60 protein-coding genes and 1 tRNA gene (1 of these 61 only partly in view) are annotated in these 55,802 nt (G+C 61.5%); 27 read left to right on the forward strand and 34 right to left on the reverse strand.

Annotated features, from left to right (window positions below):
* The 9 genes from BVU17_02365 to BVU17_02405 form a co-directional block, all read left to right on the forward strand.
* Positions 1–274 carry the 3' portion of a hypothetical protein gene (locus BVU17_02365; GenBank protein ID AUG46420.1) on the forward strand. It extends 194 nt beyond the left edge of the window, so the window shows 274 of its 468 coding nt (coding positions 195–468); the start codon falls outside the window, past its left edge; its stop codon occupies positions 272–274.
* A 1-nt stretch (position 275) separates the two neighbouring features.
* Complete coding sequence (locus BVU17_02370; GenBank protein AUG46421.1) at positions 276–1,163, forward strand: hypothetical protein; 888 nt, start codon at positions 276–278, stop codon at positions 1,161–1,163.
* A 364-nt stretch (positions 1,164–1,527) separates the two neighbouring features.
* Positions 1,528–1,815, forward strand: coding sequence for a hypothetical protein (locus BVU17_02375; protein AUG46422.1), 288 nt, complete (start codon positions 1,528–1,530; stop codon positions 1,813–1,815).
* Complete coding sequence (locus tag BVU17_02380) at positions 1,815–2,330, forward strand: hypothetical protein (protein AUG46423.1); 516 nt, start codon at positions 1,815–1,817, stop codon at positions 2,328–2,330. Before BVU17_02375 ends, BVU17_02380 begins: the two co-directional genes overlap by 1 nt.
* Positions 2,331–2,951, forward strand: a complete 621-nt coding sequence (locus BVU17_02385) for a hypothetical protein (protein AUG46424.1) — start codon at positions 2,331–2,333, stop codon at positions 2,949–2,951.
* Positions 2,952–3,068: 117 nt separating this feature from the next.
* Positions 3,069–3,356 (forward strand): hypothetical protein, encoded by a 288-nt coding sequence (locus BVU17_02390; protein ID AUG46425.1) that lies wholly within the window; start codon positions 3,069–3,071, stop codon positions 3,354–3,356.
* Positions 3,357–3,521: 165 nt separating this feature from the next.
* Positions 3,522–3,974, forward strand: coding sequence for a hypothetical protein (locus BVU17_02395; protein AUG46426.1), 453 nt, complete (start codon positions 3,522–3,524; stop codon positions 3,972–3,974).
* Between the two features lie 1,492 nt (positions 3,975–5,466).
* Entirely contained in the window at positions 5,467–6,123 is a 657-nt protein-coding gene (locus BVU17_02400; GenBank protein ID AUG46427.1) for a resolvase, read from the forward strand.
* Between the two features lie 643 nt (positions 6,124–6,766).
* Positions 6,767–7,780, forward strand: coding sequence for a DUF4868 domain-containing protein (locus BVU17_02405; protein AUG46428.1), 1,014 nt, complete (start codon positions 6,767–6,769; stop codon positions 7,778–7,780).
* Positions 7,781–8,017: 237 nt separating this feature from the next.
* Here the strand turns inward: BVU17_02405 and BVU17_02410 are convergent, their stop codons facing one another.
* Both BVU17_02410 and BVU17_02415 read right to left on the reverse strand, forming a co-directional pair.
* Positions 8,018–8,338 carry a hypothetical protein gene (locus BVU17_02410; protein ID AUG48814.1) on the reverse strand — a complete coding sequence of 107 codons (321 nt, stop codon included), beginning with the start codon at positions 8,336–8,338 and terminating at the stop codon, positions 8,018–8,020.
* Between the two features lie 30 nt (positions 8,339–8,368).
* A complete protein-coding gene (locus tag BVU17_02415) occupies positions 8,369–8,686 on the reverse strand; it encodes a winged helix-turn-helix domain-containing protein (protein ID AUG46429.1) in 318 nt (105 codons plus the stop codon).
* Positions 8,687–8,832: 146 nt separating this feature from the next.
* Between BVU17_02415 and BVU17_02420 the strand changes: the two genes are divergently transcribed.
* From BVU17_02420 to BVU17_02435, 4 genes are all read left to right on the forward strand, one after another.
* Positions 8,833–9,012, forward strand: a complete 180-nt coding sequence (locus tag BVU17_02420) for a hypothetical protein (protein ID AUG46430.1) — start codon at positions 8,833–8,835, stop codon at positions 9,010–9,012.
* 83 nt (positions 9,013–9,095) lie between these two features.
* Positions 9,096–9,422: a hypothetical protein gene (locus BVU17_02425; protein ID AUG46431.1), complete on the forward strand. Its 327-nt coding sequence runs from the start codon at positions 9,096–9,098 to the stop codon at positions 9,420–9,422.
* On the forward strand, positions 9,415–9,645 hold the full coding sequence (locus BVU17_02430; protein ID AUG46432.1) for a hypothetical protein: 231 nt from the start codon (positions 9,415–9,417) through the stop codon (positions 9,643–9,645). The genes BVU17_02425 and BVU17_02430 overlap by 8 nt, the downstream gene beginning before the upstream one ends.
* The gene (locus tag BVU17_02435) at positions 9,642–10,712 is read left to right on the forward strand and encodes an integrase (GenBank protein ID AUG46433.1); all 1,071 of its coding nucleotides are present in this window, start codon (positions 9,642–9,644) and stop codon (positions 10,710–10,712) included. Before BVU17_02430 ends, BVU17_02435 begins: the two co-directional genes overlap by 4 nt.
* A gap of 275 nt (positions 10,713–10,987) precedes the next feature.
* On the opposite strand, the gene BVU17_02440 is transcribed toward BVU17_02435, so the two are convergent.
* From BVU17_02440 to BVU17_02450, 3 genes are all read right to left on the reverse strand, one after another.
* Positions 10,988–12,508 (reverse strand): hypothetical protein, encoded by a 1,521-nt coding sequence (locus tag BVU17_02440; protein AUG46434.1) that lies wholly within the window; start codon positions 12,506–12,508, stop codon positions 10,988–10,990.
* 352 nt (positions 12,509–12,860) lie between these two features.
* On the reverse strand, positions 12,861–13,277 hold the full coding sequence (locus tag BVU17_02445) for an inosine-5-monophosphate dehydrogenase (GenBank protein AUG46435.1): 417 nt from the start codon (positions 13,275–13,277) through the stop codon (positions 12,861–12,863).
* A gap of 99 nt (positions 13,278–13,376) precedes the next feature.
* A complete protein-coding gene (locus BVU17_02450) occupies positions 13,377–13,805 on the reverse strand; it encodes a tRNA-specific adenosine deaminase (GenBank protein ID AUG46436.1) in 429 nt (142 codons plus the stop codon).
* Between the two features lie 148 nt (positions 13,806–13,953).
* Here BVU17_02450 and BVU17_02455 point away from each other — a divergent pair, with 148 nt between their 5' ends.
* The 5 genes from BVU17_02455 to BVU17_02475 all read left to right on the forward strand — a co-directional run bounded on the left by BVU17_02455 (position 13,954) and on the right by BVU17_02475 (position 19,447).
* On the forward strand, positions 13,954–14,550 hold the full coding sequence (locus tag BVU17_02455) for a tRNA (pseudouridine(54)-N(1))-methyltransferase TrmY (GenBank protein AUG46437.1): 597 nt from the start codon (positions 13,954–13,956) through the stop codon (positions 14,548–14,550).
* A 126-nt stretch (positions 14,551–14,676) separates the two neighbouring features.
* Positions 14,677–16,773, forward strand: a complete 2,097-nt coding sequence (locus BVU17_02460) for a hypothetical protein (GenBank protein AUG48815.1) — start codon at positions 14,677–14,679, stop codon at positions 16,771–16,773.
* A gap of 234 nt (positions 16,774–17,007) precedes the next feature.
* Positions 17,008–17,553: an NUDIX hydrolase gene (locus BVU17_02465; GenBank protein ID AUG46438.1), complete on the forward strand. Its 546-nt coding sequence runs from the start codon at positions 17,008–17,010 to the stop codon at positions 17,551–17,553.
* A 44-nt stretch (positions 17,554–17,597) separates the two neighbouring features.
* Positions 17,598–17,855 carry a hypothetical protein gene (locus BVU17_02470; protein ID AUG46439.1) on the forward strand — a complete coding sequence of 86 codons (258 nt, stop codon included), beginning with the start codon at positions 17,598–17,600 and terminating at the stop codon, positions 17,853–17,855.
* Between the two features lie 119 nt (positions 17,856–17,974).
* Positions 17,975–19,447: a tRNA-guanine(15) transglycosylase gene (locus BVU17_02475; GenBank protein ID AUG46440.1), complete on the forward strand. Its 1,473-nt coding sequence runs from the start codon at positions 17,975–17,977 to the stop codon at positions 19,445–19,447.
* Positions 19,448–19,459: 12 nt separating this feature from the next.
* Here the strand turns inward: BVU17_02475 and BVU17_02480 are convergent, their stop codons facing one another.
* Together BVU17_02480 and BVU17_02485 are read right to left on the reverse strand one after the other, a co-directional pair.
* Positions 19,460–20,335 carry a UDP-glucose 4-epimerase gene (locus BVU17_02480; protein ID AUG46441.1) on the reverse strand — a complete coding sequence of 292 codons (876 nt, stop codon included), beginning with the start codon at positions 20,333–20,335 and terminating at the stop codon, positions 19,460–19,462.
* 75 nt (positions 20,336–20,410) lie between these two features.
* Positions 20,411–21,739, reverse strand: coding sequence for a hypothetical protein (locus BVU17_02485; protein AUG46442.1), 1,329 nt, complete (start codon positions 21,737–21,739; stop codon positions 20,411–20,413).
* Positions 21,740–21,913: 174 nt separating this feature from the next.
* Between BVU17_02485 and BVU17_02490 the strand changes: the two genes are divergently transcribed.
* Genes BVU17_02490 through BVU17_02500 form a run of 3 tightly spaced genes read left to right on the forward strand, consistent with a single transcriptional unit; the run spans position 21,914 to position 25,282 of the window.
* Positions 21,914–23,701 carry a tRNA-ribosyltransferase gene (locus tag BVU17_02490; GenBank protein AUG46443.1) on the forward strand — a complete coding sequence of 596 codons (1,788 nt, stop codon included), beginning with the start codon at positions 21,914–21,916 and terminating at the stop codon, positions 23,699–23,701.
* Positions 23,702–23,750: 49 nt separating this feature from the next.
* Positions 23,751–24,167, forward strand: a complete 417-nt coding sequence (locus BVU17_02495; GenBank protein AUG46444.1) for a hypothetical protein — start codon at positions 23,751–23,753, stop codon at positions 24,165–24,167.
* 38 nt (positions 24,168–24,205) lie between these two features.
* Positions 24,206–25,282, forward strand: a complete 1,077-nt coding sequence (locus BVU17_02500) for a TIGR01210 family radical SAM protein (GenBank protein AUG46445.1) — start codon at positions 24,206–24,208, stop codon at positions 25,280–25,282.
* A gap of 271 nt (positions 25,283–25,553) precedes the next feature.
* Here the strand turns inward: BVU17_02500 and BVU17_02505 are convergent, their stop codons facing one another.
* The 8 genes from BVU17_02505 to BVU17_02540 all read right to left on the reverse strand — a co-directional run bounded on the left by BVU17_02505 (position 25,554) and on the right by BVU17_02540 (position 31,843).
* Positions 25,554–26,282 (reverse strand): molybdenum-binding protein, encoded by a 729-nt coding sequence (locus tag BVU17_02505; protein ID AUG46446.1) that lies wholly within the window; start codon positions 26,280–26,282, stop codon positions 25,554–25,556.
* An 85-nt stretch (positions 26,283–26,367) separates the two neighbouring features.
* Positions 26,368–27,132, reverse strand: coding sequence for a phosphate ABC transporter ATP-binding protein (locus BVU17_02510; GenBank protein ID AUG46447.1), 765 nt, complete (start codon positions 27,130–27,132; stop codon positions 26,368–26,370).
* Positions 27,132–27,818, reverse strand: coding sequence for a molybdenum ABC transporter permease (locus BVU17_02515; protein AUG46448.1), 687 nt, complete (start codon positions 27,816–27,818; stop codon positions 27,132–27,134). The genes BVU17_02510 and BVU17_02515 overlap by 1 nt, the downstream gene beginning before the upstream one ends.
* Positions 27,819–27,850: 32 nt before the next feature.
* Positions 27,851–28,810, reverse strand: coding sequence for a molybdenum transporter (locus tag BVU17_02520; protein ID AUG46449.1), 960 nt, complete (start codon positions 28,808–28,810; stop codon positions 27,851–27,853).
* Between the two features lie 457 nt (positions 28,811–29,267).
* The gene (locus tag BVU17_02525) at positions 29,268–29,945 is read right to left on the reverse strand and encodes a phosphoribosylformylglycinamidine synthase I (GenBank protein ID AUG48816.1); all 678 of its coding nucleotides are present in this window, start codon (positions 29,943–29,945) and stop codon (positions 29,268–29,270) included.
* Between the two features lie 52 nt (positions 29,946–29,997).
* Positions 29,998–30,252, reverse strand: a complete 255-nt coding sequence (locus BVU17_02530; protein ID AUG46450.1) for a phosphoribosylformylglycinamidine synthase — start codon at positions 30,250–30,252, stop codon at positions 29,998–30,000.
* A gap of 50 nt (positions 30,253–30,302) precedes the next feature.
* The gene (locus BVU17_02535) at positions 30,303–30,968 is read right to left on the reverse strand and encodes a hypothetical protein (GenBank protein AUG46451.1); all 666 of its coding nucleotides are present in this window, start codon (positions 30,966–30,968) and stop codon (positions 30,303–30,305) included.
* Entirely contained in the window at positions 30,968–31,843 is an 876-nt protein-coding gene (locus tag BVU17_02540; GenBank protein ID AUG46452.1) for a small GAF containing sensor, read from the reverse strand. Before BVU17_02540 ends, BVU17_02535 begins: the two co-directional genes overlap by 1 nt.
* A 129-nt stretch (positions 31,844–31,972) precedes the next feature.
* On the opposite strand from BVU17_02540, the gene BVU17_02545 reads away from it, so the two are divergent.
* The gene (locus BVU17_02545; protein ID AUG48817.1) at positions 31,973–32,947 is read left to right on the forward strand and encodes a formyltetrahydrofolate deformylase; all 975 of its coding nucleotides are present in this window, start codon (positions 31,973–31,975) and stop codon (positions 32,945–32,947) included.
* Positions 32,948–32,971: 24 nt separating this feature from the next.
* On the opposite strand, the gene BVU17_02550 is transcribed toward BVU17_02545, so the two are convergent.
* Positions 32,972–34,006, reverse strand: coding sequence for a phosphoribosylaminoimidazolesuccinocarboxamide synthase (locus BVU17_02550; protein AUG46453.1), 1,035 nt, complete (start codon positions 34,004–34,006; stop codon positions 32,972–32,974).
* A 152-nt stretch (positions 34,007–34,158) separates the two neighbouring features.
* On the opposite strand from BVU17_02550, the gene BVU17_02555 reads away from it, so the two are divergent.
* On the forward strand, positions 34,159–35,175 hold the full coding sequence (locus tag BVU17_02555) for a sodium:calcium antiporter (GenBank protein AUG46454.1): 1,017 nt from the start codon (positions 34,159–34,161) through the stop codon (positions 35,173–35,175).
* A gap of 114 nt (positions 35,176–35,289) precedes the next feature.
* Positions 35,290–36,642: a 7,8-didemethyl-8-hydroxy-5-deazariboflavin synthase subunit CofH gene (locus BVU17_02560; GenBank protein AUG46455.1), complete on the forward strand. Its 1,353-nt coding sequence runs from the start codon at positions 35,290–35,292 to the stop codon at positions 36,640–36,642.
* Positions 36,643–36,844: 202 nt separating this feature from the next.
* Here the strand turns inward: BVU17_02560 and BVU17_02565 are convergent, their stop codons facing one another.
* From BVU17_02565 to BVU17_02595, 7 genes are all read right to left on the reverse strand, one after another.
* Entirely contained in the window at positions 36,845–37,951 is a 1,107-nt protein-coding gene (locus BVU17_02565) for a 7,8-didemethyl-8-hydroxy-5-deazariboflavin synthase subunit CofG (protein ID AUG46456.1), read from the reverse strand.
* A gap of 188 nt (positions 37,952–38,139) precedes the next feature.
* Positions 38,140–38,850 (reverse strand): rhodopsin, encoded by a 711-nt coding sequence (locus BVU17_02570; GenBank protein ID AUG46457.1) that lies wholly within the window; start codon positions 38,848–38,850, stop codon positions 38,140–38,142.
* Positions 38,850–40,436 carry a chemotaxis protein gene (locus BVU17_02575; protein ID AUG46458.1) on the reverse strand — a complete coding sequence of 529 codons (1,587 nt, stop codon included), beginning with the start codon at positions 40,434–40,436 and terminating at the stop codon, positions 38,850–38,852. The genes BVU17_02570 and BVU17_02575 overlap by 1 nt, the downstream gene beginning before the upstream one ends.
* An 82-nt stretch (positions 40,437–40,518) precedes the next feature.
* Positions 40,519–41,145: a 2-phospho-L-lactate guanylyltransferase gene (locus BVU17_02580; protein ID AUG46459.1), complete on the reverse strand. Its 627-nt coding sequence runs from the start codon at positions 41,143–41,145 to the stop codon at positions 40,519–40,521.
* Positions 41,145–41,921, reverse strand: coding sequence for a hypothetical protein (locus BVU17_02585; GenBank protein AUG46460.1), 777 nt, complete (start codon positions 41,919–41,921; stop codon positions 41,145–41,147). The genes BVU17_02580 and BVU17_02585 overlap by 1 nt, the downstream gene beginning before the upstream one ends.
* Positions 41,899–43,080, reverse strand: a complete 1,182-nt coding sequence (locus BVU17_02590) for a cell division protein (GenBank protein AUG46461.1) — start codon at positions 43,078–43,080, stop codon at positions 41,899–41,901. The genes BVU17_02585 and BVU17_02590 overlap by 23 nt, the downstream gene beginning before the upstream one ends.
* 113 nt (positions 43,081–43,193) lie before the next feature.
* On the reverse strand, positions 43,194–44,117 hold the full coding sequence (locus BVU17_02595) for a complex I NDUFA9 subunit family protein (GenBank protein ID AUG46462.1): 924 nt from the start codon (positions 44,115–44,117) through the stop codon (positions 43,194–43,196).
* 140 nt (positions 44,118–44,257) lie between these two features.
* Here BVU17_02595 and BVU17_02600 point away from each other — a divergent pair, with 140 nt between their 5' ends.
* Positions 44,258–44,845 carry a dTMP kinase gene (locus tag BVU17_02600; protein AUG46463.1) on the forward strand — a complete coding sequence of 196 codons (588 nt, stop codon included), beginning with the start codon at positions 44,258–44,260 and terminating at the stop codon, positions 44,843–44,845.
* Here the strand turns inward: BVU17_02600 and BVU17_02605 are convergent.
* Both BVU17_02605 and BVU17_02610 read right to left on the reverse strand, forming a co-directional pair.
* Entirely contained in the window at positions 44,842–45,162 is a 321-nt protein-coding gene (locus BVU17_02605) for a hypothetical protein (GenBank protein AUG46464.1), read from the reverse strand. The two genes, BVU17_02600 and BVU17_02605, sit on opposite strands and share 4 nt — an antisense overlap.
* A gap of 52 nt (positions 45,163–45,214) precedes the next feature.
* On the reverse strand, positions 45,215–45,445 hold the full coding sequence (locus tag BVU17_02610) for an ArsR family transcriptional regulator (GenBank protein AUG46465.1): 231 nt from the start codon (positions 45,443–45,445) through the stop codon (positions 45,215–45,217).
* Between the two features lie 140 nt (positions 45,446–45,585).
* On the opposite strand from BVU17_02610, the gene BVU17_02615 reads away from it, so the two are divergent.
* Both BVU17_02615 and BVU17_02620 read left to right on the forward strand, forming a co-directional pair.
* Positions 45,586–46,272, forward strand: a complete 687-nt coding sequence (locus BVU17_02615; GenBank protein ID AUG46466.1) for a potassium transporter Trk — start codon at positions 45,586–45,588, stop codon at positions 46,270–46,272.
* Positions 46,273–46,274: 2 nt separating this feature from the next.
* A complete protein-coding gene (locus tag BVU17_02620; GenBank protein ID AUG46467.1) occupies positions 46,275–46,505 on the forward strand; it encodes a transcriptional regulator in 231 nt (76 codons plus the stop codon).
* 40 nt (positions 46,506–46,545) lie between these two features.
* Here the strand turns inward: BVU17_02620 and BVU17_02625 are convergent, their stop codons facing one another.
* The 9 genes from BVU17_02625 to BVU17_02665 form a co-directional block, all read right to left on the reverse strand.
* On the reverse strand, positions 46,546–47,058 hold the full coding sequence (locus BVU17_02625; GenBank protein ID AUG46468.1) for a hypothetical protein: 513 nt from the start codon (positions 47,056–47,058) through the stop codon (positions 46,546–46,548).
* A gap of 285 nt (positions 47,059–47,343) precedes the next feature.
* A tRNA-Leu gene (locus BVU17_02630) sits at positions 47,344–47,428 on the reverse strand.
* Positions 47,429–47,577: 149 nt separating this feature from the next.
* Complete coding sequence (locus tag BVU17_02635) at positions 47,578–48,102, reverse strand: hypothetical protein (GenBank protein AUG46469.1); 525 nt, start codon at positions 48,100–48,102, stop codon at positions 47,578–47,580.
* A gap of 37 nt (positions 48,103–48,139) precedes the next feature.
* On the reverse strand, positions 48,140–48,547 hold the full coding sequence (locus BVU17_02640; protein ID AUG46470.1) for a hypothetical protein: 408 nt from the start codon (positions 48,545–48,547) through the stop codon (positions 48,140–48,142).
* Positions 48,540–49,877 (reverse strand): peptide ABC transporter ATP-binding protein, encoded by a 1,338-nt coding sequence (locus BVU17_02645; GenBank protein ID AUG46471.1) that lies wholly within the window; start codon positions 49,875–49,877, stop codon positions 48,540–48,542. Before BVU17_02645 ends, BVU17_02640 begins: the two co-directional genes overlap by 8 nt.
* Positions 49,870–51,090, reverse strand: a complete 1,221-nt coding sequence (locus tag BVU17_02650) for an ABC transporter ATP-binding protein (protein ID AUG46472.1) — start codon at positions 51,088–51,090, stop codon at positions 49,870–49,872. Before BVU17_02650 ends, BVU17_02645 begins: the two co-directional genes overlap by 8 nt.
* Positions 51,087–52,547: a peptide ABC transporter permease gene (locus BVU17_02655; protein AUG46473.1), complete on the reverse strand. Its 1,461-nt coding sequence runs from the start codon at positions 52,545–52,547 to the stop codon at positions 51,087–51,089. Before BVU17_02655 ends, BVU17_02650 begins: the two co-directional genes overlap by 4 nt.
* Complete coding sequence (locus tag BVU17_02660) at positions 52,544–53,584, reverse strand: peptide ABC transporter permease (GenBank protein ID AUG46474.1); 1,041 nt, start codon at positions 53,582–53,584, stop codon at positions 52,544–52,546. Before BVU17_02660 ends, BVU17_02655 begins: the two co-directional genes overlap by 4 nt.
* 112 nt (positions 53,585–53,696) lie before the next feature.
* The gene (locus BVU17_02665) at positions 53,697–55,544 is read right to left on the reverse strand and encodes a peptide ABC transporter substrate-binding protein (protein AUG46475.1); all 1,848 of its coding nucleotides are present in this window, start codon (positions 55,542–55,544) and stop codon (positions 53,697–53,699) included.
* Positions 55,545–55,802: the final 258 nt, after the last annotated feature.

A 55,802-nucleotide genomic window follows, 5' to 3' on the forward strand; every position in this document is an offset into this window, starting at 1 on the left:
CTACAGCGAACCCGGCGTTCCGGTTGACGATACCGACGAACAGACGGTTTCGTGGGACTTCGCCGCGGATACCGTCGTCGTCTACGGATTTGACTCCCCGATAGTTGTCGCGTTCAAGTCAGCAAACAAGGCTGACCGATTCATTCCCCTGACCCCATCGGACGCGCCATTCTCTCTGTCTCCGCCGGGCGGACTGGGTGCCTCAAAGCTGTGGTATCGGAAGATGACCGAGGGAGACGCCAGTACCTCCCTGAACGTGCTGGCACTCAAGTAAAATGACGTTTACAGGACCAAACGCAGTTACCTGGGGCGAAGCGCTCGCGGCACTCCGCGACAACATCGACAGTATCAGTGGCTGGAGTATCATCGACACATCGGCCAACGGCGGTGCGACTCCGCTCACTGCTGGTGAGTGGTTCGTGTTGGAGACGCCGAACGGCGAGAACCACCGTCTCAAAATCCGAGATAACAGATACAGCGGTGGCATAACCATGGAATCCGGTCCCTCGTGGGACGCCGGAAACACGACATGGGAAGACCGCTACGCCAACGATATCGCACAAAAGACTGGAAGCGACGGATACGGCGATCCAATGGCGTACGCCCCCGACGACCGTGGTGGTGAGCGTATGTCCATGTCTCATTCTGTGAGCTACTACCTGGACTACACAGACTCGGGATGGGTGTTCTACGCGGAACGGAACGAGGGTGACGGTAACGACGAAGATCTCGCCATCGGGATGGCTGAACTCTCGAAGACATGGGACTTCGACTCTGCGGCCAACCGCGAAAGCAACTACGCGACTCTATGGCACGCACAGGCGTTCAACGCCGACTACGATAATAGAGAAAAGAGGCAGTGGACAAACTTCCTCCCGGCGATGAGCGGCACGCAGTCGGGAAGCACACACCACGGCCGCGGGATGGTGAATCCCGACAACAACTACGCGAACTACACCACGACCGACAATGTCGTTGCCAGTTCGCAGTATCGGAACAACCGCAACAACGATGCAATCATTGGGACCCATGACCTGTGGATTCGGGAGGAAAGCGGTCAGGACGCAAGTCACGAGGATACGATACAGGACAGCGGTGCGAACAACCTGTACAAGCTCCTGAAGGCCCACAACGTCGCGCAGGTCGGTATCGGGATGAGGTAATCCGATGGCGACGTACACTGAAGCACCGGCCGGGACAACCGCAGGAAGCCAGACGCGCCCAATCCCGGCGAGGACGGGAACCGCTGCTGACGGGGAAACACTGAGTACGGAGCGTCCAGCTCCGCAACGGGCGGCGGCTGTCGCAGCTGGTGCGACGACCGACACGATACGGCCCCGTCCACGTCGGCCCGGTGACCGAGCGGATACGGTCACCGTCTCCCTCGACCGGCCGCGGGTCACTCGTTCTCGGGACCACGCCACCAGCACCGACCGGAGCGGGGTACTTATTCCCGCAGCGTTTCGGCCGGTGAGAGTTTCGGTGGTGGGCCCGGACGGGAATCCACTACCCGAAGTTGAATGGGTAATGTCGGCTGGTGTGTTCCCGACAGCGGCCGCTATCGACGGTAGCGCACAGGGTGACCTCCCGTGTCTTGCTACGACGTACAGCCAGTTTATGGGCGTAGCGCGCCGGGACGGTGGTCCTAACGGAGTTCAGTACACATGGTTCTCACCGGCTATCGATGCCGATGGGAACCCACTACAGGAGCCTATCGGCCCGCTTGATGACAGCGCTGAGATCGTTCTCGACCCGGTCGAGATCAAGGGTCTGTACGCTGGGACCGGGGCAGACTTCGGAGGGATGTTAGGATAATGGTGAACCTGAATATCGACCAATCAGAGCCGTATATCGACAGTATAGACGTACCGAGCGAGGCCCGCCCAGATGAGTCGTTCACCGTGACGGTCACAGTCGGAAACGAGAGTTCGATTATTGCCCCACAGGATGGGACGTGTCAGAGCGGGATACTCCAGTTCAACACTGGATGGCGGACGCCGGTCATCATCTACGTCGACGGGCAAGAAGTCCATCGAGAAACGAAGTGCCTTGACGGCAATAGCGCCCCGAAGACGGTGACCAAGCGAGTAACGCTGGGTAGTGGAGAACACAGCGTCACCGCGGAAGTGCTGAAAGTTCCGAATGACACGGTTGCAGAAGAGCGGGCGGCGGAGGTAACCGTTCACTCTGATGCACAGGACCCGGCCCTGCCGACGACAGGTGACCGACTGACAGAGATGATTAGCGATATCGCAGACGCGCTTGGCGGAACGACCCAGCAGGTGATGCTGGGATTCGCTCTAGCCGTCGTGCTGCTGGTGGTGATCTGAATGGTGACGTTCGCTGGCGGTATTCCAGACGGCGGGCTCGTACTGGAATCAGTCGGAACGACCTCGTTCGCTGTGTACAGTCCCGACGATCCGCGTGTCGACCGACGGCAGGAATACGAGCCCCAGCTACAGGCTGAAGTGACGAACACCTCTTTCGAGGAAAGAGAAGCAGCGGTCATCTGGACATTCGATGATACCCATGTCCAGAGTCAGACTGAGACGATTGAGGCTGGACAGACGGCCACAATCTCGAATCGGGTATCGTGGGAGATGCTACAGGAAAACTTCGACCTGATTCCGGGCGACTACGCGCTCGGTGTGCAGCTGCTTGGCGGCCCGTCGTGGGACAAGCAGACGACGACGTACGGAACGATGCACGTCCACGAGAAGCGTGTACCCGACTCCGGTGATGAGCCGAACGACGAACCCACGTACCCACCCATCAGTGACGGCGATCCGCCTGACGGAAGCAGTGACCCGCCGCCTGAGAACACCGGGCCAGAGTCTCCGCCTGCCCTGCTACCTGACGGGTTCCCGACGCTGCCGGCGGTCGGGCCGTTGACTGCCCCACAGACAACGCTCGCAGCCCTCGCGGTCGTTGCGGTGGTGGTGCTTCGATGACGGTAGCACGGCTACTGGGGCAGGTATTCGGTGCGTTGACCGGTACACTTGGTGTGCCCGGAACGCTGCTACTCATCGCCATTGTCGTTGGCGGCGTGGCAATCTGGAGGGACGCTGATGGTTGAACCGTACACCGCAGCGGCATGGGCAGTCAGCGTCTCATCGATGCTCGTGGTCGGTATCACGGGCTGGGTCGGCCGCCGCGTGGTCGGCTACGTTGAGGAGACGCGCAACGAGGCGCAAGCGGCCCACGAAACCGCAGAGAAAGCCGTCCGTGTTCTCCGAGGTGAGGAAGGGATCGACGACGCCGGGCTCGTCGAGGATGTCCGATCACACCGCCGGGCGCTCGTTGACGAAGGTATCTACCCACCGAAGGCAACGGACGGAGGTGAGAGCGATGCCTGACCTGACGTGGGTACAGCTTGGCGCTCTCATCTGGTTCTGTGTCACGTTGGCGGTCACCGACGGTGCGGCGCTCTCTCGGCTGGGAATCGCTTGGCTGGCGAAGCGGTTAGGGCTACGGCCAGCAGAGATAGTACGCTTCGAGGCGGCGGCTGGCGGTGGTGACGAGTGACGGAAGTTCTCGATATCCGGTCGCTCCCTCGGACTCGACAGGAGCGGTTACAGCGGTCGAAGTCGTTTGGCGACGTTGCCGAGGAGATCGTGGCTGAGGTGTACGGCTTGGAAGGCCTATCGCTTGACCCGGACTGGTGGGACCTCAGACATCCCAGCAGGGCAACGAAATACCAGGTCAAATCGACATCAACGACAGTCGGCAACAGGTACCCCGGTGACGGTCGTTTTCGTGTCTGGGAAGGACAGACGCGCTCTCTCATCGCATCGGACGCACAGGCGACGGCGTGGTACGCGTTTGTGTTCCTCGATGAGACGGACGGCGTACTCCGAATCACGCGCATGAGGCCGTCGACGGTGAACAACCTCGTCCAAGATCGGGGCGGATGGAACCGCTCGGGTCATTCGATGGGGAAGCAGCACAAAATCCCGTGGGACGAGGTTTTCTGAGTGTCCGGTTCTCGGGTGAAGCCGAATATTTGTCTATAGGCTCCCACTGGGTCCGATTAATGATTTGGAAAGAAACCCCAATAGTTGAAATGGGACTCAACGTAGACAAACAATCTGCAAGACACGATGGAATTCTGTTCTAGCATATAGTAGATAACCGTAGAGACGTTCTCTTCCGAGTCTATGAGATCGTAGTGGAAATCTTTTTACATGGGGATACATTAGGTGATAGTACAGGCTGACACCCTAACGGGCGTGGCCTGCTTAAATCATATCGCTTTCAGATCTTCTCAGAGACATCAGCAGCGTTAATCAGAGTTATGTCCTTACTGGGATGCAAGTTCTGAAGAGTTTTTGCCTTCTCAGGTTGCACGGGATTATAAACGATGTAGTCCCCGTCGCGGACAGTGAAAGGGAATGTTTCTACGTCGAATTTGGTAACACAACCGCCCATGCTTCTTGCAGCATTACATAGATATCCCATCAGCTGAGATCGGTCAATTGCCTCTCTATCTTTCCCAGACAGTACGCTCTCTTCGATAAAAACCACTGGATGTGGATACGAGAGATGAGGGCGTACATCATACTTATGTGGCTTAAGATGATCAATCATCCATTCGCCAGAATCATGATGGATGAGGTCTGTTTCTACATACTGATTATCTGTGTTTGGAAGTCTATTCAATAGCCACCCATCGACATAGCGATCGTACTCTGTATATGGTTCATCATCGGGGAGGATTCCACTAAGCGCAGACGCTATAATATCTGCGGCGGATAGTTCTGGATAGGTAAGATCTCCCTTGGGTATAATATCCAAGTCAAACGTCTTTCCCACGTATTTCCACGACTTCGTGATCTTCCCGGTAAAACTATCTAACATTGCCTTCTCAGTAGGATTATATTCCCTCTGGGAACGGTGGTACCTCCAAAGAGTCACGACCGGAAAATATGACTTAACAAACCTATTCACGAATTGGCCGCCGTCAAAAGAACCAAGTGGGGTTTCGACACGCTCTTCATGCCAGCAAATAGTAGTATTTATTCTATCAATCGATTCTGTATCGAGAATGTCATAGCCAATTGATTTCCTAGCCTGCCCAAGTTCGTAACTGGGTATATTTCTACTGAGGTGATCTGACTTTATAACATCGTTTTCTCGGTTGATGTTATATTCGTCATAAAAGTCGCCAACAACCTCGATGTAGTGCTCTCGAAAAGCTTCTACATCATTCAGAACTATTGCGACACCGATCAAACATCGTTGACTTCCAGAACTTTTGGTGGCCGCATCTACTGCAACAACAGATGACATAGTCAAAGTATAATACAAATGGATTTAAAAGTAGCTAGTCCATCTAATTGACAACTTTTCTCAAATAAGTGTTTGCGCGCGTATTTGTAATGAATAAATGTGTTCACAAACCACCGTTCTCGTACAGACTGTACGTAAACACTTTCTTTTATATGCTTGGCGTGGGTGTACGAGTGTATGGGTGATATTGGATGCTACTGCCGAGTGAGTACGCAGGACCAGAGCCTTGACCGACAACTTGAGTCGACACAGGAGTACGCCAAGAGCGAGTTCGATGCAGATTTGGGGAGGCTCCGGTTCTATCGAGACAAGTCTACAGGGACCAACACAGACCGCTCGGACTACCAGCAGATGATGAATGACGCCGAGAGTAGGGAGATCGACGCTGTGGTGGTTCATAGTATCTCACGCATTTGCCGGTCTATCTCTGACTTAGAGCGGACGGCGTCGCGTCTTGAAGAGGCAGGCGTCGAGCTCCACATCATCAGCGAAGGGTTAACTCTCCGGCCTGACGAGAGTGACCCGTACCAGACGGCGCTATTCCAACTTCTCGGCGTGTTCGCGGAACTGGAAGCGAACATGGCCAAGCAGCGGACGAAGGAGGGAATCGCTGCGCGGCAGCAGAACGATGAGTATCACCATGGGCCCGCTCCACTCGGCTTTGAGAAGGATGATGGGCTACTTATTGAGGGCGAGGACTATCATAAAGTAGTAAGCGTTCTGGATCTGGTACAAAAGGACGAATTGTCAAAACGAAAAGCCGCGAAGCGACTGGGTACCTCGCGAGCGACAATTAACCGAGCTCTAGAAAGAGATACGTTATATGGGCTCTAAAGCCCGTTCTACGTAGAGCCAATCTAAAATTCACCAAATACTTAACTTTTCTCCTATACGAACTAGATATATGGCTGAGTTTCGCAGGGGAATCAAATGGCTCCTATTCTTGAGCTCATATATTCCTCTGTTCGTCCTGCTTGCGGTCAAACATAGAAGCATGACGGTCGCGGTCCCAAATTTAAATATTTCTTATCTTGAGCCGATCATCGGTGTACACGTACCAGTGCTGTCGATCTTTTGGATTATTGTAGCTGCAGTCTCAGGAATTGTCCTTAAAGCAGTATTTAGTATACGAAAGTCAAGGGGAGCCGATAGTATACAGAAAATAAATAATTCAAGAAGTCGGGATGATCTCATCACCAATTACGTGCTTGTCTATATTTTCCCCTTTGTCGTTCTTGATTACACCAACTTAGCGAACTGGTTTGCATTTATATTGTTCTTTTTCGTTATCGGAATTGTACAAGTCAAATCAAACCAACTGTATGTCAATCCAGTGTTATCATTTTTCGATTATCGAATATATGAAGCGGATACCGATAGAGGCGAAATTACAGTCCTCTCTAGAGGAAAGTTGGATGAATCTGAACCCGTTCACACAGTAGAGTTAAGTAATGATGTACATATAACAATTTAAACGATGGTTTCTGACGACGAAGCGAAATCTCTCCTCCGGGAGGCACATAATTTCGTAAATGGGGACCCAGATGACCGCATTCAAGAATTCTTTGTCGCGAGAGTTGATGAAAAAGAGGTAGAGGAAGGGGATGGTACCATAACCCAAGAAACAGAATTAGACGTCGGTGAGATTCCGTTTCATGCACATATCATCACTGAGTTGCTCTCAATGTATATTGAGGAGTTGTACAAAGAAGTAGCTTCAGTAGTAAAAAAAGAGGAAAAGCCAATATCGACGTACGAGGTAGGGAATATAGAGAAAACCCCTTCTCCCCTTCAGTATATGCCCGTCGATGACCTTCCTGATTACAATATCTTCAAGCCGTTTACCAACAAAGACGGATTTAGTGAAACCGACTTCCAATCGTTTGAGTCTCCCGATTTTCAAGCTCTCAGGGTTCGTGACGGACTAAATCAAAACACCTTCGTAGCGTTTCGGAAATTTACCAGACGGCAGATTGTTGGTAGCTCTTGGAAGGTCAAACTATTGCTGCGGGAAAATGAGTACGACCAGTTTAACGACAACCTGTATGCACTTCCTGAAAGCTTTGATGCCTTTGTTTTCAATGGCACAATGTTCGTGAAAAATCAAGGAGCTTTTGAAGATATATTCAAGTACTTCGTTGAATACCGACAGAAGGCCAATGAAGTATTTGACGCACTGGATGACGGAGAAATTACTATCCATAATTTGGGTGAGTTTGAAAGCGCCGTGAACGGAGATCGCAGTGCTCTACGAAAGATGGTTGAAGTGGAGCGACGTGGCCTGTATCAGGAATTAGAAAGAGATCAAGTACAGACTGTGATTGATGAATTCGATCTGGATGTTGATGTCGCAACTGTTGATGATGAGTGGGGATTAATAATGCCTTCAAAAGGTGATAAGAAAGATCTGATCAGCCTGCTTAATGATGATCACCTATATTCCCAGATTACTGAAAATCGGTATCAGGCACGCGGAAAGATCCCGCGGTAGCATTAGTATATAATAAGTATGTAGCTCGGCGCGTCCGCCAGACTGATACCTTTTTGATTCCAGTTACTGACAGCTATTTTATGGTGAGCAAAACGCTACACGTCACATTCACGATGATGCCTGAAATGTTTGAGAGGCTTGAAGAATCGAAACCAGAGGATATCACGATGGACCAATATATTCGAGAAACCCTGAAAGCAGAAATCGACGACACCGGGACTCACTGCGACACTCAAACTACAGACGAATCCTAAACTTCACACCAGCCTCCACCCAGTCTGGCGGCGTTGCATACCGATCCTCGAAGACCTTGCTTGGCGTTGGCCGCGGGCAATGCCTCGCATCGAGCTCGCCTTTCAGATACAGAATGCCCTCACTTGTCAGATCGTACAAATCGCCACTGACGGGTGCAAGCAGCCCAGCGTACTGAAGCCACCTGCACCTGTCCCGAATATAGCCGGAAGAGACATCGAACCCACGTTCTCGTGAGAGGATACTTGGTGATGCAAACCCATTTTCACGAACCCACTCCATGATACGCTCGTCTATCTGATTCATCCATGAAGCCGACTTTTTCCCGATCATCAGTTACACCTGCTCGTGGTTCTCATCAGCGGAGGGGCCGCTGTTCCCGTGCGACTCGATTTCATCTGGCCTATCTTCAGACGTGTCTATCTCGCCGTCTAAATACCGCTCACCACGCTCGGTGATGGTATAGACACCATTCCCCAAATCACGGAGTAAACCGTGTTCTACGAGCTTCTTACATCGCTGTGATATATACGAGCGAGTGTATCGGACATATCCACTGTCCTTCATTGCTTTTGGACGACCAGATTCATTGCTGCGGATGTATTCGAGAATCCGGTCATCAGCGAGTACCATCCAGTCGCCGGAGTATCGCATCTTGATTGATTATCAATCTCATCGGGTATCATAGTGCTGACTGAGTGCTCCGACACTCAATGAGTGGTAACTAAATCAGCGTAAACTATATTTACCGAGAGGTTATTGACAAACAATGCATGCCAAGTGCATCAGTATCGGTATCCATGCCGATATGGCTATTCGAGAAAGTAGACGATGAGGCTGAAAAACACGATATTTCTCGGTCTCAGTACATCACTGAGGTTCTGCGCGACCACAACTCGACTCCTTTCGAGCCGATGACTAACGCTGTCGTGTGTTGTGACGAAAACGGCGAAAAGTCTCGAAACGAGGGGGCCGCCTGAATCATGTCCAGTGAGTCCAGCGCCCCCACGTCCGGAGACGAGTCGGACGGTCAAGAGAGTGACGACGATGAGGTGGACGGCCCATGAACGGCGAGAAGATTGACCCTGAGGACCTGCCACTGCATCCGGAGTACACGCCGGCGATGGTCCAGATTCAGGGCCAGGGTGTCGTCTACGTCGCGGACTACCAGACGCTCGAAAGCGGCTGGGTACGTCTCACCGAGTGGCGTGATCGCCGCGTCAAACTCCCGCCGCACAAGATCGAGGCAATTCGAGAAGTGCGGACGGAGTACTACGACGCTGGCACGGACGGCGAGTACGCGAAGGCGAAGCGCGTGGCCCACGACGAGCAGCGAGAGGAGGCCAGCGCCGACGACTCTGGCGGCAAGGTGGTGGTCGCGGGTGACTGACGCCTATAGCCTCACAGTCGAACTCACGCGGGGCGGTGATAGCAACAACCGCGACAAGATGAAGGCGAAGGTCTCAGCTGACAGCGTCGAGGAACTGCGCGAGAAGGTCGAAGCGGTCCGCAGCGAGATGCAGGAGTGGGCCGACGACTTCCGCAACATCCAGCCGCAGGTTCGTCGTCAGCTCCCCGACGACCAGAGCGAACTGAGTGAGTTAGAGGCATGACTCGCAGCGGTAGACGGCGGGGCGACCCTACAGAGCTATCTCCCCGCGAGGCTTGCCAGCGCTACCTCCGACGCCGTCGGTCGGATTCTACGGAGAAGAGCGTTCACGGCTGGGAGTACCGGCTGAAGCTCTTCGTCGAGTGGTGCGACTCCGTCGGCATAGAGACGGTCGGGGAACTGCGTGGCTACGATCTCGACGAATACTATGAAATGCGGAGCGCGGAGATCGCGCCGGCCACGCTCGAAGGCGAGATGTGGACGCTGAAGATGCTCTTCGAGTTCCTCGAAGACCTCGAAGCAGTCGACCAAGGTCTATCAGAGAAAATCCGCATCCCTGACCTTGACCCAGAGGACCGGTCAAACGATACGAAACTTGCTGCCGACAAAGCAGCCGCACTGCTGTCCTATTACCGTGAGAGCGACAGAGACTACGGAACTCGGCAACACGCGTTTCTTGAACTCGCGTGGAACACTGGCGCTCGACAGGGCGGCCTGCGGGCCCTGGACCTGCGGGACACGGAGCTGGGAAGTAGCCCCTACGTCGAGTTCCGCCACCGACCGGAAACGGACACCCCGCTGAAGAACAAGCGCCGCGGTGAGCGCCCGGTGGCGCTTCCAAGAGAGACGGCCGACACGCTGGAGGCGTACATCAACGGCCGTCGGTACGATGTGCGGGACGAACATGGCCGTCAGCCGCTGCTGGCGAGCGCGAGTGGACGGCCGACGACCAACACCATTCGAGTGTGGAGCTACCTCGCCACGCTCCCGTGCAGCTACGGGATGTGCCCTCACGAGAAGGACATCGAGAAATGCGACTGGAACGAGTACGCCCACGCCAGCAAGTGCCCGTCAAGCCGGTCTCCGCATCAGATTCGGACGGGTTCGATTACGTGGCACCTGAACCGAGGATGGCCGCCGGAGGACGTAGCTGAGCGCGTCAATTCTTCGGTGAGTACCATCGAGGACCACTACGACAAGGCAGACCCCGAACAGCGGCGGCGACGGCTTCGCAACCGGATGGAGGACCGCCGCCGACCACTCATCAACGAACTGGAGTTCACCCAATGACACCAACTGACCCATCAGCGACGAATCGACAGCGAACCGAGTATGAGCATCCTACGAAATCGGTTAGTTCCGCGTCGCGCCGGCCCATTTCTATCGCAACGCAATCACGAGGAGCGACAGCGACGAGTGTCCGTTGTGAGGAAATGGCTCCGAGAATTCGAGCAGGGAAGTCGCAGCGCGAACGAAGTGAGCGACCGTCTTCCCGTGTTCGACATTCGCGCCGGCCCACTTTTTCAACTACGGTACTGAGAAGCAAAGAGGTCACCACACTCGTATCAGCTGTCGACCCGGCCCCGCGTGGCCTCGTACGCCTGTCCGCGGAACTGGAACCGTCGACTGTTGGAATCGTATCCGAGAACGTCGTCCACAGCCCGCTCGTCAGTCTCGACAACGACCCGGGATACATCGTCTGTTAGGAACGGGAGTGCGTTGCGAAGCCCGCCGTCCGACGTGGCGAACCGATCGCTCGCCATCACCTGTTCGGCGAGAACCCGCTCGCCCGCGCTGTCGGTGCGAGTCAGCGAGAACGTCGCGTCGGCAGGACGCGCCCTATCGCCGTGATGGTCAGTCGTCACGGTGACAGTGTCGCCGTCGCGCGCCGTCGACACGCTGTCGGTTGGCGTCACGGTAGCGCGGTCGCCGACCAATTCGAACAGCGCACCGCTGTTGGCAGTCGCGTGGCCGTAGCCGGCGACGACGGCGTACTCGCCGCCGCCGAGGTAAGCCTGCGTGAGGCCGTCACAGTGGCAGTCGCCGGTGCTGCATCCGACTGCCTGGCCGTTGAACGCCCGGAGTCCCCACTGTTCTTGGCGGCCCGGTGACAGGAGGCGACAGTCCGTGGTGTGGACTGTTGGTGCGATGTGGAACCATTCGGCATCGACGAGTTTGTAGAGGTTCCAGTGGCCACATTGTAGTCGTTCGTGGCTGTTATTGACCATCTCGAAACCGACCTGTGCATCCAGTTCCGCCCGCTCAGTACTGGGCCGAACGAAGGCCGGGGTCGTCTTATCTGCGTTGTGGAACCACTGGACACCGTCGTCGTCGGGAAACGACGGGAGCGAGCGGCCAGTGAACCGGGACTCTGTTTCCGGGCCGGGTCTTCGCGTATCCCAGACGGAGAGCGAGAGTGGGCCGTCCCGGCCGCGGAACTCGTAGGTCCCGGTCGGCCGCTCGAACTGACCCGGCTCGCCGACAAGGGCGTACTCCAGTTGGACCCAGTCTCCAGGGGCCAGTCGGTGGGTGTCAGGCATCCACGGCCCGACGTCGTTGACGCGCCAGTATCCCTCGTCTGTTCGGCCGAGTGAGGGCACTTCGTCGGCGAGGTCGTTGTTATCCGTGGGCGCGAAATGGAGGCGGGCTTCGTGGCTGTAGCTGCCGGGCTGGCGGCTGAGTGTCTGTCCGACGCCCGGGATCCGCCCGATTCTGAACGTGTTCTCGAACTCGTTGCCGTTCTGGAGCCAGCCGCGAATCGTGGCCGGATGGTCGTCGGTCGCCGTCTGGTCGAACCAGAGTCCGACTCGCGCCCCGTCGTCGGTGTGGAGTCCCGGCGAACTGAGGGCGTAGGTTCGCGGCCCGGTTTCCAGTTCGATGACAGTCGTCGGGTCGTCCGGTCGCGGCGGGTCGCCGGCGTCTGTCGGCGTCGCTGTCCCGCTGTCGTTCGCATCGGTCGCTGACTGCGTCGGGCGCGGGGCGGGCGTTACGTCACCAGTCTCGTCTGAGTCAAGAGTGCCGAACGAACAGCCGGTGAGTCCGGCCAGCGCTCCCGGGACCGACGCGAGGAGGGCACGTCTGCGCACAGGTAGCGATTCGCCGCTCCTGATAAACCCTTTCTGGACGCTTAGACAGCGTTTGTAGCGTTTCCGGTATCTGGATCCGTCGATACTCGCCCGCCGCATCGATGGCGAGGACTGTGACACTTCTCACTGACGTTACCTACAGTGCCCTCTGTGTGACCGCCAGACGGTGCGGCTTCGAAACACGTCGGACAGCGGTTGACCATGCTCGTGAGACGCTGTATCTCGCGGTACGGGTGGCAACACTGGACACAGACGTTCGCCTGCCTGTCGCCGGTCCAGCATGGGTGCCAGTCATTGCGACCGCTACGCGCTGGCTAGCTAAACGATTTCAACACCTCTCGACCTGTGACTGTCACCCTTCGGCGAACATCTCGACGACGCGGTCCAGGTCGGGCGACAGCTCCTGCATCACGTCTGTGGTCGTGAGGATACCGACGCCGTCAGTCTGTCCGTCGATCACGAGGCGCTTGATGCTATGCTCGACCATCGTATCGATTGCCTCCTCTAGCGGGGCACCGGCTTCGATGGTTTTCACGGGCGTTGTCATCAAGTCACCGACCGGCGTCGTATCCGGGTCGATGCCATCGCGGAGGCCGGTAATGATGTCCGTTTTCGTGAGTATGCCCTGCCCGTATTCGGTTTCAACGACGACAGAACCGACCGCCTCCGACGCAAGGAGTTTCGAAACGTCTCGGACGGAAAGCTCGCGGTCGACGGTTTTTACTGGCTTTGTCATCACCTGCTCGACCGGTGTGTCAAGTGAATTCATACCATTAGTTAGCAAACGCACATCATAAGTCATTTGACTCCCGAAATCGGTGCCGAACTGGCCTTACCAGTCAAAGTCCTCGTGAATTGCCAGTCCTTCCTATTGACATATTGGCCCCACGACCTCGGTGACGCCCGAAAGAATTTGCCCAGAGCGAACCGACACCTCGTGGCCGCTGAAACGGTTCATCTCCTCACTGCTGACGCTGTACACGACTTTGCCGAGGCCGGCGTACCGGAGTCCGCCGGCGCACATCGGGCACGGCTCGGTGCTCGTGTACAGCACTATCTCCGCGGGCTCGTCTGAGTCACACTCGCGCATTGCTCGGTGCGCCAGTTGGAGTTCCGGATGGCGTCGCACATCCGATTCAGTGCGGACGCGGTTCGACGCCTCCATGACGATCTCGTCGTCACGAACGAGCACAGACCCGAACGGCCGGTCGCTGCGGTCGACAGCGGCCCGAGCCCGCTCGAACGCGCGTTGCATATGCGCTTCGTGGTCGAACTCGTCGAACGCTGAAACGGGCATAACGGCGTTTCGACCCGCAGTGGAAAATCGGCACGGCAGGGTGACCTCAACAGTGGACACACGCGGTCTCTGACCCCTCGTCGACACGAATGGGTGCAGCCGGCTTCGCGGTCGATGCACGTAAGTCTCTGACCGGCTTCGGACCCGTATGCGCCAGTTCGTCATCATCGGCCACGACGCCCCGACGACGCCGGAGTTCTCGCTCGACGACTTGGCCGGCGCTGCCGGCCGGCTCGACGTGCTCTGTCGGTGTGTCACCAGCGCGTTCTTCCTGAGCCACGCCATCCGCGAAGACGTTCGAGTTCACCTGATCCTGGCAGATGAGTACACTGTCACGTTCGACGGGAGCGACCTCCGCCGGCTGAACCCCGACGAACGGTCCACGGCAGCGCTGATGCGCAAGGCCCTCGAAGAGCGCGCGGAAGCAATCGGTCACATCCCGGTCGAAACCTCGCCCGGCGTGTCGCTCACACGCCGGGGGTTCGAGGGGACACTCGACGACGTGGCACGCCGCGGAACCGTCGTCCAGCTGCACGAAGACGGCGACCCGGTCGTCGACGTTGCACCGCCGTCGAACCCGGTGTTCGTCCTCTCGGACCACCACGACTTCCGGGATGAGGAAGCGGCGCTGTTGGCCGACCGGGCCGACGAGCGCGTCTCACTCGGGCCACAGGCCCTCCATGCCGACCACTCGATTACGGTCGCGCACAACTACTTGGACACGGCGGGGTTTGAGCAGTACTGACTGGACACCGGGAGACCGCCAGAAGGGTTTTTATCCGCGGTTCGCTGAATGGCGTATGGAATTCTTGGGTTCGGAGACAGCGACGGGTCGCGCTGTCCGACGACGTATCGAAGCGGTGAGGGACCGATGACCGACCGGGAACATCTGTCCCGTCGTGCGGTTCTGCAGACCGTCGCCGGGACCGGTGTCGCGTCGGTCGCCGGCTGTTCGGCGCTCGAAAGCGAAAGTGACGACGCGGCCTCGACAGTCGAGGGCGACCGTGCCGCGGAGCTCGCCCAGCGGTTCGCGCCGACGCTATACTTCGACCGGGCGGAGCCGTGGTTCCCGACGGACCCGCGGCCCTACACCAGCGAACAGGACGGGGAGACCGTCGTCAACGGGTTCGACGCCTTCGACGGGTACCATGAGCGGATGACCGACGGCGAGCCGCCGGCCCCGACGGTGTTCTACCACGTCGTTGAGTACGAGCAGTCGCCGCTTGCCGTCGTCCAGTTCTGGTTCTACTCGGCGTTCGACCAGTTCACGACGAACTTCCACTGGCACGACTGGGAGGTCCTGCACGTGTTCGTCGACACGGAGACGGACGACCCGCAGCTGTACGTCGCCAGCTCCCACTCCCGGAAGGTGCCCAACAACGAGTTCCTGGACCCGGACCCGGAGATGGTGCCGCGCATCCTCTCGGAGCTGGGATCACACTCCAGCGCGCTGTCGGTCAACGACGCCCGCGACCGGTTCACCCGGCTGCCGGAGGGCGACCGGTTCGCGGACATCACGAACAGCGCCGTCGAGACCATCGAAGACCTCGCGGAGATTCCGGTCGCCTACGGGCTCCCGCGGGACGAGGGCTCGCGGCTCCCCTACCTCGTGCCGGAGTACGAGGGCGCGCCGCTGTACGAACACGAGCGGCTGCCGTCGGTCAGCCGCGAGGACCTCGTTCCCGAGCGGCTGACCCTCCGCTCGTTCGACAGCCTCTCGGCACCGCCGACGGACCTGCCGACGCGGGAGACCGGCCTCGTCTTCCAACACACCGACCGCGGCGAGGCCGACCCGGACATCGAGTACGACCTCGTATCGAGCAGCGAACTGGAGCACATCGCCGATTTCACCGGGCCGCAGTTGAGCTTCGAGTTCGCCGTGCCCCAGTTCGCCGAGGACGCCGTCGCGGGCCACATCACGACGACCGGCGCGCCCTGGGACCAGCCCCGGTACGACAACCCCGCCGCGGACATCTCCGAGCCGAACCACCGGGCGGCGCTGGCCGAGCGCTACGACGCCATCGGCGCGCCGGCGGAGATACGCACCGTCGTCGCCAGCCTCTCGGAAGCTGTCTCGAACGACGACGCGCCCGAGAACGAGGGGCTTACGACCGAGGACACCGCCGTTGAGTCCGTCGCCCTACTGGAGAGCGACCCCGAGGCCGTCCCGACCTTCGCGGGCCTGGCCGTGGTGCAGGACGTGCCCGCGGGCGAACATCGGTTCACCGTCAACGGGGCCGGTGTCGCGCCACACAGCGAGTCGGTGTCAGTTCCGGAAACCGGCGACGCAGAGGGGCCGACGCGGGCCGGCGTCGACGGCGAGGTGCCGCTCGTCGCCCGCGAGAACGCCACCCGTCTCGAAGTCGACCCGTCGGGAGCCGACAGCGACCTCACGGACCTCGCCGTCGAGGACGACTTCGCCGGTCGGCTGTACGACGCCCCGCTGTCGGAACCCGACGCCGTTTACGTCCACGGCGGTGGCGCGTACACGACGGAGGTCCGGGACCGTGACGACGAGATCGGTGCGTTCCGGGTGAACCCCGACCCCGCCGCGGACGTTGCCGCCCGAATCGAACAGCCCCGGACTGGCAAAGCCTCGTTAGCGTCGTTCCTTGTCGACATCGCAGCGGAGACGCGCCAAGCGGTCCTCGACGAGATGGACGATGACGACAACAACGACGACAGCCCCGGGAACGGCGGTGGCTCCGAAAACGCTATCCAGGGCCTCGAACGGGCGCTCGCCGCTGTCGTCGAGGCTGCTCGGCGGGCGACGGAACGCGCCGAAGCGGGTGACCGCGGGAACGCTGACAAGCAACTCCAGACCGTTGCCGACCGGCTCCAGCGCGTCGCGGCCAGAATCGAGGACGCCAGCGACGACCTCTCGGACCCGCTGTCGAACGCGGCCCGGCGACGCCTCGAACAGGCCGACCGTCGGGCCGAGCAGGCACAGGCCGCCGACAAACTGTAAGCTCCCGCCCCGTTCTCAGAGGCCGAACCACCGCGCCAGCGCGCCCGCGACGAGTACCAGTCCCCCGGCGATGAACGTGCCAGGCACTGGGAGAACAAACAATACGACGCCGAGCAAGAGGCCGATGGTCGATATCCTCATTTCAAATACATTGCCACACCACGCTGTATCGGTCTAGTGCCTGCATACTCGTGGACCCCTGCTGATTTTGGCGGTGGGGGTCACACTGCTGGTATGGACGACGAACTCACCTGGGAGACGCTCGATGCCGAAACCGCCTACGCCTGTCCGGGGTTCGATGTCATCCGTGAGGACGTGCGCCTGCCCGACGGCACGGAGGGAGAGTTCGATTACGTACAGCACGGCGAGAGCGTCATCGTGCTTCCGTTCACCGCCGACGGTGACGTGGTCGTTATCGAGGAGTGGCGACAGCCGGTCCACCGGGTCAATCGCGGCCTGCCGGCCGGGACGATGGAAGACGGAGATGACGACCCGAGCGTCGCCGCTGCCCGCGAACTCCGCGAGGAAACCGGCTACGAAGCGGCGTCGCTCGACCACCTTTACACAGGCGAACCGGCCAACGGAAACACCGACTACGTGTTCCACTACTACGTCGCACGCGGCTGTGAGTCCACGGCCGATCAAGACCTCGACCACAACGAATCGATTCGGGTCGACACTGCCGACTTCGACTCGCTGGTCCAGTCAGTGCGAGACGGTACGCTCCGTGACAGTCGGTCCGCCGTCGGTATCATGTACTATGCCCTGTTCGAGCGCTGAACTGACGACAGTTTGAAATCCTGTGGAGTGGTATCGTCTATCATATGGCTTCGATTGCACTCGACGAACAGACGGAGCGCCGGCTGGATAAACTGCGCGCGGCCGTCCGCCGTCGGACCGGGCAGCCGATTTCGCGGGCGGAGTTGCTCAACCAACTCGTCGAAGACGCCTACGCGTCCCGCAGTGAGGTGGTCGATATGTTCCGGACGTCACAGGCGTACGTCGCCGACGAAGACTCCGGGACCGTCTACCGGCCCGAGCGTGAACTGGTACCCGGCGGGGCGGAACAGCCCGACGAATAGCGGCGCTGTGCCAGCTGGGGCGTCGCTCGACCCTCCCGCCGTTCTGGCCGCTGCCAGCGACGAATAGCCAGTCACGGGCGAACACAACGCTTAGGCGCGCCGACCGACGACGACGTGTAATGACGAATTTCGAGGTCCGCCAGTACGACGCAGCGGGCCGGCTGGGCGAGCTAACGGTGCCACGGGCCGGCGTCACCGTCGAGACGCCGACTATCCTGCCGGTGGTCAACCCCCACGTCCAGACGGTCGAACCGGCGACGCTGGCGTCGGAGTTCGGGGCGGAGATACTCATCACGAACAGTTACATCCTGCATGGCTCTGACGACCTCCGCGAGCCGGTGCTGGAGCAGGGCTTGCACGGTCTGCTCGGGTTTGATGGGGCAATTATGACCGACTCGGGCTCCTTCCAGCTTGCCGAGTACGGCGACATCGACGTGACCACCGAGGAGATTCTGGAGTTCCAGCACGAGATCGGCTCGGACATCGGGACGCCGGTAGATATCCCGACGCCGCCCGATGTGGACCGCAAGCAGGCGACTGAGGAACTCAAAACGACACAGGAACGGCTCGAACACGCTGCCACCGTTGACACCGGCGAGATGCTCGTCAGCGCGCCAGTCCAGGGGGCGACCTACCCGGACCTGCGAGAGCGGGCCGCAGCGGACGCTGTCTCAACGGGACTTGACGTGTTCCCGCTGGGAGCCGTCGTCCCGCTGATGAACGAGTACCGCTACGCCGACCTCGCCGATGTCGTCGCGGCCTGCAAGCGCGGGCTAGGGGAGGTCGGCCCGGTCCACCTGTTTGGCGCGGGCCACCCGATGATGTTTGCGATGGCAGCGGCGCTGGGCTGTGACCTGTTCGATTCGGCGGCGTACGCGCTGTACGCCCGCGACGACCGGTATCTCACGGTGCAGGGAACGGAACTGCTTGACGAACTGAGTCACTTCCCGTGTCACTGCCCGGTCTGTACCGACCACACGCCGGCTGAACTCGACGCGATGGACGCCGACGGGCGCGAGGAACTGCTCGCCCGGCACAACCTGCATGTCACCTACGGCGAAATCCGGACGGTCAAGCAGGCGATTCGCTCGGGCAACCTCATGGAACTGGTCGACAGTCGCGCCCGCGGCCATCCGGCGATGCTCGACGGCTACCGCGCGCTGCTCGACCACGCCGAGCAACTCGAACGCACCGATCCGGTCTCGAAGGACGCGTTCTTCTACACCTCGAATGAAAGCGCTCGCCGGCCCGAGGTCCGACGCCATCAGGACCGACTGGAGCGCCTCCCGGTCGAGGGCGACGAGGTCCTGCTGACCGAAGGAAGCTCCAGTGCACAGTACGACGAGAGCTGGGGCATCCTGCCGCCGTTCGGCCCGTATCCCCGCGAACTCGCGGACACGTATCCCCTGACCGCGGAGGTCCCGGACCGGACCGACCGGGCGGCCTACGAGGCCGCGGCGGACGGTGTTCGGTGGCTGGTCGACCTCCACCCCGACGTGTCCTTCACGCTGGTCCACGACGACTGGCCGGCGACGGCGCTCGACCGCGTGCCCGACCGCGTCCGCTTGCGGGACCTGCACGCCCGCGACTGAGCGCCACCCGCCTCAGACTGTCGGCACGTCTACGTCTTCGTCGGCCGCCTCGCGCCAGGAACGGGTCGGCTCCCAGCCCAGCATCGCTGTGGCTTTCGCCGTCGCGTACGCTGCAGCGTCCCCCTCGACCGTGCAGTCGTCCGGAACCCTGCCGTAGTGCTCCCGCATGAGTTCGACCAGCGGCCGACCGAGCGCGTTGTCCGGGCCGACGCAGTTGAACGCCTCGTGGCCCTCGACCGCGCCCGCGAGCGCGGCCTCGACGAGGTCGACCACGTCCCGCACGTCGACGTACGACCAGTAGTTGCCCGCGCCGGCCGCCAGGTCGTCGACGTACTCCGGGGCCCGACAGGGGTACTCGCCGGGAATCTGTATCCACGAGGGGCGAATCGAGGCCACCGAGACGCCGTCACGGCGGGCGATTGCCTTCCCGATCTCCTCGGTGACGACCTTCGAGAGCCCGTAGTCATCTTCGGGTCTGCGCGCGTGGGCTTCGGTAATCGGAAGCTCGTCCGGCACAGGGGTCTCCTCGGCGAAGAAGAAGCCGTACGCGCCGTCGGAGGAGCCCTGGACCACGTCAGCGCCGACGCGGCCGGCCGCCGAGAGGACGGTGTGTGCCGCGAGCGCGTTGTTCCGGAACAGGTCGACGCCGGGGTGGGTCCCGGCCACCGGAATCGCCGCCCAGTGGACCACCGCGTCGGGGTCGATGGCGGTGAGCGAGTCGAAGACGCTCCCGGCGTCGGTGAGGTCAAGCGCCCGGTAGTCGACCTCCGGATGGCCCCCGCCGTCCGGGAGGCGGCGGTCGAGTACGGTCGCGTCGTGCGGTTCGGCGAGCCGGTCGACGACCCAGCGCCCGGAACTCCCCCGGCCGCCGGTCACGACAACATCCATACCGGACTTGTCGTCGCTGGCATCCAAAACGTGGCGGTGTCGCCGTGTCACCGGGCACGGTGCTTATTTGACTCGCTACAGGTCGAGCCGGAACCGCTCACCGTGCGTGAACGTCGTCCAGCCGAGGATACGTTCGTCCCGATGCGGTCGGTCGGGGTTGTCGATTGCCGCCTGTTGCGCCGAGACGTACGTCGGGACGTTCTTGACCGGCTGGCCGCTCTGTTTGAGTGCTTCCAGATACGTGTCTTTCTCGTAGTACGAGTAGGCTACCTCGTACAGCGAGGACGCAGCTTCTTGCTTTCTGGCGGGGAAGCCGTCACTGTTGACGAACCGGTCGGGGTCGTCCTCGCCCATCGCCTCCCAGGCCGCCGGGTCGGCCACGTATGGCGCGTGGGCGTCGAGAATACGCTCGATAGCACCCCTGTCGCCTGCGAACTTCTGATACTCGTACAGTGTGGGCCCGTCGAGCCTGTCGGCATAGAGACGGCTGAGTTCCGCGGCGGTGACCAGTGCCTTCGCCGCGTACAGTGAGTACGCCAGGCTCGACGCGCGAATGATTTCGTTTTCCAGCAGACCGTCTTCGCGGAGCTGTCTGAAACCGTCTTCGCGGTTCCGCTGTATCGCGTCCCGAAACCGGTCCCAGTCCCGGAGATACACCGACCCGGCGGCGTGGGTCATCTCCTTCCAGTTGAAGATGTTCTGCTGGCCCATCGCCGTCGGGATGCCGTGGCCGACGTCGTCGAGGAACGTCCGGACCCACGCCCGCAGGTCGGCCTCCGTGCCGACGCTGTCGCTGTTCCACGCTTCATGGCCTCGAACGAGTTCCGCGCCCCACCACATTTTCGGGAGCGTGATGAACTGTTCGATGCCGTTCGTTTTCACCGGTGCCATGTAGGTCTCCGAACGCAGGAACCAGTGGTCCAGCAGCTCGATTGCCTTCTCGGCGTACTGGTCCGCGCCGGTGTACTGGTAGGCGAGGCCGAGGTCACGGATGCGGTCACCCGTCCTGATGGCGGCAACGTAGTCCTTGCGTTCCGTGGGGTCTTCGGGTCCTTTCGTTTTGAACTCGTGGCCGTCGCCGTTGTCCGTGACGCTCTCCGGGGCGGCGGCCATCGCCTCGCGAACGTCTTCCATGAAGGCTTCGTGGGCCTCCGTCCACGGGCTGTCGCCGTCCTCGACGCGGGACTGTATCGCAGACAGCGTGTCGAGGTGGACGAACATCGCGGGCCGGCTGTCATCTGTCGGTTCGGTGACCGCTGCCGGTTCGGTCGGCGTCGGTTCGGTCTCCTGCGGGGCGGCTCTGGCGTCCGTGTCTCCCGAGGAAAGGTCGGTCGAACAGCCACTCAGCGCCACGGCTGTCCCCGAGAGGGCGAACAACACGTCTCGTCGAGTCTGTCGCTGCACGGGTGTCCCACCGTCCCCGACATGGTTAGTTAGGATGCGGTTAATCGGCAGATAGCGCCCCGTTTGGGTGACGCGTGCCGACCGGGCTGACACGGCGACATGAGAGCTACGGGTCCCGTCGACGGCGCTGGCCCAAAGGCAAGATAGTTGGTTGCGCGTGGCCGACGCCATTGCATGACCGACTACTTCGAGGTCCACGAGCGCGACAGCGCCGCGCGAGTGGGTGCGTTGCGCCTCGCCGACCCCGTGACGACGCCGGCGCTGGTCGACGACGTGGACACGGCGACGCCGGGCGACTGTCGACACGTCCTCGACGACGCCGGCAGCCGCTGGCCGACGCCACAGGACGACCCCGAGGGCGACGAGTCCCTGCTCACCGTCCTCCCCCACCGCGGCCTGCCCGCCGGCACGCCGGACGAAGTCGCAGAGGCTTTCGCCGTCGACTATCCCGATGTCGCGTTCCCGAGCGCGGCCGTCGTCTCGCCCGACACCGCGGCCGACCACGGCAGCGACGCCTACGTGCTCGCCGGCGCACCCGGCTACGTCGGGCACGCGTCGGCGTTCGTCGACGCCGTCACGACCGTCCGGAACCGTATCCCGGCTGATACCGCGCTCTACCTGCCCGGCGTCGCCACGCCGCGAAACGTCGCGACACTCGTCTACGCCGGCGTCGACCTCGTGGACCCCGACCGCGCCGTCATCCGCGGGACCGAGGGCCGGTATCTCACGACTGACGAGGCGTATTTCCTCGAAGACCTCGATGAACTGCCGTGTGCCTGTCCGGCCTGCCAACAGCCACGCGAGGCGTTCGACCGCGAGGACTGCGTCGAGCACAACGTCAACGCCTTGGCCGCGGAACTCCGGCGCGTTCGCCGCCGGATTCGCGACGGTCGCCTCCGCGACTACGTCGAGGGACAGGCCAGACAGGACAACTGGCTCACCGCGACGTTCCGGCGGCTTGACCAGGAGTACGGCTACCTCGAAGAGCGCACGCCGCTCATCCGGCGGGCCGACCTCTCGGCGGCCAGCGACGACTCGCTCCGGCGGGTCGAAATCCAGCGGTTCGCCGAGCGGATCACCGACCGCTACGTCCCGCGGTTCGACGACCGCCCGCTCGTGCTGGTGCCCTGCTCGGCGCGCAAGCCCTACAGCGACTCCCAGAGCCACAAGCAGTACCACGACGCCATCAAGTGGCGCGCCCACGTCGTCTCGATGACCTCGCCAATCGGCGTCGTCCCGCAGGAACTCGAACTCACCTACCCCGCCCAGCACTACGACTCCGTCGTGACGGGTAACTGGACCGCCACCGAAATAGAGTTCGTCAGCCGCGTGCTCGAACGCTATTTAGAAGGCACTGATTACCCCGAGATTATCGCCCACGTACCCGGCGAGGGCTACCGCGACATCTGCGAGCGCGTCGCCGACTCGCTGGGCCGCGAGTTTACCTACACCGTCACCGACCACCCGACGACGGCCGACTCCCTCGGCAACCTCGCCGCCGAACTGGAGGGGTGGGACCGCTACCCCAAGCGCGAGCGCGAGCACAACACCATCCGCGCTGTCGCGGACTACCAGTTCGGCGAAGGCGCGGGCGACGAACTGTTCGACGACCTCTCGACGCAGGGCCGGTATCCCCAACTGCGGGCCGACGACGCCGACGGCGAGCAACTGGCGGCCCTGGCCCAGCAGTACGGCGTCCTCTCTTTGACCACCGCTGGGGCGCGCCGCTGGGTCGAGAGCGATGTGCCGACCAAAACCGTCGAAATCGAGCCGTTCGTGCCCCACGGTTCCGTGCTCGCGCCGGGCATCACCGACGCCAGCGACGACATCCGCGTCGGCGACGACGTGGTGATTCAGGGCGAGGCGGCCTTCGGCGTCGGCCGCGCCCAGATGAGCGGGCCGGAGATGCGCTCCTCGACGCGGGGCATCGCAGTGCAGATGCGCCACGTCGAAGAGCAGTGAGCGGCGGGCTGACCGCCCGACTTATCTGCCGAGCACCCCTCTCGCCGGTATGGAACGGTCGCGTCTGTGCCGGTACCGACGCTACCTGCCGGCGGCGGGGTTCGCGCTCGTCTTGCTTGCCACCTCGCTGCTCCCTGTTCCCGAGGGTGCGAGCGAGCAGGTCCCCGCGCTGCTCGGCGTCGCACTCGACAAGTGGGTCCACGCGCTGAGCTACGGGGTTCTGACGGCGCTGCTCGCGTGGGGCCGCCGCGCCCGCTCGATCCCCCTCGTCGCGGCGCTCGTGGCAGTCGCCGTCTGCTACGGGGCCGGCATCGAACTCCTGCAGAGACTCGTGCCCTCACGCGGACTCAGCGGCGCTGACTTCCTCGCCAACGCCGTCGGGGCGGTGCTCGCTGGCGCGCTGTGGCTGGCGCTCGGGCGCGCCGACACCGCTCCGGACGGAAGCGAACCGACCGCTCGGCGGTAACGAAGCGGCTTTACGCGGCCGTCGGCTACCCCGCCCTAATGAGCAAGCCCAGTCCCGAGGTCTACGAGGAGGGCAAGGGCATGGACGCCCACAACTCCGTGATGCGTGACATCCGGTCGCGCAACGACTCGACGTACGACCCTCGCGAGCCGACCCGCGTGTGGCTCGACGAGGACAACACCCCCGACGGCGTCTACCAGAGCCTGACCATCATCCTGAACACCGGCGGCTGCCGGTGGGCCCGCGCCGGCGGCTGTACGATGTGTGGCTACGTCGCCGAGAGCGTCGAGGGCGGCAGCGTCGCCCACGAGGACCTGATGGCCCAGATTCAGCACTGCCTCGACCACGAGGCCGAGAACGCCGACGAGCCGTCGGGACTCATCAAAATCTACACCTCCGGGAGCTTCCTCGACGAGCGCGAGGTGCCGGCGGAGACGCGTCAGGCTATCGCCGAGACGTTCGCCGACCGCGAGCGCATCGTCGTTGAGTCCCTGCCCGACTTCGTCGACGAGGAGACAGTCGGTGACTTCGTCGACGTAGGCCTAGAGACCGACGTGGCGGTGGGCCTCGAGACCGCAACCGACCGCGTCCGACACGACTGCGTGAACAAGTACTTCGACTTCGCTGACTTCGAGGACGCTTCCGAAGCGGCACAGGCGGCCGGCGCTGGCGTCAAGGCGTATCTGCTGATGAAACCGCCGTTCCTCTCGGAAGCCGAGGCCGTCGAGGACATGAAGCGGTCGGTGCGTCGGTGTGCCGCCGTCGACGGCTGTCACACCGTCTCGATGAACCCCTGTAACGTCCAGCGATACACGATGGTCGAGGAGCTGTATCACGACGGCGGCTACCGACCGCCGTGGCTCTGGTCGGTCGCCGACGTGCTAGAATCGACCGCTGACGAGGACGTCATCGTCGTCTCCGACCCGGTCGGCCACGGCAGCGACCGCGGCCCGCACAACTGCGGCGAGTGCGATGACAAGGTCCAGCGGGCCATCAAGGACTTCGACCTCCGGCAGGACCCGTCGGTGTTCGAGCAGGTGTCCTGTGAGTGCGAGGCGACGTGGGACGCTGTCATCGAACGCGAGCGCAGCTACTCGCTTCCGCTCGCTCGATAGGGCCTCCGAGCACCGGAATCCGTGTGACGCCCTGTCGACCAACGCTTATCCGTCTTTCGCGCATAATACTGTTCGATATGACCCCGAACGGTGACCCGGACAGGCGCAGCTTCAACACGCGCGGGACGGTCACAGAGTGTGATCTGTGCGGTGAACAGCGACAGTGTATCGACGGCGATGGGATGGTCGCCTGCAGTACCTGTCAGTCCGACCTGCTGCCGTCCGGCTGGGGTCTCTGAGGCACCCGCTGGAGCCACCGCACCCCGCTCGCTCACGATGACCCATCCGCCCGTGACTGGTCGAGAGCGGAAATGACGCCAACGGTCGCGGTTGCTTTGAACGAGGCGACAAGCTCCGAGCCGGCAGTGATGTCGAGCTTCTCGAGGCTTGTGTCGGTCACAAGTGCCGACAGCGTCGTGTCGGGGTCGACGGCCAGATCGACCAGCGCGATAGCGGTTCCCTCGTCGATACGCTCGACGGTGCCCGCGAATTGATTCCTCGCACTCGTCCCCGCTGGCTCGGGAGCCTCGTGCGGTGCATTCAGCGTCACCGAGTCAGCGCGGATGCCGACCTCCACCGCGTCGCCGGGACCCGCCTCGGTGTCGACGATAGCCCGGACCGTCCCCGACGGGGTCTCGACGGTCGCCAGTTCCCCGTCCCTGTCTACGACCGTCCCCTGCAGGACTGTCTCCGCTGCCGTCGCTACCCCGTCGAACTCCGCTTGCAGTCGCTGAAAGCGGGCCAGCAGTTGCTCGGCGGCGTCCGTGAGTTCGCTGCCGCCACCCCCGCTCCCGCCGCGACTGCGGTCGACCAGCGGGCCGAACGCGTCTTCCAGTTCCACGATGCGGCGCTGGGCGTGGGCGTAGGACCGGCCCAGCGCGTCAGCGGCGGCGTTCAGCGACCCGTGGGCGGCGACCGCTTGCAGGAGCGTCCGGTCGCGGGCGGTCAGCGCCACGTCGCCCTGCCCCAGTTGCACTTCGACGTCCGCAGTCGCGTCCATATTTTGACATAGTCGTTCCCTGATAAAGGTATTGCCACCGATCAGCGCTGCCTCCCACCGGGGATCGGAGTAGAGTACGAAGCGGTCAGTAGACCAGTTCGCCGGAGATGAACTTCCGTGTGCGGTGGTCCGACGGGTTCTGGAAAATCTCTTCTGTCGGGGCAATTTCGGTTATCTGCTCGTTGAGTAGCACTGCGACCCGGTCGGCGACCCGCTCCGCCTGGTGCATATCGTGTGTCGCCACCACGACACCGATACCCCGGTTCCGAGCTTCTGCAATCGCGTCCTCGATAACTGCGGTGTTTCGCGGGTCGAGGTCCGATGTCGGCTCGTCGAGCAGGAGCAGGTCCGGGTTGTAGGCCAGCGCACGGGCGAACGACACCCGCTGTGCCTCCCCGCCCGAGAGTGAGTCCGCGTGTTGATCCATCTTCTCGCGTAGCCCGACAACATCGAGGGCCTCACAAACGGCGTCCGCGGTGCCGTTCGAGCGAACTACCGACTGGAGTTCGTGCCGGAGTCGGGCGGCCCACGACCGGCGGACTCGAAGCCCGTATTCGACGTTCCGAGCGACCGGCGCGTCGAACAAGCTCGCCTCCTGAAACACCATTCCGATGCGTCGGCGCAACGACAGCCGTGTCGCCTCGTCGACGGCCCACACGTCCGTGCCGTCGAAGGTGATCGTCCCCTGGTCCGGTTCCAGTGAGAACGCGAGCAGTCGGAGCAACGTCGTCTTCCCGACGCCCGACGGGCCGATGACGGCGACGACCTCTCCGGGATTGACCCCGACAGAGAGGTCTCTGAACACGTCGTTGGCCCCGTAGGCGTGGGACACGTCCGTGACTTCGAGCATTATCGCTGGACCCCCTGATCGCCGAGTCGGATGACAATAGCGTTGATCGTCAACACGAGCGTGACCAGCACGGCCCCGAGAATCATCGCCGTCTCGTACTGTCCCTGCCGGGCTTCGAGTTGAATCGCGGTCGTCAGCGTCCGTGTTTTCGAGATGCCGCTCGCGCTCGTGATGTTCCCGCCGACGATGAGCACGGACCCGACTTCGCTGATGGCGCGGCCAAAGCCCGCAAGCACTGCCGTTGCGATACCGTATCGGGCTTCCTTGAGCACGACCAGCGCCACGTCGAGGCGTGTTCCGCCGAGGACGTGTGCGGCGTCGCGGACGTTGTCGTCGACGCTACTGATGGCGGCGAGACTGATGGCGGTAATCGGCGGCGTCGCGAGGACGAACTGTGACATGATCATCGCCTCTTTGGTGAATATCAGCTCCAACTCCCCAAGCGGCCCCTGGTTCGAGACGGTGAACAGCACGACGAGGCCGACGACCACGCTGGGAAACCCCATCCCCGTGTTGATGACTGACTTCACGAACTGCTTGCCGTGAAAGTCGGACAGCCCCATCACGATAGCAATCGGGATGCTGAACAGCGTGCTCAGCGTCACAGCTATAATGCTCACGTACAGCGACACGTACGTGATACTCGACACGTAGCCGTCCCGGAACGGAAGGTCGACCACGGCCATCGGCAGGTATCCGACTGACTCGAGGGGCACGCTTACTCGTCAGACGAGTTGCTACTCCAGCCTTCTGGAACGTACTGCTGGAAGTCTGGGTTTTCGGAGACGGCTTCAGGGAAGAACAACTGCTCCCCGTTGACCTGATAGTTCGAAATCGCGTCCTGGGTGTCTGGGCTGGTAATCCACCCGATGTATGCCATCGCCAGGTCGTAGTTCGCGTTGTCGTGGATGCCGGGGTTGACTGCCATAATCCCGTATGGGTTTGCGAGGATTTCTGGTCCATCTTCGATTGGCCCCTGCACCAGAATAACGAGGTCGATCTCCGAGCGCTGGGAGATGTACGTCCCGCGGTCCGAGAGCGTGTACGCGCCTTGCTGGTTGGCGATGTTCAGTGCCTCCCCCATCCCAGTCCCGGTCTCCTGATACCAATCCCCGCCCGGCTCGGTCCCCGCGGCCTCCCAGAGATTGAGTTCCTTCGTATGGGTGCCGGAGTTGTCCCCGCGTGAGACGAACTGGGCCTCCGACTCGGCGATAGCAGTCAGCGCCTCGGTCGCCGAGCCCATGCCCTGAATCCCTGCCGGGTCACTTTCAGGCCCGACGATGACGAAGTCGTTGAACATCAGGTCTCGGCGGTTGACCCCGTACCCGTTGCGCATGAACTCGTCTTCGAGGCCGCGGGCGTGAACCATCACTATGTCCGAGTCACCGTTACGGGCCGACTCGAGGGCCGCACCGGTCCCCTGTGCGACCGCGTCGACGGACACCCCGTACATTTCTTCGAAATCGGGGTGAATCTCGTCAAGCAGGCCCGTGTCGTACGTGCTTGTTGTCGTCGTAAGCGTCAGGGTCTCGCCCGACACGCCTGGCTGACTGCCCCCTCCGGACTCCGCTGCCGCTTCGGTCTGGCCACTGCTTTCCCCGGACTGGGCGCACCCGGCGGTAGCTGCTAACGCCCCGGTCCCTATCGCCGCAATGAACTCTCTTCGTTGTATCGGCATAGATACATCGTTGACCTAATAGCAAATATAATTTATGCTGAATAAACCGTTGCATCCGTTCTGTTAGGTCCACCTGTGCGAAAGCGATAGCGGCCCCCCGTGGCTCGTCGTCCTACAAAGCACCTGCGACAATGTAGCCACTTGCGGTAGACACGAATCGAGTGGTGACCGCTGTTCCGTCAGCGATGAACAGTTGAGCAGAGCGGATGCGAGTGGCTGACGCACTCGACTGCCATCAACCGCAGCCAAATGCTTTGTCCGCTTGGATTTCACTTCCACTCCGGTACGCGTGTATTTATACGGCTTGACCTCCAAAGCCACTATAGGGGCCGCCGGACGATGTCACACGCTCCGCTGGTCCCTTCCCCTTTGAAACAACCCCAGATAGCTACACGGCTGTTCGAGCCCGGAACAGTCGCATCGGAAACCGTCGCGATGACAGGCGGGTCCGTGAACGTTACTCGGCGAAGCCCGCGAGCACGCCCTGGCCGTCAGTCCGACCGAGGTCCGACAGTGTTGCCCGCTCCGGATGGGGCATCATGACAGCGACGTGTTCGGCTTCGCCGGTGACGCCGGCCACACTGTGCTTCGAGCCGTTCGGGTTCGCCTCGGGTGTGACATCGCCGTTCTCGTCGCAGTACTTGAACAGGATCCGGCCCTCGGTTTCGAGTTCATCCAGCCGTTCGTCGGAAATCTCGTACCGACCCTCGCCGTGAGCGATGGGGAGCTCCACGACTTCTCCCTCTTCGTACTGGCTGGTCCAGGGCGTGTCGGCGTTCTCGACGCGCAGGTGGACGTGTTCACACTGGAAGCGAGCGCTCTCGTTCGTCGTGAACGCGCCGGGAGTCAGCGATGACTCACAGCCGATCTGTGCGCCGTTGCAGATGCCAAGCACCGGCGTTCCTTCGCTCGCGGCTTCGCGGACTTCTGCCATGATGGGCGAGCGGGCGGCCATCGCGCCGGCACGGAGGTAATCGCCGTAGGAGAAGCCGCCGGGGAGGACAACGCCGTCGATGTCCTCGGGAAGCCCGTCTTCGTGCCAGACGAGTTCGGCGTCGAAGTCCAGCGACTCTAGCGCTTGGACGGAGTCACGGTCGCAGTTCGAGCCGCCGAACTGGATGACGGCGATAGTCACAGTGACCACTCCGTGTGAGAACAGAGCATCGCCGTCAGTTTCGAGGCGATGCTCATTCTGTCTCAGTCACCTCGATGTCGTAGTCGTGGATCGTGGGGTTCGCGAGGAGTCGCTGGGCCATCTCCTCGGCGCGTTCGGCCGCGTCCTCGGTGCTGTCGGCGTCGAGGTCCAGTTCGAACACGTCCGCCGAACGGAGGTCGTTCAGCTCGAAGCCGAGGCGTTCCAGCGAGCGCTGGGTCGTCTCGGCCTCGGGGTCAAGGACGCCCCGCTTGAGCCGGACTGTGACGGTCGCGGTAAAGGCAGTCATTACTGGCAAGCGAGCGGGCAGTAGAGAAAACGCTTGTGTTCTCCCGACACTCAGGTCCCGGCACTGAGCGGCGTCCAGTCGGTCGACTGGTCGCGCAGGCCGGTCACGCGGAGTTCGAAGTCTTCCCGGTCGGCGCGAACGTCGACTCGCCCGTCGAAGAACTGTGCCACGCTTTCGACGACCTGCTCCCCGTGAGCGTCCGGGTCGAGCACGCAGACGCCGAGACCGTCTGCGGTTCCGATCCGACCGGTGATGGTGTTGAGGAACCGGTACACCGCCCGCACGTCGTCGCTGTACACGAGCAGCGGCGTCAGCGTGATGATACCGGTCCGGACCCGCGTGTAGCCGCTGGCGTACGTCGACTCGTACTGGCCGGAGTACTCGATACCGATGCCGGTCAGGTCCGCCGGCGTGTTGACCGCCGAAACGCTGTCTTCCGGCAGCTCGCCGCTTTCCTGTGCGCAGTCGATGACGCGGACCCGGTCGCGGTCGAGGATGCCGCCGTGGCGCTCGAAATCCTCCAATATCGTCGTGGCGTCGCTGTCCGTCGCGACGAGGACGGTCCCGCCGTCGGCGTCGGAGCTACAGAGCAGTCGCAGTCCCATCTCCCGCGCTCCGCTCAGAACAGGGCCGGTTACGAGCAGGCTCGTCCCCGGTTCGACCGGATTCAGCGGCAGTCCGTCGAACGTGTACAGCTCGTTCTGTTGGTGTGACATCAGGCATCCCCCTGCAGCTGGCGTCGCAACAGCAGTTGTTCCTCGACCTCGTCAGCGAACCGCTGGAGGTCGTCTAGTTCTGCCTGCGTGTAGCGCCGTGGTTCGCTGTCGGTGCAACAGACGGCACCGATTGCATTCCCCTCCCTGTCTGTAAGTCGGACGCCGGCGTAGGACCTGATATCGAGCTGTTTCAGCGCGTCGACTTCGGCGAAGCGTGGGTCTTCGTGGGTGTCTTCGACGACCATCGTCTCGTCTGTGAGAATCGTGTGGGTGCAGATGGTGTCCTCGCGGGCGAGAGTCCGCCAGTTGGCTCCCTCACACGCCACGAACCGCTCCTCGTGTTCGTCCATGAGGCCAACGAAGGCCACGTCGATGTCGAAGTGGCTGGTCATAAGTGCCGTCAACCGGTCAAACGCGTCGGTCGCTGCCAGCTGGTCGACATCGTACCGCTGGACGGCTGCCAGCCGTTCGGTCTCGGTCTCTGGAACTGGATAGGCTGCCTGCGTTATCTCGGCGGCAGCCATGGCCGCGACATCTGCAAGCCGCTCTCGGGATTCTGGGACCGTTCGCGGAACGTATTCGACGACCTGCTCGGGACTGCCGCGGGGGAGGTCTGACGGTGCGTGTTCCGTATAGAGAGCCACTACACAGGCCGGGTTTACCGAACGGACCGCGTCTACTACGTCGAACCCGTCGCCGTCCGGGAAGTCGAAGGCCGTCACAACACAGTCAACCGACCGGTCAAGTGCTTCGGTCAGCGTCTCGACGGACCCGACTTCCTTGACAGCGAGTCCGGCGTCGGCAAGTGCGTCGGCCGTCTCTGCGCGCTCGCCAGCGTCCGGCTGGGCACAGAGAACGGTCGGCGAATCACTCATCACGACCGTACACTCACAGACGGATACACAAAGGATTGGTGTCCACGCTCGGTGGAAAACGAAGGCTTTTGCCGTGGGACTGCCGACTCTGCGTCAAATGAATCACGACGCTGTCCGGAGGTGGGTATCGTGACGCGCGATTTGACTGAGATTACGGTCGTCGGTGAGGACGACACGGGCCTCATCGCCGAAGTGACCTCGCTGCTGTTCGAGCGCAGTATCAACATCGAGGACCTCGACCAGGCTGTCCGGGAGGGGGTCTTCCGGATGACCATGCGCGTCGACACGTCCGAGATGGTGACAACGGAGGAGAAACTCCGCGAGGACCTCACAGAACTCGGCGACGAACTCGGCGTTGACGTGCAGGTCCGATTCCCGGCCGACCGCGAGACACAGACCATCGCCGTTCTCGTCACGAAGGAGTCACACTGTCTGGAAGCGCTGTTCGAGGCGTGGGCCAACGGTGATCTCGGAGCCGACATCGAGGTGGTCATCGGGAACCACGACGACCTCGAACCGCTGGCCGCGAAGTACGACGTGCCCTTCCACGACATCGGCGACGAGAAGGGCACGCCCGACGAGGACCAGTTGCTCGACCTGCTGGCGGAGTACGATGCCGACCTCATCGCGCTGGCCCGCTACATGCGCATCCTCTCGCCGGATGTGGTCTTCCGCTACGAGAGCCGCATCATCAACGTCCACCCGAGCCTGCTGCCCGCCTTCCCTGGCGCGTCGGCGTACATGCAGGCCATCGAGGAGGGTGTCCGCATCGCCGGCGTCACCGCCCACTACGTGACGACCGACCTGGACCAGGGACCGATTATCACTCAGCGAGCGTTCAACGTCCCCGATGACGCCACTGAGGCGGAACTCCAGCAGATCGGTCAGCCGCTGGAAGCTGAGGCGCTCATCGAGGCGATCAAGCTCCACCTCAACGATGAAGTGAGCGTCCACCGCGGCCGGACGAAACTGCGGGATCCCGAGGAAACCTCAGCCCAGCTCGGCGCGCCGGAGAAACTCGACCAGTTGAACCCTGACCGTCCCATCGACGGCCTCGGCGAGTTCGTCGCCGAGGACGACGGCGAGATAGAGGCTGACGACTAAAAACGCGCTACCTTTTTAAATCACTCAGAGTTCGCTCGCGGCGCTGACGGCCTCGTCGAGTGATGGCGCGTCGAACACGCTCCCCCCGACATAGGCGTTCGTGCCGGCACAGTAGAGGTCCCGCGCGACCTGAATCACGTTCTCGTCGAGCGGCTGTGGCGACTCCGCACAGAGGGATTTCCAGTCGGCGACGCCGTCCGTGTCGGCTTGCTGTTTGGCATCGCTTACAGCCGCGACCCACTCGGGCTGTGTGCGCTTGTGGTACTGGCGGATGACTTCCTTCGAGACCTGCTGGCCCTCGTAGGAGAAGCGGTTCTCGTCGAACGTCCCGACCACGTCGGCGACGCGAATCTCCCCGTCGTAGTACAGGCACTCGATCTTCCCGTCTTCGTGGACCAGATCGGCCTCGGCGGCCTGCTGGGTGACGATGTGGTTGACCGCCCGGGCCAGTTCTTCCAGCCGATCGATGTCGGCCGTCCCGGCGATGCGGTCGGCCGCTTCGCGGTCGAGGTAGCGGTCCTGCTCCTCGTATTTCGTCGAGAACTCGACGATTGGCCTGTCCAGGTCAACGACCTCCTCGGGCCAGGTGTCGTAGTCGAGGCCGTGGTCTGCGGGCTCGGTCCGAGACCGAAGTGACGACCCGACGCCCACGCGGTTCCGGAAGACGATTTCCAGGGGAATGAGGTAGTTCTCGTTGGCCCCCCGGTGGTAGGCGTCGTAGTCGTAGCGACCGCCCTCGAACGGGAGGTCCGGGACCTGCGTGAGTTCGATGACCATCTCTTCGGGGGCGGCGTCGGCAGACAGCGCCTCGCCGAGGTCTACCACTTCGTCGTTGCCGGGGAGCCTGACGCCTTCGTAGTGTGTCGGAACGTGGTTCTCCTCCAGTAGCTGGAAGTTGTACGCGCCCATCGTACACAGCGACGCGCCCTTGTCGGGGATCTGGTCCGGCATCTTCCCCCAGTCGAATACAGAGTAGTCGTCCGTGAACACGAACGCACCGCGGCCCAGTTCCTCGGCCGTCGCCGGTTCGTCCACGCGGAAGTCCTTGACGCTCGTCATTGTGCCCGCCTTTCGCGCCGGGGACAAAGACGTTTCTCATACTGTTGGCTGTAACTATTTTTAAGGTATTCGCGGTAGCGAAATTCGCTACAGGCAGTATCACTCGCGCTCGGAAGGCAACGTTTTCCGTCGGGCCATCGACTGATTGGCTGATGGCTCCCAGTCTGTTGGTCGAGGCTGCGATCATCGTCGCCGCGACGGTCGCAATCTGGAAAGGCAGTGACTGGCTCGAATCGTCGAGCGAACGGCTCGCGACGTACTACGGCCTCCCCGAAGTCGTCCAGGGTGCGATAATCGTTGCTGTCGGGTCGAGTTTCCCGGAGGTCGCGACCGTCGTCGTCGCGGCGCTTGGCGGGTCGATGCCGCTCGGCGTCGGCGCAATCGTCGGTTCAGCTATCTTCAACATCCTCATCATCCCCGCTGCTGCGGGCATCGCCACGGACGACCAACTCGAAGCGAGCCGGACGCTCGTCTACAAGGAGGCGCAGTTCTACATGCTCGCCGTCTCGGTCCTGCTCATCACGATGGCGCTTGCGGTCATCTACTACCCCGGCGAGGCCACACTCACTGGCGTCATCACGCGGCCGCTGGCGGCGATTCCGCTCGCGCTCTACGGCCTGTACGTCTTCATCCAGTATCAGGATACGGCCGACCACGACCCTGAAAAGGACTGGACTGCCGACATCTCGGTCAGGCGGGAGTGGCTCTTCCTCCTGCTGGGCCTGGCTGTCATCCTCGTGGCCGTGGAGAATCTCGTCCACGCAGTCGGCGTCATTGGCCGGGCCGCCGGCATTCAGGAGTTTCTGCTCGGCGTGACGATTCTCGCGGCGGCGACGAGCCTCCCCGACACGCTCGTCAGTGTTAAAGCAGCCCGCGACGACCGCGGGGTCACGTCGCTCGCAAACGTGCTCGGCTCGAACACCTTTGACCTGCTCGTCGCCATCCCGCTTGGCGTTCTCATTGCCGGTACGTGGACCGTCGACTTTGCGATGGCCGTGCCGATGTTCGGCGTCCTGACCGGGGCGACGATTCTCCTGTTTACCGTCCTCCGGACCGACCTCGTGTTGAGCGAACTCGAATCGTATGCACTGCTCGGCGCTTATGCGGTTTTCGTCGCCTGGGTTATCGTCGAGACTGCGGGCTGGGTCGGCGGCGTGTTACCGACCTGATGCAGCGGTCCCGGAACCGCAGCCCCGTGTGGCCCGAAACACGGGGTCCTGCCGACCCTGTGGACCGTGTGCGTACCCATACGCTTTTGACCGTTCTTTCCCTCCTGTCCAGCAATGCCGGACGTCCCAGAGACCGTCGGTACCCCGGACGGCTCCACCGAGTTCGAGTACCGTCCGACGACTGACCAGTCGTTCGAGAACGCGCTCGCCAAGGCGAGAAACGGGACGCGACTGACAGTCGACGACGCAGTCGAACTCTTTACCACGGGCACCGACCGGGACGGCATCGACCACGACCGGAAAGAGCAGGTGCTCGAAGCGGCCGACCGACGCCGGGCCGAGGTCGTCGGCGACGAGGTCACCTTCGTCGCGAACCTCAACAACAACGTCACGACGGCCTGTAACACGGGCTGTCTGTTCTGTAACTTCAAGGACCGCTCCGAGCAGTTCCGGAGCGAGTATCAGGAGGACCACGGCGGCTTCACGAAGACGCCGAGCGAGTCCCGCGAAATCGTTCGGGACGCTCTCGACCGCGGCATCTACGAGGTCTGTTCGGTGTCGGGACTCCACCCCGCGCTCGCGCTGGACGACGAACACAGAGAGATACTGGAGACCAGCGACCGCGGCGACCTGAACTACCGCTCGCCGGCGGAGTACGAGAAAGACCCGGCCACCTACTGTGAACAACTCAGCGCGATGAACGTCGGCGACGTCCACCTCCATTCAATGACGCCGGAGGAGGCCTATCACGCCCGCCGCGGCACCGACTGGTCCTACGAGGAGGTGTACGGCCGGCTGAAAGAGGCCGGGCTCGACAGTGTCCCCGGCACCGCCGCCGAAATCCTCGTCGATGAGGTCCGTGACGTTATCTGTCCGGGTAAGATTGGGACCGACGAGTGGCTCGAAGCGATGGAGGCGGCCGCGTCGGTCGGTCTCGATATGACCTCGACGATGATGTACGGCCACGTCGAGAACGAACGCCATCGCGCGCTGCACCTGAAGCGTATCCGCGACCTGCAGGACCGGACCGGCGCGATTACGGAGTTCGTCCCGCTATCCTTTGTCCACGAGGAAACGCCGCTGTACGAGCGCGGCATGGTTGACGGCGGCGCAACGGTCGACGAAGACGAACTGCTGATTGCCGTCTCCAGACTGTTCCTCGACAACATCAACCACATTCAGGCCTCGTGGGTCAAATATGGCGACACGCAGGGACTGAAGATGCTCACCTGCGGTGCCGACGACTTCATGGGGACAATCCTCTCTGAGGAGATTACCAAGCGCGCCGGCGGCGACTACGGCGAGTTCCGCTCGTTTCAGGAGTACGCCGATATGATTTCCGCTATCGGCCGGACGCCCGTCGAGCGCTCGACGGACTACGAACAGCGCCGCGTCATCGACCCTGACGCCGACGTGCTCGGCCCGCAACTCGGACCACAAGCTGACGGAACGCCGTTACTCGACTGAAGTAGTAGACCACGGCTGGGCACTGGCCGTGGCCATTGTGGTAGAGTATTTTGCCTGGAACTGCTGTCAGAGGCACGTCCAGGCATGATATATATTGGTGTGCCAGTGTATGTGTAGCTATGGCCTAGACGACTAGGTGATTGGTGTCCGGGATCTGCTCCGACTGTAACGGCAGTTCACGCGAAGAAACCGACAGGCAGTCTCAGGAGGCTCCCGGATTCTCGCCCCGGTTCAGTATCGACCGGAACCGTTCGCCGGCGTCGGTATCAGCCTCGATGGCCGCCTCGATGGGATCCGAGAGCCAGCCGTTATCAACGAACCGGTCGTAGACCGGTAGCCGCTCTGTCAGTGGCACCTCGGCGGCCTCGGCGACGGCAGTCAACTCCTGTAGAGCGGGCCACTCGTACTCTGGGTTGATGTGGTCGACCGTCACTGGGGAGACGCCGCCCAGGTCGTCGATGCCACAGTCGGTCAGGTCACGGGCGGGCGCAAGGTTCGGGGGGACCTGAACGGACACCGCCTCGGGCAGGGCCGCACGGGCCATCGCCGTCACCCGGCGCATCGTCGCTAAGTCGGGGGAGCCGCTCCGCCATCGCTCGTTCTCGACGACAGGCTGGACGATAACCTCCTGAATGTGACCATACCGCTCGTGCATTTCGCGGATAGCGAGCAAGCTCTCGGCGCGGTTGTGCCAGTCCTCGCCGATCCCAACGAGGATACCCGTTGTGAACGGGACGCCGAGTTCGCCAGCCACTCGGAGGGTGTTGAGCCGCTGGCCGGGGTTTTTTGCTCGTGGACCGCCGTGGGCCTGCACCTCGGTGGTCGTCTCCAGCATGACGCCCATCGAGGCGTTCAGGTCGGCGACGTGAGCCATCTGGTCGCGCGTCTGGTCACCCGGGTTGGCGTGGGGGAGCAACCCCTCTTCCAGCGCGATTTTGCAGGCTTCGCGGAGATACTCGTGGATGGAGTCGTAACCCCACGCGGCGAGCTGGGCGTGTATCTCGGTGTAGCGGTCGTCCGGGTCGTCGCCGAAGGTGAACAGCGCCTCGGTGCAGCCGGCGTCGGCCCCCCGGCGACACGTCTCCCGGATTTCATCTGGGTCCATCAGTTCGGCCTCGCCCGGCGGATCGTAGTACGTGCAGTAGGTACAGGTGTATCGGCACGCGGTCGTCAGCGGCACGAACACGTTCCGGCAGTAAGACAGTGCTGACGCCGCCCCGACGTCCTCGGGCATCACCGACAGCAGGCGCTCGACGTCATCGTCCGGAATGTCGATGGCGATGTCGTACGCGTCCGTGCCGGGTATCACGTTCCGGGGTCTGCACCCTATGGATAAAAAGTTTCAGTCGTGTGTGATAGCCTGTGACAGTAGTTGTAGGCGGTCGAAACAGGGCGCGCGGCAACAGAATCAGTGTGTCGCTACACGCCGAGCACCTGTGAACCGGTATCCGCGCCGAAGTACCGCGTGGTCGACGATACCTCTGTGGTCGTACCTGTTCAGTCCGCCGGCGTTACTGTGGCGTCGCCCGACTCCCGAAGCAGTTTCGTGGCGAACACCTGCCGTCGGGCGTAAAAGAAGTACACGTAGGGGACCTTCGCCAGCAGGTCGAGGAATGCATAGGTGATGCTGACACCGACGTAGGTCGCGAACCCAAGTCCTTCGGGGCCAGCAAGCCAGACGAGCGGATACGCGATCCACAGCAGCCCGACGTGGTTCTTGAGGAGGCTAAACAGACCGATACGCTGTGGGTCGTCCGGAACTGAGCGCGGGAAGACGAGGTACAGGTAGGCAAACAGCGAGACGTGGAACATCGCCGAGACGCCGAACAGCGCCCATTTCAGTGTTCCAGCAGTGACAACCGCCCCGACGCCTGCAAGTATCATCAGGGCGTCCGCCGCCATAACCCCGACAATCGCCCGTCTCGACGCGCCCGCAGTATACCCGATAAATCCGACGAGCAACGGCGTCGTCACCACCCAGTCGAGATATCGGAACCCGACAAGCGTCGTCTCACCAATGGTTACGGTGCCGATACCGAACGCCATCGCAACGTACGAGAGGCCTGCAACTGCCGGTATAAGCGCCAACGCCCCCAGAACCGACCGTTCGTCGGACCCCTCAAGCGACGCATAGAGGAACCCGACGATAGCGACACCGACCGCAAAGCCCGCGGCGGTTATCCCGTACACGACTGCAACGGCGTCCATCAGTCGTCACCCCCGACTGACGGCGACCCTGCGACGCGTCTGTGGCTCGCCGCCGTAGTATCTGTGTCAACAGTAAATAGTCGCACCCGGGATTCGAGGTCGTCAACCGCGGTTTCGCGGAAGGAATCGAGTGAGTCGGAGATCGACTTGACGACGTCCCGCTGCCGACGGATCTGTGTCGACATTTCCTCTGCAGTAGTCGCCGTCTCCGCACTTGCTTCAGTGACAACCTCTATCGAGTCGGCCGTCGCCTGCACGGTGTCTGCCTGTTCCGAGGTCGTCTGTCGCATCTCCTCGATGGATGCTGAGATGTCGTCGACGGCCTCCGCGATTGTCGCAATCTCCGACAGGGCCGACTCAACGGTCTCAGTACCAGTTTCGACTCGCGTTTCGGTCGCCTGTATCGAGGCTGTCACCTCTTCTGTCTGCTCAGAGACCTCAGCGATGACCGTTGCTATCTCGTCAGCCCGTGACTGCGTCTCTTCAGCGAGTGACTTGACTTCGTCGGCAACGACGCTGAACCCATCCCCGTCCGCGCCGCTGCCCTGTCCACCAGCGCGAGCGGCCTCTATCGACGCATTCAACGCCAGCATATTCGTCTGCTCTGCGATCTCGGAGATGATGTCCGCGATGTCGGTTATCTCGGCCATTCGCTGCTGGAGGGTCTCGACCTGTGTGACAGCTTCAGCTGCATCAGCCTGTATCCGGTCCATCTCTGTCAGGGCTGTTTCTGAGGCTGCCCGGGCGTCGTTGCTGGCCTCCTCGACCTCACGGCTCCGGTCGGCAAGGTTGTCAATTGTCGCGGCGATTTCCTCTGCCGACGCGCTCACGTCCTGAATATCGGCTGCAGCTGATTCGAGCTTTGTCTGCTGATCGGTTGCCTGCGTCTGGATATCGGCAACCGTTTCCACAGCCGCGTCTACCTCCTGTTGGACTTGCTGACTCGTTTCGGTAATCTCGTCAGTTTCGGTTGTGATACGCTCGGAAACGGCGGTGACCGTCTCGATTGTCTCCTGTAGCTCGTCCATCATCCTGTTGAACGACTGGCCGACGGTTTCCATAGCGTCGTACTCAGTGGCCACATCGACACGCTGCGTGAGATCGCCGTCTGCGGCGTCTGCCATGACCGTCCCGTACGCTGTTGCAATTTCCTGGTAGGCTGTGGCGAGTTCCCGTGCTTCCTCCTCAGCGGCCTCTGCTTCGGCCTGTGCCTCGTTTGCGTCAATCTGTGCCTGTTCGAGGTCCGCCCTCGCAGCCTCCATCTCTGACAGTCGGTCGCGCAACGAGACGCGCATTTGCTCGATGGAGTCAGCAAGGTCACCGAACTCATCGGTCCGCGTCGAGACGATTTCGGTATCGAGGTCCCCGTCTGCCACCCGCTGTGTCTGTGCTGATAACTCGGTGATGCTCGCGACCGTTTCGGCTGCGTTGATCGAGCCAAGTGTCAGTAAGCCGGCGATGCCGGCGACGACTGTTGATGCGACATCCTGTGTTACCACCCCGACTGTGATAAGGAGGGTAGCCGTTGCGATGTATCCGACACCGAGCTTGGCCCCGTAGCTCTGCTTGACACTAGAAACAGTCACATGTGGATAGTAGTCTGAAACTACCTAAATGTAAACTCGGGAGTATCAGGATTGATATTACGGCGGCGGAGACTGGTCCAAACTACCGAGATCGCTGCACGTCGACTCGCCCACCGGCGGCTGTCAGTTCGAACCCTGACTGTGTGAGCCAATCCGCGGCCGCGCCCTCGCTGTGTAACAGCACCTCTGCGAGATCATCCGGTTCGTCGATATCGGTCGCGAGCCGCCGCGAGTCAATTTCGGTAACGCTGGCTCCCACGTCGCGTGCGGTCTCTCGGTGGTCGCGGATAGACGCGCCGTGGTAATCGACCCTGAATTCGGGGTGCCGACAGACGAAGGCGTTCGTCCCGCCGCCCAGGCCCGGGGCCAGCACCACGTCGGCTTCGGGAGCGAGCAGTCGCTCGATGCTCTCACGAGTTACGAGCGGGAGGTCGGCCATCACGACGGCAAGCGCTCGTTCGCCGTCAGTCACTGTCGACGCGAGCAGGTCGTTAACGAGCGCGTCGAGTCCGCGGTCGTCGACGGTGACCGGCACGGCACAGTCAAGCGGTGCTGTCGAGATGATCTCGGGTTCGTGGCCCGCCGCTGTCACTGCGTCGACGACGTCTGAAAGCATAGCTTCGGTAAAATCACGGCGCTCGGCTGGAGACAGAACAGACGCAAGTCGCGTTTTGGGGGCAGACCCCGAGACGGGGACGACAAGACGCATTACAGCTTGGAGTACTCGTCCTCACTCATCTGCGTGTACGCGTAGTAGCCGCCACCGACCAGCAACAGGAGGACGACAAGTCCGCCGCCGACCAGCAGGAGCGTTCGCTGGGTCTGGGCGCTCTGCTGGGCCTGCTGTGCCTGACTCTCAGCCTGCCCGGCGAGGTCCTGGGCGTTCTGGAAGTTTCCGTTCTCGTATGAGGAGATGGCGCTACTGACCAGTTCTTCGGCGTTTTCGTTCCCACCGGCCGCGTCGATTGCAGCCTGTGCGTCGTCGATCGCTTGCCTCGCGGCCTGACTCTCTTCGGTGTAGTGGTGAGCGGTGTCGCTGCGGAACTCCTCTTCGTTGTTGCCGCTGATTCGACTGAGCGAGGCGACCTGATAGTTCTGTGCCGGGTCGTACGTGTAATTCGAGATGGCTGGCGTCGTGCCGACGAGTTCGACGCGGACTTGGTCACCGTTGTTATCGATTTCCAGATCCTGTTCGAAAGACTGGTCGCCGTAGGTCTCTTGATTCACCTGATTCCCAGCACGCAACACGGTGACCGTCCAGCTAACGTTCTGGAGTTCGGTCGAACCGGCAAGTGTCCATTCGTTCGGCGCATCGGTGAACGGGTCGTCTATCGTGTACGTCACCGACACCTCTTCGCCGACGGCACTCTCGGTCGGCACCCCGTCGGCAGAGACAGAGAACGCACTCGCTGTGCCGGCAGTCGCGAGCAGCGCGACAACACAGAGGAGTGCGACGGTCTTGTTAGAACAGCGGATCAAGTTCATCTTCGTCGTCTTCGACCAAGTCCTCTAAGTTATCTTCGCTTTGGTTACGGATGTCGTCGATGTTGTCCTGGGCCTCGATGGCGACCTGCTGGAGTTCCTTGATTCGCGGAACGTTGTGGACGCCGGCCAGCAGGATGGATGCGGCCACTTTCGGGGCGTTGGTCGGATAGTCGCCACCGCGGACCTCCATCGAACCGGTTTGCTCCTCAAGCCACTTCCGGCCGCGCTCAATTCCCTTCCGGTTCAGGTGCTCCGGCGGCCCTGCCATCACGAGGAGGGCACGCTCTGCACCCTCGATCTCACAGGGGAGTGTCAGTCGGCCGAGCGCGGCTTTCCGGACGAGCGACGTGATACGATTCGTGGTGTTGGCCGTATCCATTCCGTCGTCGGACGAGTCGTCGCCCTTGAACCGCGAGAGCAGGCCGCCGCCGCCAGAGGACACCTCGACGTCCTCGGAGGCGTAGCCGACGGTGGAGACGCCGCCGCCGTCGAGCGTATTGATGATTTCCGAGGAGTCGACGACACTTTCGGCGACGTTGTCGCCGGCCTCGATCTCACCGGCTCCGAACAGTACGCCGAAGCGGCGGACGATTTCCTCGTTTATGTGGTCGTAGCCCCCCTCAACGGACTCGCCGGTCTGTCGCCAGGCGTCGTTGTCGAACACCATGAGGTTGTCCACCTCGCGCACGAACGTCTGGAACGAGCGGGCGGCGTTGAGGGTGTAGATACCACCCTCGTCGCTGCCCGGCAGGACGCCCAGACCGTACACCGGTTCGGTGTAGATGCGCTTGAGGTGTTTTGCGACGACCGGCGACCCGCCCGACCCCGTCCCGCCGCCGAGGCCGGCGACGATGAGGAAGGCGTCGACTTCGTGGACGGGGATGTTGTCAATCGCACCCTGCACCTCGTCGATGTCCTCTTCGGCGATTTCCGCGCCGAGTTCGTTGTCCGCGCCCACGCCATGGCCCTTGACGCGAGCCTGGCCAATGAGCACTCGATTCTCTTCCGGAATGTGTTCTAGCCCAAGCAGGTCTGCTTTTGCTGTATTGACCGCAACAGCCGAGCGGACGATTCCCGAGCCGGTTTCCTTGTCGTACTCGAGGAATTTGTCCACAATTTTGCCACCGGCCTGCCCGAAGCCGATCATCGCCAGTTTCATTATATGGTTCTCCGCTTAAAGGGTCAAAGAGCGATGGCGAGTATAAGTGTTTTGCCCGGCTCTCAGCCCTGAAAGCCAGGATTGAAAATCAATACTATCTAACACAATTCTCTTTAGGAAGTGGCTACTGCTGGCGCTTCTCCCCTGAGATATCCGCTGAGTGTCGTTAGAGAGTCACTACTGACACCGAATGCATCTATTTCGTTGGTCGCTGGCGTGTTATCGAATTTGAGTGACCGGTACTGGTCGGCACCCATCGGGAACCCGACACTTCCCAAGACAGAGAGCCCGACCTTCGCTAGTGGCATCGGAAGGGGGACGACGCTTACTGACGACCCCTCGGCATCGTACACCTGATTGGTCACGTCTCTGAGCGTCAGTACTTCCGGCCCACCGACCTCGTAGGTCTCGCCGACGTGGTCTTCGGATTCGATACTGTCGACGAGCATCGGCACGAGGTCACCGACCCAGATCGGCTGGAACGTCGTCTGTCTGCCGCCGCCGGGAAGCGGATACAGCGGGACACCCGGCGCGAACATCCCCTTGAGGCGCTTCGTGAAGGAGACAAACTCACCGCCCTCACCGAAGACGACCGACGGGCGGAAAATGGTCCAGTCCAGCGAAGACTCCGTAACAACCTGCTCAGCCTCTCCCTTCGACCGGATGTAGTGTGTGTCGCCGGTGGGGTCTGCACCCAGTGCGCTCAGCTGGACGAACCGGTCGACGCCGTGCTCTTCTGCGGCCTGTACGCTGTTTTCCGTCCCGCCGAGATGAATGCGCTCGTGCATCTTGTCGCCGCCGTCCGGTTTGAACAGGGGCGACAGTGCGACCAGATAATACACCGCGTCCTGATTTTCGAACGCGCTCTCGATACTCCCGTAGTCTGTGACGTCCCCGGAGACGGTTTCGACACCGTCTGGTAGTGTTGCGTCTTCTGGTGACCGAGACAGCGCAGTGACGGTGTGCCCTCGCTCGTCGAGCTCACGGCATAGGTGTTGTCCGATGAATCCGGTCCCGCCGACGACAAGTACATCCATGGACTCCAATACAGTTGGTAGAACCGTAAAGGTGAGCGTATTTATTTGATCGACGGGCCCGCAGTCCGGTCACTTGTGTCAGGCTACGGATACACCGTTCAGGTCGGGGCGCTTACGTCCCCCCACACAGATTGTGAGGTATGCTCGTCACGCTCGAAGGACTGGACGGGAGCGGCAAGACGACCGTGTGGGAACGGCTCCGGAGCGACGACGCTGTCCCCAGCGAAACTGTGTTCACGCGCGAACCGACCGATACCTGGTACGGCGACGCCGTCCAGCGCTCCATCGACAACGACGACGCGGACTCGCTGGCCGAACTGTTCCTCTATACGGCAGACCACGCCGCACACCTCTCGGACACGGTCCGACCGGCACTCAGCGAAGACCGGCTCGTTGTCTCCGACCGCTACAGCGACTCTCGGTACGCCTATCAGGGTGCGACACTCGAAGCGAGTGAGACCTTGGACGACCCGCTGTCGTACGTTCGCGAGGTCCACGCGCCCTGGACCCGGCCGCCGGACCGGACTGTGTATCTCGATCTCGATCCAGAAACCGCCGCACAGCGAAGCGGCGCGACGAACAAGTTCGAGACGGCAGAGTATCTCACAACGGTGCGTGACAACTACGAGCGACTAATCGAAGCCGACCCGGAGCGGTTCGTTCGCGTCGACGCAACCGCCGACCCGGATGCTGTGTACGAACAGGTCCGAGCAGCGATTCTCGATTAGTTCATCGACGCCGGTAGTTCGACTTCGTCGGGAGCGGGCATCCAGAAGTAATCGAACGTCATCCCGGTAGCGAGTGGAATAACGATAGTTACGAGGAGGACAGCGGTCTGACTCCCGAGGTTCGCACCGAGACTGAACACGCCACTCAACACCAGCAGGATGACGACCATGACTACCGGACAGAGGAGCAGCGAGTAGATGAGGCTCCCCCACCGAGTGTGCAAGCGGACGCGGAAAAAGCGCGTCATGAGCGCCGTCACAGCACTGTTGACCAGCACGATGACGAGCAGGCCGATAATACCGGCGACACTGACCATGTTCGCTGTAGGGCGGCAAGTCCCTTTGCGGTGTCGGAACAACGCGGGGCGCTCACTCCAAACAGATGTACGTGCGCGTGTCGTCGACGCCGTTGAGGTCTCGGATGTGACCCGAGACCGACTGCATGATGTCGTACACCTCGGTACCTGTCGCTTCGGCGATGATGTCGTACTGCCCGGCGACGATGTGTGCCTCAGTGATGCCTTCGGCGTCTCGAACTGCCGCAAGGAGGTCTTCGGATTTGCCGGCAGCCGTCTTGACCATAATGAACGCGCTAACCATATTATGGTGTGTCGTGTCATGGCACGAAAAAGGTTCCGTCAGGAAAAAACAACGGCTGTATTGTTTGACGGCGTGGTCAAGGCGTCTGGTGGTTCCACCGGGTGGGTACTTTTATTCACCCCCGCCCCATAGGAGGGTGTATGCGATTCGTTATCGTGGGTGCAGGTCGTGTCGGACTGCGGACGGCTCGCGTCCTGCAAGAGAGTGGCCACGAAGTTGTCCTCATCGAGCGCGATGAGAACGCAGTCGAGCGCGCGCGAACGGCTGGCTTCGAGGTGATTGCGGGCGATGGCGCTATCGAGGAGACGCTCGGCAGCGCTGATCTCGAAGCTGCCGACGCACTCGGCGCGCTCACCGGCGACCTGAACGACAACTTCGTTGCCTGTATGATCGCCAAAGAACACGGCTGTCGAACCGTCATGCGCATCGACGAGGACTACCGCGAAGAGATCTACCGGCGCTACGCTTCCGAGGTCGACGAGGTAATCTACCCTGAACGACTGGGCGCTATCGCCGCCAAGAATGCGCTGCTGGGCGGGAACATCCGCGCAGTCGCCGATATCGCACAGAACCTCCAGCTCGTGGAGTTTACCATCCAGCGGCAATCGCCGATGGAGGGGTACACGCTGTCGGAACTGGAACTGCCGTCGGATTCCCGGCTGATGGCACACGGGAAAGGCGAGGCCCCGCTCGCCATTCCCAACCCGGACGAAACGCTAGAGGCCGGTGACCGAGTCGTGATACTGGCCGACTTCGAGACGCTTTCGGATGTCCGAAGCATCGTTGTTGGCGAATCAGAGCGCGCAACCGCGCTTGGAGGTGCCTGAACATGGTCATTGCATACGTTATGGTCAAAGCCCACACCGGTGACGCGGACCGCCTGAAGGATGATATCGAAGCCGTCGACGGTGTTGTCGAGGCACACATCGTTGCCGGTGACGTCGACTTTATAGCGAAAGTGAACGTGGAGACGCCCGCTGAAGTCAAGGATGTCGCAGCGACGCACATCCAAGAAATTCAGGGCGTCGAAACGACACAGACGTATATCGCGATGGATTGAGACAGAGCGTTATCTGTATGCCGTACTCGGCACGGCCCCACTATAGCGGTGTCCCGCCACGAGAGCCGTCACTGCCACCGGTACTCGCCGAATTGAGCAGGTCAGCCACGACACCGACGTAGTCGTAACCGGGTATGACGCCCTCAACGTACGTCCCTTCGACGTACTCGACCAAGGTCTTTGCGACGTCTGCGGCCTGCCGTTCGCCACCCATTGTGTACTCGAACGCGACCACGACCTGCTCGCCGTCCTCGACGACGCTGTACTCGTCCAGTTCGACAGCAGTTCGGGTCGCTTTCGGCGCGTCCTCCAGCCGCCGCTCCAGCGTCTCAAGCCAGCCATCGACGACGGCAGCACCGACCTCGTCGCTTGTCGCGGCCTGCAGCGACGGCGCTCTGACCGTCACCTCGTAGTTCGTCCGCCACTCTTCGCCCTCGGTCGCAGTTACGCGAGCGTCGAAGTTCGTCGTCTCGACAGCGTAGCTATCCCCGGCCGGGACGAGCGCATCGTGTCGGTCGAACGCTTCGGCAACGTCGTCTGGCACGTCAGTCATTACGCCGGTATAGGCCACAGACGTGCAAAAACGCGTCGTGTCCGCCCTCTCTCCGTTCGAAGCATCTGTCATCGCCGCACCCGGATCTGTGACCGACACGGCTGTGCCACATAGACTGTCGAGTGTGTCACACATAAGCGGTCAGCGTTGCTCCTGTGAAGTCTGTGGCCAACTGTGCACAAGCCACAGCGTCCGGTGAACAGCGCACTCTCCTCACCCGAATCGCTCTCCCGTCCGTAGTTCGCATCCCGTTTGCACCGCTCTTCGTGTTCACTCGTCGCAGAATGCGAGGGATGGGATTCGAACCCACGGACCCCTACGGGAGCGGGTCTTAAGCCCACCGCCTTTGGCCAAGCTCGGCTACCCTCGCGCAGATTGAACTCTGCGGGGGCTAGTGAATGGTCCTTTCGGTCTTGGACTGCGAGGTGGGCCATCGTGTCCTATCGTAGGCACGCCGGTGAAGTTCGATAGCGACCGTGACACACTGTTCAACTGTCGCGTACTCTCTGACGCCTGTCCCTACTCCTCGACCGGGAGCCTGTCGGTCGGGAGGAACTTCGTCCGGTCTGCGTGGTCGAACGATGCGACCGGCGTCCCGTCCAGTTTCCTGAGCAACGTCTGGAACGTCGCCCCGTCGTTCGCAGCAGTCACCGCGTTACCGGCGTCCCGGAGTTCGTACGCGCCAGCGATGAACAGCGAAGCGGCGTCCGGATCGAAATACTCGACGGCCAGAAACACCTGCTCTCCGACTGTTCGCCGGTACACGTCGTACGCTTCGAGGGGATTCGATTCGACCAGTCGCGTCACGCCTTCGGCCTTGTTGCCCGGAATAACGAACACGAGTTCGAGGCTGTCACCGTCGTCGACTGTCCGTAGACCCGCATCCCCGGCGGGGACGACGACTGCCTCGCGGCCGTCAGAACGCCGCTGGTCCGCCAGCGCCTGTGTCTCCTCTAACGTCTGTTTCCACGATGCCTTGCGGGCGTCAGAACCAGCGGCAAGCCGTTCGAGGTCGTCTGTCCCCTCGCCACCTGTCTTTACCATACCCTGTCGTTACGCCCGCGGGAGGTAAATGGTGGTGTCACTGGACGCCGAAGATGACTTCCATGCTCAGGGAGAGCCCGAGGACGAACAGACTCGCAACGAAGAGCTTCACCGGCGGCGAGAGCCGGTCTTCGGGCGGAGCGAGCGTATCGAGGGGCGGGACGACACGAGCCAGCATCGACTCGAACGGTGTCCGCTCCCGTGCCGACACGCCAAACGACACGGCGGAGTCGTCCGAGTCGTCGGAATCGAGAGACGGCGCACGCCACAGCGTAACCGAAGCGTAGCCAAACAGCGCGAAGCCGATAAAAAACAGCACGAACTTCACTGTCACCCAGCCGCCGCCGCGAAGCGGTGAGAGTACGCCGCCGATAAGCGTCGCTGTGAGCGTTACGCCGATGGCGTACCACAGCAGATCGAGTACCTTTCCCGCCAGGTTATCCATCGTGCGTGTCGTAGCCACGTTGGCGCAGTTCGTCGCCAGGGGAGACGTGCTCCTGTGCGTGCCGGTGACAGAAGCTCATCCGTCTGTCGTCGACATCGTAGTACTGCGGTGTTTCGGTGTCACACCGACCGCCGAACACTTCCTTGAGGTACGCCCGTGCAGCATCGGGGTCCCCATCACTGAGATACGTCGCAGCCTGTTCGACGTGCTCTCGTACGTCCGGCGGGAGGTCCACGTCGCTGAACTCTTCCTCGACGATTTCCTCGCCGTCAGCCAACGCGGTGTCGAACCCGAGCCGTTCCTTGAGCCGCTCACCGAGCGACTGTTCCGCGCGGGACCGCTCGCGAATGACATCACGGAACTCTCGGATCCGGTCCCACACCGCATCGCTAGCGTCTATGTCTTCGGGCCGTATCCGGACGGGGCACCGCGTTGCGAAGGGACACCCTTCCGGTGGGTCCCGTGGACTCGGTGGCGAGCCGGGCAGGGTAATCCGGTCTGCCTGAACCGTCGGGTCCGGTTCCGGAATCGCCGACAGTAACGCGCGTGTGTAGGGGTTTTCTGGGCGCTGGAACAACTGCTCCGTCGGCCCGACCTCCATGAGGTTCCCGAGGTACATCACTCCGACGCGGTCACAGATGTGCCGGACCACACTCAGGTCGTGCGCGATGAAGAGGTACGTGAGGCCGAACTCTTCTTGCAGGTCTTCCAGCAGATTGAGTATCTGGGCTTGGACGGACACGTCGAGCGCCGAAACGGGTTCGTCGAGGACGACGAACTCCGGCTCGAGTGCGAGCGCCCGTGCGATGCCGATACGCTGTCGCTGGCCGCCGGAGAACTGGTGGGGGTACCGGTAGTAGTGTTCCGGCATGAGTCCGACCTGATCGAGCAGTGTCCGCACCTTCTCCCGACGCTCGCGAGCCGTGCCCTGCTCGTGGACGTCCAGCGGTTCGCGGATAATCTCACCGACAGTCATCCGGTCGTTGAGGCTCGATTCGGGGTCCTGAAACACCATCTGGGCGTTGCGGCGCCACTCCTTGAGGTCGTCGCCGCTGAGTTCGGTTATATCCGTTCCATCGAAGGAGACTGTCCCGGAGGTAGCCGTTTCCAGTTGGATGAGTGTCCGACCGAGGGTTGTCTTGCCACAGCCGGATTCACCGACCAGCCCGAACGTCTCGCCGCGCGAGATCTCGAAGTTCACGCCGTCGACGGCTTTCACTGGGTCCCCGCCGAGCAGTCCACCGCCTTCGTAGTACGTCTTCAGATCCTGCACATCGAGCAATGTCTCGCCGGTCTGGTGGGACGCGGTCTCGACGACAGATTCACTCATCTGGGTCACCTCCCTCCCGCTGGCCGCCGGTGTCCACGGCACTGCTGCCGTGGCCACCATCAGCCCGTGCGTCGCTGTCTTCGGACCCGGCCGGGCCGGTGTCTTCACCGGCTGCTCGGCGCTCAACTGGCCAGTCGTCCGCCGACAGTGCTTCGTCTGCTTCGACGCCTGTCTGGTCCGCGTTCGCTTCGTGCTGTGTCACAGTGTCGTCGGTAGGCATATCTTCGGGGTACAGGAGACAGGCGGCCGTGTGGTCCGCTGATTCGCTGACTTCGACGTGGGCGGGATGGACCCGCTCACACTCGTCAAAGGCCTTCGGGCACCGGCTGACGAACCGACAGTACGACGCCGATTCGTGTGGCGTCGGCACGTCCCCTTCGATAGTGGGTAGCCGATCTGTACTGGGGTTCCGGCCGGGAATACTCTGCAAGAGTCCCTGTGTGTAGGGGTGGTGTGGGTTCGCGAACAGTTCCTCTACGGGTGCCTGCTCGACGACTTCGCCGGCGTACATCACGGCGACGCGGTCGGCGACCTCCGCGATGACGCCCATGTCGTGCGTGATGAACATGATACCGATGTCACGCTTCGTCTGAATCTCCTGTAACAGGTCCAGAATCTGGGCCTGAATGGTGACATCGAGTGCTGTCGTCGGCTCATCACAGATGAGCAGGTCTGGGTCACAGGCCAGTGCCATCGCGATGACGGCTCGCTGGCGCATTCCACCGGAGAACTCGTGGGGGAACTCATCGACACGGCGTGCCGCGTCGGGGATGCCGACTGCACGCAGCAGTTCGATGGCCTCCGACTTGGCTTCGGCCCCTTCCATACCGCGGTGGAGCTCCAGCGCCTCGATGATCTGGTTCCCGACAGTGTACACCGGATTGAGCGAGCTCAGCGGGTCCTGAAACACCATCGCGATGTCGCCGCCACGAACTGATCGGTATTGCTTCTCCGAAAGCGTCGTCAGCTCTCGCCCGTCTAACCGTATGGACGACTCCTCGCTGATTTCGCCCGGACTATCGACCAGTCCCATAATCGAGCGCGCGGTGACACTCTTGCCCGAACCGGATTCGCCGACGATACCGAGCGTCTCGCCGCGTGCAATATCGAATGAAACGCCGTCGACAGCGCGAATTTCCTCTTTGTCGCTGTGGAACACGGTCCGGAGGTTGTCAACGGCCAGCAGCGGCTCGCCGTCTTCGATGTGGCTCATCCGCCACCACCTCCGGCGGCCGCGCCAGTTGCACCGCCTTCAGCACCCTCGCTCTGTGGGTCAATCGCGTCCCGAATCCCGTCGCTCAACGCGTTGAAGCCGGTGACGACCAGCGTAATCAGGATACCCGGAATGAGCGAGATGTGCCAGGACTGACTGGCGATGTACTGTTGCCCGATGTTAATCGCCCGCCCCCACTCGGGAGTCGGGGCGGTAATCCCGAGTCCGAGGAACGACAGGGCAGAGACGGAAATAATGACGCCACCGAGCGTCAGGGAGGCGTAAACCAGGAGATAACCGAGGATATACGGTGCCATGTGTTTCCGCATAATCACAGTGGGTCGCTGGCCGTAGCTCTTTGCCGCGTCTACCCATTCCTGTTCGCCGACCTGTAACGCAGGACCACGTACCGCCCGCCACAGCCCCGGCCAGCGTATCAGCGCAAACAGGAGGATGAACAGCATCGCCCCGTTGTAAATCTCTGCTATCCAGTGGTTCTTGAACACCACTGTCGCAAGAATCACCAGCAGCAATGCTGGCATCGCCTGCACGGAGTCACTGGTCAGGACCACAATGAGGTCAGTTACCCCCTTGTAATAGGCGGTAACTAACGCCAGCGTCGTCGCAATAAAGCCCGCAATCGCCATCGATCCGAGGCCGATGAACAGCGACACCCGTGCGCCGAAGGCGAGGAAGGTGAACAGATCCTTACCGCTGACGAGCGTTCCGACAGGGTGGAATCGCCCGAAGTCGTCGTAACTCCATATCCCGACGTTGCTGTCCCCGCTCCCGCGCGACGCGGACCCGAGATTCGCCTCGCCGATGGTAATCGTTTCGACCGTCTCCGTGTCCTCGTTGAAGTACTGCATCTCGTGGGAGTACGGCCCCTGGATATTCTCTTCGGCTGTCGTTGGGCCGACAACGGGAGCGAACACGGCCATTGTGACGAAGAAGACGACGACAGCGAGTCCGAACAGGCCCCAGTAGTGACCTCGAAGCCGGTCGATGACGTCGTCAGTCGGCGTCCAGTCAGCAGCGCGATAGTGCCGTCGGAAGAGCACGTACCCGTACCACAGCCACGCCAACAAGACTGCGACGTATGCATACACCAGCAGGAAGCGGATGAGCCATGCGTACTTCGGCTCAAGGCCGAGGAACGTGCCCTGCCAAGCACTCCCGTCGTAGTACCCTCGGTTGGGTATCAGTTCTCGGCTCAGCAGATGCGGCAGGTCGCTGCAGAGGGCTGACGCACTGGCGAACGCCTCAGCGCCGGGCGACCCCGGGAATAACGCGAGCACGTAGCTTATCGCGCCGAACAACCCATCGAGGTACGTCGGTCCCTCAAGCAGTAACAGGGCACAGAGCACGACACCCCACAGTAGTGCCGGTCTAGGGTGTGCCTTGAGTCGGTCCCTCAGCGGCTGATCGATGTCTTCGGTGGGTTCTGTCTCTCTCATCCGTCGTACCCCACGCGTGGGTCGATGATTGTGTACGCGAAGTCCTGTACGATATTCAGCCCGACGATAAGAAGGATGAACAGATACATCAGTGTTCCAACAAGTGGGAGGTCACCCTGCTCCGCTGCCCGGAAGAACAGGAGACCGATACCGTTGATCGAGAAGACGGTCTCGACGAGCACTGACCCGCCGATCAAGATGAACGCCTCCGCAGTGATCACCGGTACGAGCGGAATCAGGGCGTTCCGGAAGATGTGCTTCCAGACCAGTACCCGCGGTGAGACGCCTTTGGCCTTGGCTGTTTCGACGTATTTCGAGTTGATCGTTTCGAGAACGGCAGTTCGGCCGATCCGCATCTCTGTGCCCATCGATGCGGATCCGAGCACCAGTGCGGGCGGCAGTATCTGTTTTGTCGCTTTCGCGAGGTTGGTCCATGCCTGTCCCGGATCGGTTATCAGTCTCGTGGGATTCTTGAGCACGGCGAGGTTCGGCGAGGTCACGACGTTGGTCTCGACAATAAAGCTGGTCCAACTGAACCCGAACAGCTGTTCCGTCTGTGACAGCACCGTCACCAGAATGACCGCGAGCCAGAAGTTCGGCATCGCCCGCCAGACAATCCCACCGAAGGAAGCGAAGTAATCCGAGAACGTATTGGGATTCAGGCCGGCGTAGAAGCCGAGCGGAATGCCGATCCCGAGGGCGATCAGGACCGCCCAGAATCCGAGCCAGATCGTCCGTGGTGCGTAGCTGATGATGAGGTCGATTGCCGGTGTCCCGGAGTTGACGACCCACGACTGGCCCAGATCGAACAGGAACAGGTCTCCCATAAAGTCGAAGTACTGTTCCCAGAGCGGTTCGTTCAGTCCCAACCGTTGCTCGATCTGTCGAATCGCACGAGCGTCACCTTGGGGGCCGAGGATCGCCGCTGCAGGACTGAGCGGCCCCAGCCGGATAATTGCGAACGTTACTGTCGTCCCGAATATGATAACAGGGATCGACAGTACCAAGCGCTTGAGCAGATACGTAGCGCGGCTCATGGCTTAGCTTGTCTCCGTTGTACGGGTACTTGTGAGTTCATAATCTCTGAGGGCTGCGAAGTCGTTCCCGTCACCAACCGTGGCGGGGACGATCACGCCAGCAGGGACGCGATTACTGTCTGTCTCCGAGCGACACGGTGTTCATCTTCTGTCGGCTCGGCCCCATTCCGGCTGGCGGCGTGAAGTCGACGTGGTCGTACCAGAACAGCTCAGTCAGCTCGTGATACACCGGCAGCATTGCGACGTCTTCCCAGTTCGCGTTCTCCATCTGGATGTACGCGTCGTTCCGGGCGGCCTGATCCTCCTCCGTCGGTGCCGGGTTGTCAGCAATCGACTGGTACGCCTCCGCGGCCTGCTGGGCAGCGTCGCCGTTCTCCGGCTGCCAGTTGACATACGAAATCGGGAAGTCAAGACTCGTATCGGTCTGTGGCGGGTTCAGCAGCTGGAGGAAGTTATCCGGCGCGGGCCAGTCAGCGACCCAGCCAAGCGAGTACATCTCTAGTTCGCCGTTGCGACCACGCTCGAGGAGCGTGTTGAACGGCGCCTGGTTGACTTCGAGGTCGATGTAGACGCTCTGCAGCTGGTCTCGAAGAATGCTTGCAGTTTCGCTCCAGACACCGGACTCGTAGATCGTCAGCTCGACGGCGACGCGCTCGTTTTCGCCGTAGCCAGCCTCTTCCATCACCGATCGGGCCTTTCCGAGCTGGCTGTCGTCGTAGCCGTACGGGTACTCGTTTTCGGCGCGGTCGTTGTAGTTCTGGGCACCACCGGGGAAGATGGATTTCGGCGTGAAATTGTACGCAGGCTCGCCGCGCTGCTTGAACACCTGCTCGACAACGGTGTGCTGGTTCATCGCGTACGCGACCGCCTGACGGACCGGCTTGGGTACGCTGGCCATGTTAAACCCGAGGTAGAACACCCCGATGTTCGACACGGCGGAGTAATTAGCCGTGTCGCCGTTGCGCAACTCGCCGTAGGTCCCGATCTGGCGACCCTCGTCGTCTTCCTCCTCAACGGACACCTTCCCGGGGTCGTACTGCGCCGTGGGGAGTTCGAAGATATCGGCGTTCCGGTTCATCGCATAGTTGTAATTGGCCGAGTCGTTCTCGATAACCGCAAAGTGGACGCCGTCGACGCTCGGACTCTCGCCATAGTAGTCGTCGTACGCGCTGACTCTGGCCTCTGTTCCGGAGTTCCACGTATCGAACTCGAAGGGGCCGTTTCCGATCGGGTTCGAACTGGAGAACTCGGCCTGGGTCATCTCGCCCTCGTACCCTTCGATGTCGCCAACCATGCCCTCAGGAACCGGTGAGAAAGATGAGTACGCGAGCATCTCCAGCGTGGAGGCAAACGGCGCGTCTAGCTGGATCTCGAGCGTTGTTTCGTCAACGGCCGTGACGCCGAGTGTCCCGGGCTTGTACACTTCCTGTTCCTCGCCGTCGACCGTCTCAGTCGTCGTCTCGTGTGTCACGCCCAGCGAATCCAGAACGAAGTAGGCGCGACTAGAGTTGTCAGATGCAGTCAACCGCTCGAACGCGTAGACGAAGTCACTAGCGGTTACGGTGTCGCCGTTGTGGAAAGTCGCGTCCTTCAACTGGAACGTGTAGGTCGTGAAGTCATCAGATACCTCGTAGTCCGCAGCCATAAGCCCCTCTACAGCGGGCTGGCTGTCGGGATAGTTCATCAGCGGATCGAACATCTGCTGGATGACGATTCCCGACTGGGTGTCGGTCGCCTCGATCGGGTCCATCGTCGTCATCGTCCCCGTGTTGACCCGCCAGAGGTCCCCGTCCTGTTTCAGATCGGTCCCGACATCGCCACCACTGGAGTCTGTCGAGTCCGTGCCGCCGCCGGTCTCCTCCGCTGCGCCCTCAGTCTCGTCACTATCACTGGAACATCCCGCCAGCGCTGCGGCGGCCGCAGCACTGCCCGTTGCTTTCAGAAACGATCGCCGTTCCATGCTACTTGAACGTGGCATATTGATACCCAAATTGCCCCCCACAAATAGAAGTTATGTCATACAGTAGCTTGAAATATTAAACTGCTCGCATGAAGAAATTCAGTTTATTATCTATAGTAATCTTACATGATATATACTGCGACGGCTGTTTTCTGTATTCTGGAGCCTTGCCTTCTCGCACTGAATTCTCGGTGACATTGACAGCGCACATCGGTGTCTACGCGGACTGATAGGAGGTGGTAAAACTGCCGCTAGTAG

The sequence above is a fragment of the Haloarcula taiwanensis genome (assembly GCA_002844335.1).
GTDB classification, from domain to species: domain Archaea; phylum Halobacteriota; class Halobacteria; order Halobacteriales; family Haloarculaceae; genus Haloarcula; species Haloarcula taiwanensis.

What these genes read in the sequence shown, in the direction of transcription:
- BVU17_02370 (AUG46421.1), top strand. Translation starts at nt 276, where the DNA reads ATGACGTTTACAGGACCAAACGCAGTTACCTGGGGCGAAGCGCTCGCG.
- BVU17_02375 (AUG46422.1), top strand. Translation starts at nt 1,528, where the DNA reads ATGTCGGCTGGTGTGTTCCCGACAGCGGCCGCTATCGACGGTAGCGCA.
- BVU17_02380 (AUG46423.1), top strand. Translation starts at nt 1,815, where the DNA reads ATGGTGAACCTGAATATCGACCAATCAGAGCCGTATATCGACAGTATA.
- BVU17_02385 (AUG46424.1), top strand. Translation starts at nt 2,331, where the DNA reads ATGGTGACGTTCGCTGGCGGTATTCCAGACGGCGGGCTCGTACTGGAA.
- BVU17_02390 (AUG46425.1), top strand. Translation starts at nt 3,069, where the DNA reads ATGGTTGAACCGTACACCGCAGCGGCATGGGCAGTCAGCGTCTCATCG.
- BVU17_02400 (AUG46427.1), top strand. Translation starts at nt 5,467, where the DNA reads ATGGGTGATATTGGATGCTACTGCCGAGTGAGTACGCAGGACCAGAGC.
- BVU17_02405 (AUG46428.1), top strand. Translation starts at nt 6,767, where the DNA reads ATGGTTTCTGACGACGAAGCGAAATCTCTCCTCCGGGAGGCACATAAT.
- BVU17_02410 (AUG48814.1), bottom strand. Translation starts at nt 8,338, where the DNA reads ATGAATCAGATAGACGAGCGTATCATGGAGTGGGTTCGTGAAAATGGG.
- BVU17_02415 (AUG46429.1), bottom strand. Translation starts at nt 8,686, where the DNA reads ATGCGATACTCCGGCGACTGGATGGTACTCGCTGATGACCGGATTCTC.
- BVU17_02420 (AUG46430.1), top strand. Translation starts at nt 8,833, where the DNA reads ATGCCGATATGGCTATTCGAGAAAGTAGACGATGAGGCTGAAAAACAC.
- BVU17_02425 (AUG46431.1), top strand. Translation starts at nt 9,096, where the DNA reads ATGAACGGCGAGAAGATTGACCCTGAGGACCTGCCACTGCATCCGGAG.
- BVU17_02435 (AUG46433.1), top strand. Translation starts at nt 9,642, where the DNA reads ATGACTCGCAGCGGTAGACGGCGGGGCGACCCTACAGAGCTATCTCCC.
- BVU17_02445 (AUG46435.1), bottom strand. Translation starts at nt 13,277, where the DNA reads ATGAATTCACTTGACACACCGGTCGAGCAGGTGATGACAAAGCCAGTA.
- BVU17_02450 (AUG46436.1), bottom strand. Translation starts at nt 13,805, where the DNA reads ATGCCCGTTTCAGCGTTCGACGAGTTCGACCACGAAGCGCATATGCAA.
- BVU17_02455 (AUG46437.1), top strand. Translation starts at nt 13,954, where the DNA reads ATGCGCCAGTTCGTCATCATCGGCCACGACGCCCCGACGACGCCGGAG.
- BVU17_02460 (AUG48815.1), top strand. Translation starts at nt 14,677, where the DNA reads ATGACCGACCGGGAACATCTGTCCCGTCGTGCGGTTCTGCAGACCGTC.
- BVU17_02465 (AUG46438.1), top strand. Translation starts at nt 17,008, where the DNA reads ATGGACGACGAACTCACCTGGGAGACGCTCGATGCCGAAACCGCCTAC.
- BVU17_02470 (AUG46439.1), top strand. Translation starts at nt 17,598, where the DNA reads ATGGCTTCGATTGCACTCGACGAACAGACGGAGCGCCGGCTGGATAAA.
- BVU17_02475 (AUG46440.1), top strand. Translation starts at nt 17,975, where the DNA reads ATGACGAATTTCGAGGTCCGCCAGTACGACGCAGCGGGCCGGCTGGGC.
- BVU17_02480 (AUG46441.1), bottom strand. Translation starts at nt 20,335, where the DNA reads ATGGATGTTGTCGTGACCGGCGGCCGGGGGAGTTCCGGGCGCTGGGTC.
- BVU17_02490 (AUG46443.1), top strand. Translation starts at nt 21,914, where the DNA reads ATGACCGACTACTTCGAGGTCCACGAGCGCGACAGCGCCGCGCGAGTG.
- BVU17_02495 (AUG46444.1), top strand. Translation starts at nt 23,751, where the DNA reads ATGGAACGGTCGCGTCTGTGCCGGTACCGACGCTACCTGCCGGCGGCG.
- BVU17_02500 (AUG46445.1), top strand. Translation starts at nt 24,206, where the DNA reads ATGAGCAAGCCCAGTCCCGAGGTCTACGAGGAGGGCAAGGGCATGGAC.
- BVU17_02505 (AUG46446.1), bottom strand. Translation starts at nt 26,282, where the DNA reads ATGGACGCGACTGCGGACGTCGAAGTGCAACTGGGGCAGGGCGACGTG.
- BVU17_02510 (AUG46447.1), bottom strand. Translation starts at nt 27,132, where the DNA reads ATGCTCGAAGTCACGGACGTGTCCCACGCCTACGGGGCCAACGACGTG.
- BVU17_02515 (AUG46448.1), bottom strand. Translation starts at nt 27,818, where the DNA reads ATGGCCGTGGTCGACCTTCCGTTCCGGGACGGCTACGTGTCGAGTATC.
- BVU17_02520 (AUG46449.1), bottom strand. Translation starts at nt 28,810, where the DNA reads ATGCCGATACAACGAAGAGAGTTCATTGCGGCGATAGGGACCGGGGCG.
- BVU17_02530 (AUG46450.1), bottom strand. Translation starts at nt 30,252, where the DNA reads ATGACTGCCTTTACCGCGACCGTCACAGTCCGGCTCAAGCGGGGCGTC.
- BVU17_02535 (AUG46451.1), bottom strand. Translation starts at nt 30,968, where the DNA reads ATGTCACACCAACAGAACGAGCTGTACACGTTCGACGGACTGCCGCTG.
- BVU17_02540 (AUG46452.1), bottom strand. Translation starts at nt 31,843, where the DNA reads ATGAGTGATTCGCCGACCGTTCTCTGTGCCCAGCCGGACGCTGGCGAG.
- BVU17_02550 (AUG46453.1), bottom strand. Translation starts at nt 34,006, where the DNA reads ATGACGAGCGTCAAGGACTTCCGCGTGGACGAACCGGCGACGGCCGAG.
- BVU17_02555 (AUG46454.1), top strand. Translation starts at nt 34,159, where the DNA reads ATGGCTCCCAGTCTGTTGGTCGAGGCTGCGATCATCGTCGCCGCGACG.
- BVU17_02560 (AUG46455.1), top strand. Translation starts at nt 35,290, where the DNA reads ATGCCGGACGTCCCAGAGACCGTCGGTACCCCGGACGGCTCCACCGAG.
- BVU17_02570 (AUG46457.1), bottom strand. Translation starts at nt 38,850, where the DNA reads ATGGACGCCGTTGCAGTCGTGTACGGGATAACCGCCGCGGGCTTTGCG.
- BVU17_02580 (AUG46459.1), bottom strand. Translation starts at nt 41,145, where the DNA reads ATGCGTCTTGTCGTCCCCGTCTCGGGGTCTGCCCCCAAAACGCGACTT.
- BVU17_02585 (AUG46460.1), bottom strand. Translation starts at nt 41,921, where the DNA reads ATGAACTTGATCCGCTGTTCTAACAAGACCGTCGCACTCCTCTGTGTT.
- BVU17_02590 (AUG46461.1), bottom strand. Translation starts at nt 43,080, where the DNA reads ATGAAACTGGCGATGATCGGCTTCGGGCAGGCCGGTGGCAAAATTGTG.
- BVU17_02595 (AUG46462.1), bottom strand. Translation starts at nt 44,117, where the DNA reads ATGGATGTACTTGTCGTCGGCGGGACCGGATTCATCGGACAACACCTA.
- BVU17_02600 (AUG46463.1), top strand. Translation starts at nt 44,258, where the DNA reads ATGCTCGTCACGCTCGAAGGACTGGACGGGAGCGGCAAGACGACCGTG.
- BVU17_02605 (AUG46464.1), bottom strand. Translation starts at nt 45,162, where the DNA reads ATGGTCAGTGTCGCCGGTATTATCGGCCTGCTCGTCATCGTGCTGGTC.
- BVU17_02610 (AUG46465.1), bottom strand. Translation starts at nt 45,445, where the DNA reads ATGGTTAGCGCGTTCATTATGGTCAAGACGGCTGCCGGCAAATCCGAA.
- BVU17_02615 (AUG46466.1), top strand. Translation starts at nt 45,586, where the DNA reads ATGCGATTCGTTATCGTGGGTGCAGGTCGTGTCGGACTGCGGACGGCT.
- BVU17_02620 (AUG46467.1), top strand. Translation starts at nt 46,275, where the DNA reads ATGGTCATTGCATACGTTATGGTCAAAGCCCACACCGGTGACGCGGAC.
- BVU17_02625 (AUG46468.1), bottom strand. Translation starts at nt 47,058, where the DNA reads ATGACTGACGTGCCAGACGACGTTGCCGAAGCGTTCGACCGACACGAT.
- BVU17_02635 (AUG46469.1), bottom strand. Translation starts at nt 48,102, where the DNA reads ATGGTAAAGACAGGTGGCGAGGGGACAGACGACCTCGAACGGCTTGCC.
- BVU17_02640 (AUG46470.1), bottom strand. Translation starts at nt 48,547, where the DNA reads ATGGATAACCTGGCGGGAAAGGTACTCGATCTGCTGTGGTACGCCATC.
- BVU17_02645 (AUG46471.1), bottom strand. Translation starts at nt 49,877, where the DNA reads ATGAGTGAATCTGTCGTCGAGACCGCGTCCCACCAGACCGGCGAGACA.
- BVU17_02650 (AUG46472.1), bottom strand. Translation starts at nt 51,090, where the DNA reads ATGAGCCACATCGAAGACGGCGAGCCGCTGCTGGCCGTTGACAACCTC.
- BVU17_02655 (AUG46473.1), bottom strand. Translation starts at nt 52,547, where the DNA reads ATGAGAGAGACAGAACCCACCGAAGACATCGATCAGCCGCTGAGGGAC.
- BVU17_02660 (AUG46474.1), bottom strand. Translation starts at nt 53,584, where the DNA reads ATGAGCCGCGCTACGTATCTGCTCAAGCGCTTGGTACTGTCGATCCCT.
- BVU17_02665 (AUG46475.1), bottom strand. Translation starts at nt 55,544, where the DNA reads ATGGAACGGCGATCGTTTCTGAAAGCAACGGGCAGTGCTGCGGCCGCC.